The following is a 56,057-nucleotide window of genomic DNA, read 5'->3' as shown; positions in this document are numbered from 1 at the left end:
CTGGTGCTGCTTGAGATCGTAGTCGGTCCGGTCGGCCACACCCCACAGCTCACCCCAGCCGAAGGGGAACATGAACTCGAAGTCCGTGGTGGCCTTAGAGTAGAAGGCCAGCTCCTCCTTCTCATGGTCGCGCAGGCGCAGGTTCTCGTCCTTGATGTTCAGGCTCAGCAGCCACTCATGGCAGAAATTGCGCCAGTACTCAAACCACTCCAGGTCGGTGCCCGGCTGGCAGAAGAACTCCAGCTCCATCTGCTCAAACTCCCGGATGCGGAAGATGAAGTTGCCCGGGGTGATCTCGTTGCGGAAGCTCTTGCCCACCTGGCACACGCCGAAGGGCAGCTTCTTGCGGGTGGTGCGCTGGATGGCGGGGAAGTTGACAAAGATGCCCTGGGCGGTCTCGGGCCGCAGGTACACCTCGGTGGAGGAGTCCTCGGTGACACCCTGGTGGGTCTTAAACATCAGGTTGAATTTGCGGATGTCGGTGAAATCGGCCTTGCCGCAGCCGGGGCAGGTGACGCCGTTGTCCCGGATGAAGGCCACCAGCTCGTCGTTGGTCATGGCCTCCACGTTCACGTCGGTGCGCTCCTGCTCGGCGCACCAGTTCTCAATGAGCTTGTCGGCACGGTGGCGCATCTTGCAGGCCTTGCAGTCGATCAGCGGGTCGTTGAAGGTGGACACATGGCCGGAGGCCACCCACACCTCGGGGTTCATCAAAATGGCCGCGTCCAGGCCCACGTTGTAGGCGGACTCCTGCACAAACTTCTTCCACCAGGCCCGCTTGACATTGTTCTTCAGCTCCACACCCAGGGGGCCGTAATCCCAGGAGTTGGCCAGGCCGCCGTAGATCTCGCTGCCGGGGTAGACAAAGCCGCGGCCCTTGCACAGGGCAACGATTTTGTCCATGGTCTTTTCCGTGTTCTTCATAGGGATGCACTCCTTCCAAATGGTTGGCTCAGCGCGCAAAAAACGCCCTGAGCCGGTTTTCGGCTCAGGGCGAACAAAATTGTCCGTGGTTCCACCTGAATTCGCGGCTGGCTGCCGCGCACTCTTCTCCCCCTAACGGCGGGACGCCGGCGGGGCATTTCCGCCCCGCAGCTCACAGGCGCCTTGGGCGTCTCCCCAGGGAATCTCTCACCGTCCGATTCCTCTCTGCCGCTGGGTGTGGGCGCCTACTCCTCCCGGTCATCGCTGATACTGTGGAGTATTCTATCATCTTTTTCCATGGCCGTCAAGCCCCCGGCCCGCTCAGCTGAGCAGCATCTCCAGGTCCTCCGCCGTCAGCCCGGTCTGGAGGGCTAGATTTACCCCAAAGCCGATGTCCCCATGAAATACTGCGTATTCCACGGGGGCCCCGTCTCCTTTTATTTGATCGCCCGCCGGAAATGAATTCCGTCGGGCTCCGCCGCTTATCGCGGCGAAGCGCTGACGCGCAGGTCATCGCCTCAGCTGAGCAGCATCTCCACGTCCTCCGCCGTCAGCCCGGTCTGGAGGGCTAGATTTACCCCAAAGCCGATGACCTTGGCCATGTCGGCGGTGCGGGCATCAATGTCCTTGGGGGTAACGATCAACCCCTTTCCCGCCCCCTGCAGCGCCTCCGGGTCCAGGTCGTCCCGCCCGGCCTCGGCCAGCACGTCGGCGGCCAGGGTGGCCGCGTCTACCACCGTGGGCACCCCGATGGCGGCCACCGGCACCCCCAGGGTCTCCCGGTTCAGGGCCGCCCGGGCGTTGCCCACCCCGGATCCGGGCACAATGCCCGTGTCGGTCAGCTGCACGGTGGAACACAGCCGTTTCAGGCTCCGGGAGGCCAGGGCATCCACCGCAATCACGCAGGCGGGGCGGATCTTTTCCACCACAGCGGCAATCAGCTCCCCGCTCTCCATGCCTGTGGTGCCCAGCACCCCGGCAGCCAGAGCGGCCACCGGGCGGAAGTGTCCAAAGTGCTCCGGCACCTGTTCCACCAGATGCCGGGTCACCAGGGTGTGGTCCACCGCGCCCGGTCCCACCGCATCCGGCGTAATGGCCCGGTTGCCCAGCCCAACCACCAGCGCGCTGGCCCCCTCGGGCAGTCCCAGCAAAGCCTGCAGCTCCGCGGCCAGAGCCCGGGCCGCCCGGCCAAAGGCGTCCTCCTCCCGCCGGGCCAGCCCCGCCAGGTCCAGGGTCACATAGGTTCCCTCCGGCTTACCCAGGGCCTCCACGCCCCGGCCGTCCAGAATGCGCACCGTAGTGGTGGGGAAGCCCTCCCGCTCCCCGTCCCAGGCCTCCACCCCCTCCAGCTTGGTCTCTTCCCCGGCGGACTCCCGCCATAACTGCGTGGCCTCCACGGCCAGATCGGTTCTCCGTTTCAGCATTTGTTCTGCCTCCCTACCCCAATATGTGGTGTTGCCTGGAGCTATTTCCGCTATTTTTTGCGCAAGCAGCCGTCCTATGCAAAAAAAAACGGAAAAAATCAAAAATAATAGTTGCATTTTTACCATTTGGCTGTTAAAATAGTAATCTGCACGGGCAAACTATCAATGATTGAAGTGATTTCGTCATCGGAGGAGGTGTTTGGTTTGCCGAATATTAAGTCTGCCAAGAAGCGTGTCCTGGTGAACAAGACCAAGGCCATGCAGAACAAGGCCGCAAAGTCCGCGCTGAAGACCGACATCAAGAAGTTTGAGGCCGCTCTGGCCGAAGGCAACCGCAGCGAGGCCGAGGGCGCTTACAAGGTGGCCGTCAAGGCGGTCGATAAGGCTGTGGGTCACGGGCTTCTGCACAAGAACAACGCCGCGAACAAGAAGAGCAGCATGACCATTAAGCTGAACAAGCTGGCCTAAGCAAAACGTCTGAGGCAACATGAAACCGTCTGCATATGCAGGCGGTTTTTGCTTTTTCCCGCTGTTTTCAGCAGGGGGCCGCCCCTGCCGGCCCGTTTCGGACATTTCTTCTTGCATTGCCCGCCAAACTGTCGTATACTGTTTCCATTCTTTTCCTGAGGTGAGGGTATGAAGGACTTTCTGCGGCGCGCCCCGGTAAAATTCGCACTGGAGATTGCCGATCTCTATTTTTCCAAGCATGTGGCCCGCTCCGCCGCTGAGCTGGCCTATTTTCTGATTCTCTCCTTTTTTCCCTTTCTCATCTGCATCAACGCCTTTATCGGTCTGCTGAATCTGGACATTGCTGCGGTCCTCTCCGCCGCCTCCCCCTTTCTGCCCCGGAGCACGCTGGACATTCTGGGGGAGTATATTCAATATATTTCCACCAATCAGTCCTCCGCCCTGCTGGCGGCCGGTGTGGTCATGATCCTCTTTTCCGCCTCCGCCGCTTTTCGGGCCCTGATGAACATTATGGGGGATATTTACGAGCGCAGGAGCTACCACGGCATCGGGCAGATTCTGGCCAGCGTGGCCTTTTCCATTCTGTTTCTCATCACCATCTACCTGTCCATCGTGGTTCTGTTTACCGGTGAATGGCTGCTCCAGATGGCGGAGCGCCTGCTCCGGCTGGACACTGGTGCCCTGCTCTCCGTCTGGCGGTGGCTGCGCTTCCCCATCCTGTTCTGTCTGGTGCTTTTCTTTGTGCTGGTGGTCTACAGGATGTCCGCCCCCAGAGGGCGGCCCCGGCCTCCCGTATTTGCCGGCGCAGCCATTGCCGCCGTGTCCCTGGTGGCGGCCTCAGTCCTGTTCTCCTGGTTTATGGGGATGTCCTCCCGTTACTCCCTGGTATACGGGTCCCTGACCTCCATCATTATCCTGCTGGTATGGCTTTATCTCTGCGGAAATATCCTGATCCTCGGCAATGTGTTCAACTGTGTGTGGTACCGGCGGAGAAAGCTGGTCTATCTTCAGCAGATGTACCGTCGGAGCAGCGAGCCCCCGGAGCAATAAAAAAACGGACGCGCAGCCGCGCGTCCGTTTCTTATCAGTTCAGATAGGACAGGGGGTTGACCCGGGTGCCATTGATCCGCACCTCAAAGTGGCAGTGGTTCCCGGTGGAGCGGCCCGTGGAGCCGACCCGGGCAATGGTCTGCCCCTGGTAGACGTGATCCCCGGCGGAAACCAAGATACTGGAACAGTGGCCGTAATAGGACTGCTTGCCGTTCCCGTGGTCCACAATTACCAGCTTGCCGTAGCTCCAGTTGGAGCCGCTGGCCGTTCCAGCAAACACCACCGTGCCGCCGTCCGCGGCGGCAATCCCGGTGCCGTAGGGCGCCGCGATGTCCAGCCCGCCGTGGTAGCTGTAGGAGCCAAAGATGGAGCGGTATCCGAAGTAGGAGGTGATGTTGCCGTACACCGGCCAGATGAAGTAGCCCTTGGGCATCCAGCTGGGCCGCTCCTTGGTGCCCACCGCGATCACCTTTGCCGTGGGCTCGGAAAGGACTGTGGTCTCCACCACATCCCGCTCCTGCTCCTTGCCGTTGACATAGATCACATCAGCGGTCACCAGGCTCTGCCCCTCCACACCGGGGTCCAGCACCTTGCTGTCACCCTGATACATCGAGCTGTCCTCCACCTGCTCCACCGGGCACTCAATGGCCTGCTCATAGGTCAGCCGGTCCACCGTGCGCACCGACAGGAAGGGGATCTCCTCCTTTACCGTCAGCAGCTGTCCAATATAAATCCGGTCCACGTCCACATCGGGATTAAGCGCCTCCAGCTCCCGCATGGTCATGCCGTTGTCAATGGCGATCTGCATAAAGGTGTCGCCCGCCTGGACCTCATATACCGTCTCTCCATTGGTGTTGGCGGTGAGGATCTCCTCCATAGCGGCTACATCCTGATTGACGTCCGATGAGGTGTATTCGTGGCTGACCACCACATTGGAGGTAAATTCCACCGAGGTGGTGGCGTCATTGATATAGGGGGCCTTGATGGTGTCCAGCAGGGCCGTGACCTCCGCCTCGTCCTCCACTGCGCCGATCACCTGCCCGTCCACCTTGAGCACATAGCTCTTCATCACCTCGCCGATCTGGTCAAACAGAACGGTCTCAAACCGGCTGGCCGGTCCGATCTCATCCCGCTCCAGCAGGGCGGTATCGTACGTGATCTCCTGGTCCAGCGTGTAGTCATGGCCCAAGATCCGCGTGGCCCGGTCCTCTACCCGCTCCACAACCTTCTCAAAGTCCGCCTGGCTGGCTACCGCGCCCAAGCGCACCCCGTCCACGGAGACCACACAGCCGGTGGCATACACCGACGTCAGAACCGAAAGGATCCCCACCGCGGCGGCCACAGCCAGAAAGCTGCCCGGATTGACCATTTTCCATCCATTGGCCGCCTGGTTCTCTATACCGCAGCGCAGGCGTCGGAGCAGATCCGCAGCAGCGCCCCGCGCCGTGCCCTCCGACCTCGCCCCACGCTGCGGGGCATGCAGGATTTCTTCCATATCGAAATCCCTCCTCATTTCCTCTGTTCCATCGCCCGCAGCCCACCAAAGCCGTATAGGCTGGAAACAAATAATTACAAATGGTTACAAACGCAATGATACACTTTTTTCTGCTTTAAGTCAAGCCCTGGCCTCCCACCCCTCTATGATCCTCAGCTTCTACTGCGTCAACACGATATGTTGTGCCCCTTCCTGCTCCACTGTTTTTAAATCCCCTATCTGGGCTGTTGGCAAAGAGGGAATCCCCTTTTTTGTCAAACATTTTTTGGTATATTTGCCCATATTTAAAATGAATAGCCTCCGGCGATCGAAGTACAAAAAAGGAGCGCCCAGCAGGGCGCTCCCTTCTCGTGTATACGAATGCTGTCACGCTGCGAAGCCTCCGGCGACGGGCGGCTTCTCCGCGCTTCTTTTACGCCAGCGCGGCGGTGATGATGGCCATGGAATAGACCTCCATGGCGTTGCAGCCGCGGGAGAGGTCGTTGATGGGGGCGTTCAGGCCCAGCAGGATGGGGCCGTAGGCGTCAAAATTGCCCAGTCGTTGGGCAATTTTGTAGCCGATGTTGCCAGCGTTGATGTCGGGGAAGATAAAGGTGTTGGCATAGCCCGCCACCGTGGAGCCGGGGAATTTCAGCTGGCCCACCTTTGGGGACACGGCCGCGTCAAACTGCATCTCACCGTCGATGGCCAGATCGGGCGCGGCCGCCTTGGCTTTGGCACAGGCGTTGCGCATCTTGTCCACATCCTCGCCCTTGCCGGAGCCCTTAGTGGAGTAACTCAGGAAGGCGACCTTGGGGGCGATGCCGAAGATCTTGGCGCACTTGGCGGTCTCCAGGGCGATCTCCACCAGCTCGTCCTCGGTGGGCTTGATGTTAATGGCGCAGTCGCCCATGGCCAGCACGGTGTTATCGCCCACGCCCTCACGCACCATAATAAAACAGGAGGAGACAATCTTGTTGTCGGGCTTGGTTTTAATCAGCTGCAGCGCGGGGCGCACCGTGTCGGCGGTGGAGTAGGTGGCGCCGCCCAGAAGGCAGTCCGCCTCGCCCATTTTGACCAGCATGGTGCCGAAGTAGTTCCCCTTCATCAGCGCGTCGCGGCACTCCTCGGCGGTCATCTTGCCCTTGCGCAGCTCCATCATGGCCTCCACCATCTTGTCCATACCCTCATAAGTAGCGGGGTCGAGGATCTGGGCGCCGCGGATATTGAAGCCGGCCTCCTCAGCTGCCTTGTGGACCTCCTCCACATTGCCCACCAGGATGGGGCTCAGGAAGGTACCGGAGAGCAGCCGGGCGCTGGCCTCCAGAATGCGGGGGTCGGTTCCCTCGGTAAATACAATCCGCTTGGGGCTGGCCTTCAGGGTTTCGATCAGCTTTTGAAACATATGCATGGAAAATTACGCCTCCATAAAAAAATTAAAGTTACCCTTTCTTCTCGCTTTCTCACAACACTTGATGATGTATTCATTATACAACACCCTTTCCAGATTCCACAATGGCAAAAGACAAAAAATCGTGAAAATTTTATGCTTTACTTTTGGTATTTTGCCATCTATACTATACTCACTGTTTTGATATTTGAGGTGTGTTCTATGTCTTCTGATTTTTCCCGCTGTCTCTCTCTCCTCCGCCAGGAAAAGGGGATTTCCCAGCGGGCGGCGGCCAAGGACCTGGGCATCAGCCAGGCGCTGCTCTCCCACTATGAAAACGGCGTGCGGGAGCCGGGTCTCGCCTTTGTGATCCGCGCCTGTGACTACTATAATGTATCGGCGGACTTTCTGCTGGGCCGCACCCTCTCCCGGGACGGCACTACCATCGTCTCTCCGGACGAGCTCTACGACTATTCCACCGAGAAGGATAATGTGCTCCACGGTTCCATTATGGCAACCCTGAACAAAAAGCTGCTGGTCAACTCCGTGGGAGTGCTCTTTGACCTGCTGGGCAAAACCGGGCGGAAGGACGCGATCACGGCGGCCGCCCAGTATCTGGGCACCGCTGTCTATAAGCTGTTTCGCCACCTCTATCGGGCGGACGGCTCCCAGAATGAGGACTTCTTCTCCGTCCCCACCCGGCAGTTTCTCACCGGCGTCACCACTGCGGATATGATCTGCTCCGAGGCCGAATATGTGGACGCTCTGGCCGCCCATGTGAAGGAAAAGGGGAGCTTCCCCACCATGAACAACGACGCGCTGATGGAGAGCTATCCCGGGCTGTACCAGTCTCTTCTGCAGATCATCCACAACACTGGAGAGCGGGTGAACCGTCAGCTCTCCTCCCATAATGCCCAGCGGTAAACGGGCAGGCTCACTTCGTTCGCCGCCCGTCCTCGCCCAGCTGGCTCCGCCGCCGGGCTCCGACTGGGCTTTCATACTCGATGGAGGTACTCATTTATGACCGACCAATCCAAAATCCGCAACTTTTCCATTATCGCCCACATCGATCATGGCAAATCCTTCCCCACGCGGCCGGCCGGCCGCGCGGGGGCCCCTTTTGATTTCATCTGCTCGGCGGAAGTGAATTCCGCCTGCGCCAAAATTTTGGCCGGCGGCCAAAATACTTGTACTCGGCTTTTCGCCGCGCCCCGCCTTGCGGGGCCCCAGCGTGGCTTTGCCTATGGAGGTGCCGACGTATGACCGACCAATCCAAAATCCGCAACTTTTCCATTATCGCCCACATTGATCACGGCAAATCCACGCTGTCTGACCGGCTGATTGAGAAATGCGACGCTGTGTCCCAGCGGGAAATGGAGTCCCAGCTGCTGGACAACATGGACCTGGAGCGAGAGCGGGGCATTACCATCAAGGCCCGGGCTGTCCGGCTCAACTACAAGGCCCAGGACGGTAATGTCTATGAGCTCAACCTCATCGACACCCCGGGCCATGTGGACTTCAACTATGAGGTCAGCCGCTCCCTGGCCGCCTGTGAGGGGGCAGTGCTCATTGTGGACGCCGCCCAGGGCATTGAGGCCCAGACCCTGGCCAACACCTATCTGGCCCTGGAGCACGACCTGGAGATCCGTCCGGTCATCAACAAGATTGACCTCCCCGCCGCCGACCCCCAGCGGGTGAAGGATGAGATCGAGAACATCATCGGCCTGCCCGCCCAGGACGCCCCTGAAATCTCCGCCAAGCAGGGGATCAACATCGACGCGGTCCTGGAGGATATTGTCCGCCACATCCCCGCCCCAAAGGGGGACCCCTCCGCCCCCCTGAAGGCCCTGATTTTTGACAGCCAGTACGACGCCTACCGGGGGGTAATCGTGTACTTCCGTGTTATGGAGGGCGCTATCCGAACCGGTATGAAGGTGAAGATGATGGCCTCGGGCGCCCAGTACGAGGTGCTGGAGTGCGGCCACCTGCTCCCCCTGGGGCTGGATCCCTGTGAGGAGCTGATTGCCGGGGAGGTGGGCTACTTTACCGCCTCCATCAAGAACGTGAAGGACACCCAGGTGGGCGACACGGTTACCGGCTCCGCCGCCCCGGCGGCGGAGCCCCTGCCCGGCTACCGCCCCGCCCGGGCCATGGTATACTGCGGCATCTACACCGAGGACGGCTCCAAATACCCCGACCTGCGGGACGCGCTGGAGAAGCTCCAGCTCAACGACGCCTCCCTGTCCTTTGAGCCCGAGTCCTCCGCCGCCCTGGGCTTCGGCTTCCGCTGCGGCTTTTTGGGCATGCTCCACATGGAGATCATTCAGGAGCGGCTGGAGCGGGAATTCGACCTGGACCTGATCACCACCCTGCCCTCGGTCATCTACAAGATCACCAAGACCGACGGCACGGTGGTCCTGGTGGACAATCCCCACAGCTACCCGGATCCGGCGGTGATCGCCAGCGCGGAGGAGCCCTATGCCAAGGTCTCCATCGTCACCCCGCCGGACTATGTGGGCAACATTATGCCCATGTGTCAGGAGCGCCGGGGCGTCTTTAAGGATATGCAGTACCTGGACACCAACCTGGCCGAGCTGCACTACTCCATGCCCATCGGCGAGATCATCTACGACTTCTTCGACACCCTGAAGGCCCGCACCAAGGGCTACGCCTCCCTGGACTACGAGCTGGACCGCTATGAGCCCTCCGAGCTGGTGAAGGTGGATATGCTCCTCAACGGCGACCAGGTGGACGCCCTGTCCTTTATCGCCCACAAGGATAAGGCCTATCCCCGGGCCCGCCGGCTGTGCGAAAAGCTCAAGGAGAACATTCCCCGCCAACTCTTCGAGGTGCCCGTTCAGGCTGCTATCGGCGGCAAGGTCATTGCCCGGGAAACGGTCAGGGCCATGCGCAAGGACGTGCTGGCCAAGTGCTACGGCGGCGACATCACCCGCAAGAAAAAGCTGCTGGAAAAGCAGAAGGAGGGCAAAAAGAAGATGCGCTCCCTCGGTTCTGTTCAGATCCCCACCGAGGCGTTTATGGCAGTGCTTAAACTAGACGAGGAGTAAGGTTCTATCGGGCCTCTTCCCCGAAGGAGACGGAGGTTTGCGCTCCCGTGTGGGGAGGCTCCCTCCGGGGGCCCGGCTTTTGAGTTGCAAAAGCCGGGGGAAAACAACCAGGGGTTTTGACCCCTGGACCCCGGGAGTCGGGCGGCGGTGCCGCTGAATCGGCCCGCAAACCCTATACCCCTCAGGGCTCGTATCGGTCCGGCGCCCGCTGTAAATCCGGCTGCCGCCCCTCGGCATGTAAACCGCAAAACCTGTGAGCAGCTGCTTCTGCGTAGTGCAGACGAGCCGCCACAGGTGCCATGCGTTGTGTCCAACCCTGCGGCTTGAACGACCTTACAGCCCAGTTGCGCGGACACTATGCGAAGCGCTCTTCACGGGAGTCTGCCATGCCAGGGAAGGCGGCCGAGCCGCCGAAGGAAGCTCCTAGGTCGCCCTGACGGGCGCGCCGGCCATAGAAGCCAATGACATCAGATGAACGTCAGGCTTTCTCTTTGGCATCCAAAACCGTTTCTTTTGGTCTGTCAAAATTTAGGGCTTCTTAGCGGCTCGGCCGCTTAGAAACTCTTTATACCGGCGCAGCCGGTGAAAATGGGTTTGGCCCCCGCACGGGAGCGTATTCCTCCGTCTCCCTGAGGCGACAAACCTCTCGCGGGAACAAATCACACGAAAGGAGGCGCCTATGTCATCCACCCCTCTCTATGACGCTCTGCGGGCCTTTGCCGGAGCAGAGCCCCTGCGGATGCATATGCCGGGGCACAAGGGCAAGCCCCTCCCCCTGCCGGAGCTGGCGGGGTTCGCCGCCCTGGATGTGACCGAGCTGCCCCCCACTGGCGATCTGTACGCCGGCGGCGGACCCATTGAGGCCGCCGAGGCCCTCTGGGCCCGGGTTTTCCACTTTTTCCACTGTTTTTTCCTCACCGGGGGCTCCACCCAGGGCGTACATACTGCCCTGGCGCTGGCCTGCCGGCCGGGGGAGCAGGTGCTCCTGGACCGGGGATGCCACCGCTCCGCGTTCCACGCCCTGGCGCTGCTGGACCTGTACCCAGTCTTTCTGGAGCGGCCCTGGCTGAGCGGCCCCGGCGTGGCCGGCCCCATCGCCCCGGAGGAGCTGGAGCGGCAGCTGTCCCTCCACCCCGGCATCAAAACGGTCTGTATTACCTCGCCTACTTACTACGGAGTGTTGTCCGATATTCCCACCCTGGCCCGGATTGCCCACGCCCACGGCGCGGTCCTGGCTGTGGACGCGGCCCACGGGGCCCATCTCCCTTTTTTGGGGGATTATGCCCTCTCTGCCGCCGACCTGGCCGTAGTGTCCGCCCATAAAACCCTCCCTGCGCCGGGGCAGACCGCCCTGCTCTTTTCCTCGGCGGCCTTTGACCCGGCCCGGGTGCGTCGGACTGCCGCCCTCTTTGGCACCTCCAGCCCCTCCTTCCCCTTCCTGGCCGCCCTGGACGCCACCCGGGCCTGGATGGAGGAGGAGGGGGGCGCCGCTTACCGCCGCGCGGCGGAGCGCACCGCTTCCCTGCGGGCCTACTACCCCGCCCTGACTCCGGTCGACGCCCCCCTGGACCCAACCCGCTTTGTGCTCCGCTCTCCGGACGGCTTTGCCGACCAGGACCGCCTTGCCGCCCAGGGGATCTACCCGGAGATGGCCGACCGGGGGCATGTGGTGTTTATCCTGTCCTGCGCCGACGGCCCGTCGGAATTTGCCCGGCTGCGCGCCGGTCTGGACGCCCTGCCCCGGGGGGAGTGCGCCTTTCCGCCGCCTCCCCCCCTGCCCCAGGCAGTCCTCTCCCCCCGCCAGGCCCTGTTTGCCCCGGCGGAGGCCCTGGCCCTCTCCCAGTGCGTCGGCCGGATCCTGGCCCAGCAGGTGGCCCCCTACCCCCCCGGGATTCCCGTCGCCGCGCCCGGGGAACGGCTGGAGAAAAAAACTGTCGCATATTTGAACGACATCGGTTATAATATGAGAGAAGAGGTACAGGTCGTCCGCGGATCGGTGTGTTCCGCGGAGGGCCGCCCCGGTTTTACCTGAGGAGGGTCTGTTATGAAACTTGTCCTTGCCATTATCAACCGCGACGACGCCAACGCCGTCACCCAGGCGCTCACGAAACGCGGCTTTTCGTCCACCAAGCTGGCCACCACCGGCGGCTTTCTTATGGCCGGCAACGTCACCGTGCTCATCGGTGTGGACGAAGAAAAGGTCCAGACCGTGATTGACATTATCAAAGAACAGTCCCACTCCCGTAAGCAGATGATCCCCACCACCTCTGAGATGAGCTATGGCTACTATCCCAGCATGCCGGTAGAGGTGGTCGTGGGCGGCGCCACCATCTTCGTGGTGGATATTGAGCGCTTTGAGCGGGTCTGACCTGGGGCTGGACCTGTCCGCTCTGGCCGGAAACGCGCCCCTGAAGCGGCAGCTGGAGCTGCAGACCGCCCACAGAGGCCTCTCCCACGCTTACATCATCAGCGGCCCTCCCGGCTCAGGCCGCCACACGCTGGCAAAGCTTCTCTCCGCCGCCCTGGTGTGCGCCGGGCAGGGGGACAGGCTCCCCTGCGGCCGGTGCGCCGCCTGCCGAAAGGCCCGGGCGGGCGTCCACCCGGACATCATCCCTGTTGGGGACGACGGGAAGGACCTCTCTGTGACCCAGGTACGCCAGATGCGCACCGACGCCTATATCCGCCCCAACGAGGCAGAGCGGAAGGTGTATGTGCTCTCCAACGCCCAGAGCATGAACGCCAGCGCGCAAAACGCCATGCTTAAGCTGCTGGAGGAGGGCCCCGCCTACGCGGCCTTTCTGCTCATCACCGACAATGCCGCCGCCCTTCTGCCCACCGTCCGCTCCCGATGCGAGGCCCTGGCCCTCTCCCCGGTGACCCCGGATCAGGCGGAGGCCTGGCTGCGGGCCGCGTACCCGGACAAGCCCGTCCCGCAGCTCCACGCCCTGGCGGATTCCTGCGAGGGCCTGCTGGGCCGGGCCGCCGCCGCCCTGGAGGGGGGCGAGGCGGACCGCCAGGCGGGAGATACCGCCAGGCGTCTGCTCTCCCTGCTGGCGGCGGAGGATGAGCGTGGCCTTATGGAGCTGTGCATTTCCCTGGAAAAATGGGACAGAGACCGGCTCAGCGCCCTGTTGGACGAGGCCATTCTGCTCCTGCGGGACGCCCTGCTCTGTGCCGCAGGGGCTTTGGATGAGGCCGACCCACTCCGCGAAGAGGCCGCCCGGCAGGCCAGCGCCCTCTCCCCGCGCCGTCTGCTGGCCGCTGCGGCCCATCTGAAGCGGCTGCGTTCCGCCTGCGCCTTCAATATAGGTGCGGGTCATCTGGCGGGCTGGCTGTGCGCCGGCCTGCTCCATCCAGTCCCATAACATTACCCGGAGGAACTGTCATGACCGAAATTATCGGCGTCCGCTTTAAAAGCGGAGGCAAGCAATACTACTTTGACCCCAAGGGCACGGCCGTAGCGCCCGGCCAGGGGGTCATTATTGAAACGTCCCGCGGCCTGGAATACGGCGAGTGCATCCTGGGCAACTCCATGGTGGAGGACAGCGACGTGGTCCAGCCCCTGCGGCCCCTGGTGCGCATTGCCACCGCCCAGGACCTGGAGACTGTGCGGCGCAACCAGGAGCGGGAAGAGAAGGCCTTTCAGGTCTGTCAGGAGAAGATTGCGGAGCACGGCCTGGACATGAAGCTGGTGGAGGTGGAGTACAGCTTCGAGGGGAACAAGATCCTCTTCTTTTTCACCAGCGAGGGCCGGGTAGATTTCCGTGCCCTGGTCAAGGATCTGGCCGGCGTATTTCACGCCCGCATTGAACTGCGGCAGATCGGGGTGCGGGACGAGGCCAAAATGCTGGGCGGCCTGGGCATCTGCGGCAAGCCCTTCTGCTGCGCCACCTTTTTGGAGGACTTTCAGCCCGTGTCCATCAAGATGGCCAAAACCCAGAATCTCTCCCTCAACCCCACCAAGATCTCCGGCACCTGCGGCCGGCTTATGTGCTGCCTGAAGTACGAGCAGGAGGCCTATGAGGACGCGGTGAAACGAATGCCCAAAAACGAGTCCTTTGTGGAGACCCCGGACGGCGTGGGCACGGTCAGCCAGGTCAACCTCCTGAGGGAGCAGGTGAAGGTGCGCCTGGACGATCAGCCGGACGCCCCCAAGTGCTATCACAACTGTGAAATCTGTGTGGTACGCAACGGAAAGGGCAAGCGGCCCGAGGGCTATGTGGCCCCGCCCCCCGAGGAGCTGGCCAAGCTGCGCAAGGTCACCCCTGTGGAGGATCGCCCGGCGGACCGTCTGTCCGCCGCCCTGGATCAGACCCTGGCCGGCATGGGCCTGTCCGCCCGAACCGGGGCGCCCAAGGCCGAAGCGGAGCCGGCAGAAACCGCCTCCAGAGAAGGGGGCGGACGCCCCCGCCGCAGCAGGGGCCATGGCCGAGGAAAGAGCGGAGAGGGCGGCAAGGCGCCTCAGACAGAGGCCGCCCGGCAGGCCCGGGAGCAATCCCCGTCCAAGCCAAAGCCCATCGCCCCCAGAGAGGGGCAAAGCCCCGAGGGGGAGAAGAAGCCCCACCGCCGCCGCCGTTACCGGCCCCGCCCCAAGGTGGACGGAGGAACCAGGCAGCCCCCTAAGAGTGAATAAAAAGCAGGAGCCCCGGGACGCATGTCCCCGGGCTCCTGCTTTTTTCTTCTGCTCTATAGCGTGTGATAGAACAAGATCGTATCCTGATACGTCCCGCTCTGATCCCGGAAGCCGCCGGGCAGCACGCCCAGCCGCTGAAACCCCAGCGACTCATACAGCCGGATGGCAAAAGTATTGGAGGCCACCACCGCGTTGAACTGGAGCAGCCGGTAGCCGAGGGCACCCGCCCGGGCCAGGCAGTCCTCCACCAGCGCCCGGCCCACCCCCCTTCCCCGCAGGACCCGGTCCACCGCATAGGAGGCGTTGGCGCTGTGGCCGCAGCGGCCCACATTGTTGGGATGAAGGATATACAGGCCCAAAAGCCTGCCCTCCTCCTCCGCCACGGCAGTCAGGGTCTGCCCGGCAAAAAAGGAAGCGGCCGTCCGGTCGTCCAAGCACTCCTCCTGTGGGAAGGCTGTCCCCTCCTCCACCACCTGGTTCCAAATGCGAGTCATCCCGGGCAGGTCGCCCGGCTCACAGGGTCTGATCCTCATATTCTCACTCCGCTGTCTGTAACTTTAAAAAATGGCCTTCCATGGGGCTGCCCGGAGACCCGGTCACTTAAATTTTCGGCTCTCCAGTACCGCCAACTCATCGCACCGGTTGTTATAGGGGTTCGACCCGTGACCCTTGACCCAGTGGAGGCGGACGGTGTGATACTCACACAGGTCCAACAGCCGGCCCCACAAGTCCGGGTTCAGGGCGGGCTTCTTGTCGCTTTTTACCCAGCCCCTGGCCCGCCAGCCCTTGGCCCAGCCCTTCCCCAGGCCGTCAATCACGTACTTGGAGTCCGAGTAGAGCTCCACCACGCAGGGCTCCTTCAGCGCCTCCAGGGCGGTAATCACGCCGGTCAGCTCCATACGGTTGTTGGTGGTGTGCCCCTCCCCGCCGGAGAGCTCCTTCTGAACCCCTCCATATTGGAGAATCGCGCCCCACCCGCCCGGGCCGGGGTTGCCGGAGCAGGCCCCGTCGGTATAGATTGTCACAATTTTCTGCGGCATACGTCAAAGTTCCTTTAAAATTTCCTGGCGCTTGGTCTCATACTCCTCCTGAGTGATGAGGCGCTGGTCATAGAGCGTACGCAACCGTTCCAGACGCAGCTGCGGGTCACCGGCATTCTCCTGCTCCGCCGCTTCGTCCTCAATCCGGATTTCCGGGCCCACATAGCCCTTGCCGAAGGCCTGGTAGAAGTTCATTCCCGTAATGCCCACCGCGATCAGGGTCCACAGGATTCCAAACGCCCCAAAGGTGGGAATGGCCACAAACAGACCGATACAGACAAAAATAATCCCTACCACACCGCCGAAGACGGCCTGGCTTTTGCTGGGACGATAGGTGACCCGCCGGTTTTTTCTCATCTTACTCCTCCTGGCCGGGCTCGGCCTGTTCTTCCTCCTCGTGCTCCGTGCGGGCGAAGGAGATGACCTTGACGCCCTCTTCCAGATTCATGATCTTTACGCCCTGGGCCGCGCGGCCGTAGGTGGAGATGCCGGAGACCGCCATTCGGATGATGACGCCGGCGTCGCTGATGACCAGAATGTCATCCTCGTCATTGACCACCTTCACGCCCACCACCGGGCCGGTCTTTTCCGTGACCTGATAGCCCTTCAGGCCGTAGCCGCCCCGCTTCTGGGGACCGTCGGCGCGGATATAGTCGTCCATGGGGGTGCGCTTGCCGTAGCCATTCTCCGTAATCATCAGCACCTGGTGGTCATATTTGGCCCGGGCCGCGCCCACCACATAGTCGCCGGGGCGCAGGTTGATGCCCCGCACGCCATAGGCGTCCCGTCCCATGCAGCGCACGTCAGTCTCCAGGAACGCGATGGCCATGCCGTCGTGGGTGGCGATGAGGATGCACTGCTCTCCGTCGGTCTCCCGCACGCAGATCAGGTCGTCCCCCTCGTCCAGGGTGATGCAGCGGATGCCAGCTTTGCGGGCAGTATTGATGGAGGAAAGCTGGATGCGCTTGACCGTGCCGTTGCGGGTGACCATGACCAGATACCGATCCTCCGGGAATTCCCGCAGGTGAATCATGGCGGTGACCTTCTCGTCCTGCTCCACCGGCAGCACGTTGCCGATATAGGTGCCCTTGGCGGTACGGCCCGCCTCGGCGATCTGGTAGCCCTTCTTCCGGTGGACCCGGCCCTTGTTGGTGAAAAAGAGCACATAGTCATGGGTGGAGGCGGTAAACACGTCCACCACGCAGTCCTCCTCCTTCAGGCTCTGGGCTGTGATGCCCTTTCCGCCCCGGCGCTGGGCCTTGTAGACCGACACGGGGGTGCGCTTGAGGTAGCCCGCCTCGGTGAGAGTAAAGACGCACTCCTCTTCCTCAATCAGGTCCTCAATGTCCAGGTCGTCCTCGGCAAAGGCGATCTCGGTCACCCGGTCGTCGCCGAACTTGTTGCGGATCTCGGTAAGTTCCTCCTTGAGCACCTGCCGGAGCAGCCCCTCGTCGGAGAGCAGGCGGTTGAAGTAGGCAATGCGCTCCTCCAGCTCCTTGTACTCGGCCTCCAGCTTCTCCCGGTCAAGGCCCTGGAGGGCCTTCAGGCGCATATCAAGGATGGCCTGGGCCTGGACCTCGTCCAGGTCAAATCGGGTCATCAGGGCCTCTTTGGCGTCGTCATAGCGGGAGCGGATGATGCGAATGACCTCGTCAATGTTGTCCTGGGCGACCAGCAGACCCTCCAGCAGATGAGCCCGCTCCTGGGCCTTGCGCAGGTCGTACCTGGTACGCCGGAGGATGACCTCCTCCTGGAAGGCCAGGTACTCGTCCAGAATATGCCGCAGGGACAGAATCCTCGGCTGGGACTGGTTGTTGACCAGGGCCAGCATGTTGATGGCAAAGGTGGTCTGCAGCTGGGTCTGGGCAAACAGGCGGTTGAGCACCACCTGGGAATTGGCGTCCTTCTTCAGCTCGATGACGATGCGCATACCGTTGCGGTCGGACTCGTCCCGGATGTCGGAGATGCCCTCCAGGCGCTTGTCCTCCACCTGTTCCGCCATATTTTTAATAAGCATGCGCTTGTTGACCTGGTAGGGGATCTCGGTAACGATAATGCGGATGCGGTCCTTGCCGAACTCCTCAAACTCCGTACGCGCCCGCACCCGGATATGGCCCCGGCCGGTGGCGTAGGCCTGGCGGATGCCGGCACGGCCCATAATCACGCCCCGTGTGGGGAAATCCGGGCCCTTCACATACTCCATCAGGTCGTCCAGGGTAGCCTCCGGATGATCCAGCACGCAGATGGCCGCGTCGATGACCTCCCGCAGGTTGTGGGGCGGAATATTGGTGGCCATGCCCACGGCAATGCCGCTGGAGCCGTTGACCAGCAGATTGGGAAACCGGGAGGGGAGCACCCGGGGCTCCTTCCGGGACTCGTCAAAGTTGGGGTCCCAGTCCACGGTGTCCTTCTCAATGTCCCGCAGCATCTCCTGGGCGATCTTGTCCAGACGGGCCTCGGTATACCGGTAGGCGGCCGGAGGGTCGCCATCCACAGAGCCAAAGTTTCCGTGTCCGTCCACCAGGGGGTAGCGCATGGAAAAGTCCTGAGCCAGGCGGACCAGGGCGTCGTACACGCTGGCGTCGCCGTGGGGGTGGTAGCGGCCCAGCACGTCGCCCACGCAGGTGGCCGACTTCTTGAAGGGCTTGTCATGGGTGAGATTGTCCTCATACATGGCATAGAGAATGCGCCGGTGCACCGGCTTGAGGCCGTCCCGCACATCGGGCAGGGCACGGCCCACAATGACGCTCATGGCGTACTCGATGTAGGACTGCTCCATTTCCGGCACCAGCGGGGAGGTTATAATTTTTTGATCGGGGAAACGTATCTCCTCCGGGTCGTATTGGGGTTTCTTACTCATGTTATTTTTCCTTCCTTAAAAAGGGTTTCAGATGGGCCGCTCCCGCGCAGGGCCCGGCTTTTGGCTGCAAAAGCCGGGAAAAACAACCAGGGATTTTGACCCCTAGCCCCCGGGGTTCAGGCGGCGGTGGGGTTTCATCAGCTTACAAAACCTATACCGCTCAGGGTTCGTATCGGTCCGGTACTTGTTGTAAGTCCGGCTGCCGCCGGTGTGCCATGCGCCGTGTTTAACCCTGCGGCTTGAACGACTTTGCCGCCCAGCCGCGCGGCCATGATGCGAGGCGCGCGTTACCAGGGTGTGCCAAGCTGGTTTACCGCCAGGGAAGGCGGCCGAGCCGCCAAAGGAACCGCCGCGGCCGCCCTGACGGCGCGCCGAACAATAGAAGTCACGGTTCTAGATAAACGGGCCTTTTCTTTGGAATCCCAGACCATTTCTTTTTCGAAAAAGAAATGGTCTGGGCCCCCGACGGGAGCCGAACCCCACAGGGGGCACGCCGCACTCCTAAGCGGCAAAGCCGCCAACGGCTGCGCGGGAGCGCAAAACTCTCTGTTCCCTGCGGGGCACAAATCCTCAGCTTTAATAATCCAGATTCACCGCGTACTTGGCGTTGCGCTCAATGAACTCCTTGCGGGGCTCCACCTTCTCGCCCATGAGCACGGAAAAGGTGGCGTCCGCCTTCACCGCGTCGTCCAGCTCAATGCGCCGCAGGGTGCGCCGCTCCGGGTCCATGGTGGTCTCCCACAGCTCATGGGGGTTCATCTCACCCAGACCCTTAAACCGGCTGATGTCCACCTTAGCGTTGGGGTTATCCCCCCGCAGCTCAGCGGAGATCTGGTCCCGCTCCTCCTCAGAGAAGGCCAGCCGGGTGGTCTTGCCCCTACTGAGTTTAAAGAGGGGGGGCACCGCGGAGTAGACATACCCCTGCTCGATCAGCGGGCGCATGAAGCGGAAAAAGAAAGTCAGCAGCAGAGTGCGGATATGGGAGCCGTCCACGTCCGCATCGGCCATGATAATAACCTTGTGATAGCGCAGCTTGGTCGCATCAAACTCGTCCCCGATCCCCGCGCCCAGCGCGGTAATGACGGGCTGAAGCTTGTCGTTGCCGTACACCTTGTCCGCCCGGGCCTTTTCCACATTGAGCATCTTGCCCCACAGGGGAAGAATCGCCTGGAAGCGGGAGTCCCGGCCCTGGGTGGCCGAGCCGCCGGCGGAATCGCCCTCGACGATGTAGATCTCTGTCAGCTCCGGGTTGTTTTCATTGCAGTCCCGCAGCTTGTCTGGCATGGCCGCACCACCCAGGGCGGTCTTGCGGCGGATGGATTCCCGGGCCTTGCGGGCCGCCTCCCGGGCGCGGTTGGCCATGAGGGCCTTATCCAGGATAGCCTTGCCCACCCCGGGGTTTTCCTCCAGAAATTCACTGAATTTCTCGCTCACCAGCCCCGCCACCAGGGTGCGGATCTCGGAGTTGCCCAGCTTGGCCTTGGTCTGGCCTTCAAACTGGGCGTCGGTGAGCTTGACGGAGATGACGCACGTCAGCCCCTCCCGGCAGTCCTCGCCGGAGACCTTCTCCTCGTCCTTGAGCAGCTTGATCTTTTTCCCGTAGGCGTTGAGCACCGTGGTCAGGGCCCGCTTGAAGCCCTCCTCGTGCATACCGCCCTCCGGGGTGTGGACATTGTTGGCGAAGGAGATGATGGACTCGCTGTAACCGTCGTTGTACTGGAAGGCCACCTCCGCCATGGAGTCCCCCCGCATGCCGGACATATAGACTACATCCTGGTGGATGGGGGTCCTGCCCCGGTTGAGCCAGCTGACAAACTCCCGGATGCCGCCGGCGTAGTGCATCTCGTCCTCCTGCTCTTTCCCCGGCCGGGCATCGATGGTGCGGATGCGCACGCCTGCGTTGAGGAAGGCCTCCTCCCGCATGCGGGTGTGGAGCGTCTCATAGCTGTACTCGGTGACCTCAAACATCTCCGGGTCGGGCTTGAAGACCACCTCGGTGCCGTGGCGGTCGGTCTCCCCTACCACCTTCATCTCCTGGGTCACATGGCCCCGGGAGAACTTCATCTCATAGATCCTGCCGTCCTTGTGGACCCGTACCTCCAGCCACTCGCTCAAGGCGTTGACCACGCTGGCGCCCACGCCGTGCAGGCCGCCGGACACCTTGTATCCGCCGCCGCCGAACTTACCGCCGGCGTGGAGGATGGTGAATACCACCTCCAAGGCGGGCTTTCCGGTCTGCTGCTGGATGTCCACCGGGATGCCCCGGCCGTTGTCCACCACAGTGATGATATCCCCCTGGGATATCTGCACCGTAATCTCGTCACAGTAGCCGGCCAGCGCCTCGTCAATGGCGTTGTCCACGATCTCATACACCAGGTGGTGCAGGCCGCTCTCGCTGGTGGAACCGATATACATGCCGGGGCGCTTGCGCACCGCCTCCAGCCCCTCCAGTACCTGGATTTCCGAGGCGCCGTACTCATGGTCCACCTGGGTGGGGCTGCGTTCTAATTCTTCAGACATTCCAAAACCTCCATTGGGATTGTGTGCGGACGGCCAAAGGCCGCCCCTGCTGGTGTTCCCCGCAGGGGCCGCCTCTGGCGGCCCGCGCTTGTTTTTTATTCAAAGCTGTTGTTTTCCGCCCGCCCCTTCAGGGTGGCGGTGGAGAGCTGGGAGAGATAGATGACCATTCCCCGGTCCCTCCCCCGGCACACCACAAAGGACTTAGGCAGGTCGTCGCTGACGTTGACTACCCGGCCCTCCCGCTCCGCCCGCTCCAGCATGCGCCGGGTCAGGTGAGAGGAGGTGGTGTTGTCCAGGTCGAACAGGCCCACCACGTCCCCATAGGGCACCACCACGGACTGCCCCAGATGAAGATACATACCTCTCCCCCTATTACGCCATCGCGCCGCCGCGAATGTGAAATACCTTCCCCTGCTCCAGGGCCTTGAGGCCCATGTCCTCGCAGCAGGTGATGAATACCTGTCCGCCCTGTATGCGTCCCAGCACAAAAGATTGCCGTTTTGCGTCCAACTCGGACAAAACGTCGTCCAGAAGGAGGACCGGCCACTCCCCGGTGTCCTGGTAAAAAATCTCCCGGGAGGCCAGCTTCAGGGACAGGGCCGCCGTGCGGGTCTGCCCCTGGGAGGCAAAGGTTTTGGCGCTCACTCCGTCGATCTCCACCTCCAAATCGTCCTTGTGTGGGCCGGAGAGGCACTGGCGGGATTCCAGCTCCGCCTGGCGGTGGCGCTCCTGGTGCGAGAGGAGGTGGGGCAAAATCTCTTTTACCCCCGCCTCTGGGTCGGGCACCCCGCTTACAGTGCAGTAGCGCAGATCCAGACGCTCCCGCCCGCCGGAAAAATCCTGGTGGATGGGGGGCGTAACCTCCCTCAGCCGCTTGACAAAGTGGGCCCGGTAGTAAATCAGCATGGCCCCGGTCTGGGCCATGCGCAGATTAAATTCGTCCAGGGTGTCCAGCAGGGAGGGCTTTTCCTCCCAGTCCCGGAGTATGCGGGTCTTATGCTCATAGAGCCTGCGGTATTCCACCAGGGCGGCGGCGTACTTGGGTCTCAGCTGACAGATGCACTCATCCAAAAAGCGCCGTCTCACCGCAGCCCCCTCCCGGATCAGATACAGGTCCTCCGGACAGAAGAGCACCGTGTTGAGCACACCGGACAGCTCCCCGGCGGTTTTCAGCCGCACCCCGTTGGAATAGAGCTGACGCCGCTGTCCCCGGGACAGGCGGGCCTCCAGGGTGAAGTCCCTCTGACGGGAAAAGACCTCGGCCTTGACAAAGGCGCTGTCCACCCCGAACTGAATCAGCTCCCGGTCGTATCTGGCCCGGTGGGAGGAGGCGGTGGACAGATAAGCCACGGCCTCCAACAGATTGGTCTTGCCCTGGGCGTTCTCCCCGTAGATCACGTTGATTCTGGGGTCAAAGGCGGCCTCCAGATGGAGATAGTTGCGAAAGAAGTCCAGGGCGATGGCGCGGACAATCATACGATCTTCAGCCTCACGCCGTCCATCTCCGCCTCGTCCCCGGAGCGTAGCTTTCTGCCCCGCATGGTGCAAACCTGGCCGTTTACCTTGACCTGACCGTCCTGGATGACCTCTTTTGCCTCCCCGCCGGTGCCGCACAGGCCCTCAAACTTCAAAAGGGCCTCCAGCTTGATAAATTCGGTTGTAATCGCTACCTCTCGCAGTTCCATTCAGTCCGCTTCCTCCACGCAAAGGGCTTCCAGCCCGTGATACAGCTCAGGCAGCACCCGCTTGAGGGCCACCGGCCGGCCGGTGCGGTTATTATAAAAAAAGTGCTCGCTCTCCCCCTCAAACCGCAGCGTCCCGTCCTTCGCGTCCCGCATGCAGTAGCGGATGGTCACCCTGGCATGGGAGAGACGGGTAATGGACATAGTGATGGATACCGTGTCCCCAAAACGCACCATGCCTTTATAGCGGCACTGGATGCCGGTCAGAGCGAAGTCGATCCCCTCCTCCACGGTGCAGCGGGAATAGGGATAGCCCATCTGATCCATGAAGTCCACCCGTGCCTCCTCCATCCAGTGGACATAGTTGGCGTGGTGAACCACCGCCATGGAATCGGTCTCGTAAAACTGCGCCCTGCGCAGATAGGGTCTGAGTTCCATTGGCTCAGTCCCCTGCCTTCAGGCGCACCGGAAGCACCATGTACAAAAAGTGCTCCTCCCCCTCCACCGGCAGGATGACGCAGGGGGACACACCAGTGGTCAGCTCCAGCCGCACCCGGTCGGCAGGGGCGGCCTTTAAGGCATCCATCAGATACTTGTTGTTGAAGCCGATCTCCAGCCCGCCGCCATCTCCGTCAATGGTACACTCGTCGTAGGCGTCCCCGATGGCGGTCTTGGTGGAGATTTTCAGTACCCCGTCGTCAAAGGTGCAGCGCAGAGGGCTTTTCAGCTTGTCTGAGATGATCAGGGAGACCCGGTCGATAGAAGAGAGCAGGGCCCGGGTGTCCCCTTCCACCTTCACGGTGTTGTTGCGTGGAATGGCCTGGCGGTAAGCCAGAAATTCCCCTTCCAGCCGCCGGGAGACCAGCATGGTATCCGCCACCTTGAACATCACATGCCGGGCGCCCTGGGTAACCGACACCGGCTCGTCCGTGTCGGAGCAGATCTTCTCCACCTCGGACAGGGCCGCACCGGGCACGACGAAGGAGAAGGACGGGGCCCCCTCCTTTTTGTCAATAGTCTCCTGCCGCAGGGCCAGGCGGTAGCCGTCCACGGACACGATGGTCAGGGACTGCTCCTCCACCTCAAAGAGGGATCCGGTGTGGATGGGGCGGCTCTCATTGTCACTCACCGCGAAAAGAGTCTGGCCAATCATGGCCTTCAGATCGCTCTGGGGCAGATAGAATGTATTCTGATACTCCACTGCGGGCAGCTCGGGAAATTCCTCCGGATCCGTACCCAGAATGTTGAATTCGCTCATGCCACATTTAATCTTGACCATATAATGGTCCGACTGAAAATAGACCAGATCGTCGGGCAGTTTGCGGATGATCTCGCCGAACAGACGAGCGCCCAGCACCAGGGTTCCCCCCTCCTGGATGTCCGCCGGCACAGTGGTACGGATCCCGGTTTCCAGGTTATAGCCGGTCAGACGCAGCTCGCCTTCCGCCTCCAGCAGAATGCCCTCCAGGGCGGGAATGGAACTCTTGGGGGAGACAGCCCGGGAGGTGGTGGAGATCGCCGCCTGAAGCAGCGCCTTTTCACAGGAAAATTTCATCGTTTGACCTCCGTTTCGCTCGCTCTCTTAGGAGAGGAGGGATTTTAGTTCGTAATAGTAAGCCGTAGGAAAAAACATTGTGGAAAAACTGTGAAACCCGCTGGGCGGGAATGGATACCCCTTCCACAGGGGGTGGGGACGATTTTTGGGATTATCCCCAGTGGGCAGAAGAAGGAACAGGTTGTCCACAGGGCAATCTGCACTTATCCACAAATTGCAGTGGAAAACAGAGTCTGTGACAAAGAAGGAGCGGGGGTCACTCATACCTGGCGTTGATATTGGCGTTAATGTCCTTAATGACTTCCGCAATTTCAGGGTTGGTCTTTGTCAGCTTCTCCACCCGCTCAATGGAGTGCATGACCGTGGTGTGGTCTCGGTTGTCAAACTCCCGGCCGATTTCCTTTAACGAGAGGTTGGTCATTCGGCGGATCTGATACATGGCGATCTGCCGGGCCAGGGCGGTGTCCTTGGTGCGGCCCTGGCCGCGGATGGCCTCGGTCTCAATGCCGTAAAATTTGCTGACCTCTTCAATAATCACGTCGGAGGAGGGCAGAAAATCGGCCTTGTCCTTGAACATATCCCGGACCGCCCGGGTTACGGTGTCCACATCCACGCTCTCCCCCATCAGCTCCTGGAAGGCGAGAATCTTATTGACGGTCCCCTCAATCTGTCGGACGTTGGCGGTGATGTTGTCCGCAATGTACTGAAGAACCGGATCAGGCAGGTTCATACCCCGGCGGATGGCCTTGTTTTTGATGATGGCCACCCGGGTCTCATAGTCCGGCGGCTGAATATCCACCGGCAGACCCCATTCAAATCGGGTGCGCAGCCGGTCGTCCAGCCGCAGCATCTCCTTGGGGGGGCGGTCGGCGGTGAACACAATCTGACGGCCCGCCTCATAGAGGGTATTGAAGGTGTGGAACATCTCCTCCTGGGTGGACTCCCGCCCGGCGATAAACTGCACGTCGTCCATGAGAAATACGTCGGCAGAGCGGTATTTTTCCCGGAACTCCGGATTGCGCCCCTCACGAATGGCCTGAATCAGCTCATTGGTGAAGGAGTCGCCCTTGATGTAGACAATGCGGAACTCCGGGTGATCCTGGTGAATTTTGTGGGCGATGGCGTAGAGCAGATGGGTCTTGCCCAGACCGGACTCGCCGTAGATGAACAGGGGGTTATAGGTCTGGGCGGGATGCTCCGCCACCGCCAGGGCGGCCGCGTGGGCAAACTTGTTGGACGCGCCCACTACAAATCGGTCAAAGGTATACTCCTCCGTGCCGGGGAGAAAGGAGGCCTGAGCCGGTCTGCCGTACCCCTCCAGTTCCCCCTCGCCCAGGACGACCACCTGAAAGTCGGCAGAAAAAAGCTCATGCAGGGCCTTCTGCACCGCGGGCACATAGCGGGAAAGAATGATATCCCGCTTGAAGTTGGAAGGAGTATGGAGCACAAACCGGTCTTCCTCCAGGGCGACGGCGACGGCGTCGTCAAACCAGGTATTGATCGTGGTGGCGGTCATATCCGCTTCCATCAGGGAGAGTACCTTGGCCCAGATATCGGCCGGAGAATTCATGAATCGGACACCTCTTTTTTCGTGTTTTCGCTGAAATCATATCATTCCTATTATACCAAAAAAATGCCTGTAAGGCAACGATTTCGCCACATAACCTTAATAAAATAAATAGGGCAATAGTAACTGCCGCCCCTATAGACCACAAGATATAGGGTTTTCATCCAGAACGTGCAAAAAAAGAGGGGAAGAGACCAAAAAATAGTGTTGACAGGCCATTTTAAAATAGGCTATAATACCATTTGCATCGTGTGGCATTATGCGGTGTAAAGGATTTTTCTTTGACGACCGCAGCTGCCCGGCAGCTGTTGTGGCGGGCGGAAGAAATTCCGCTGAAAAACGTACAGGAGGTGTACCAAAATGGTCCGTACCTATCAGCCCAAGAAGCGTCAGCGTTCCAAGGAGCATGGGTTCCGTAAGCGTATGCGCACCGCCAATGGCCGCAAGGTTCTGGCTCGGCGCCGCGCCAGAGGGCGCGCCCGCCTGACCCACTAATGGGAAGGCAAACAAAATAGGGCTTTTTTGAGGGGCGGGGGAGCGTATTCCCACCGCCCCTGCGCAGCATATGCAGAATTTCTGGGGCATGCCGCCCGGGCAGAAGAGGGGAGCCGGCTGTGAAGCACACCGTCGCACTGAAACAGAACCATGAGTTTCGCCGCCTTTACAGCAAAGGAAAAAGTGCTGTAACTCCCTACCTGGCTCTGTACTACCGGAAAAATCGGCTGGGGTATAACCGCCTGGGCATCACTACGGGGGTCAAGCTGGGCAAGGCGGTCCGGCGCAATCAGGTCCGCCGCCGCATTCGGGAGGCCTACCGCCTGCATGAGGCGGAGTTTCTCCCGGGCTGTGACCTTGTGGTTGTGGCACGGGTGCGCGCCGTGGGCGCCCGCTATTCGGATCTGGAGCGCAGCCTGCTTCAGATGGCGGACAAGCTGGGCCTGCGCCGGCGGGAGGAACGGGCATGAAGGGCCTGCTCCTGGGCCTGATCCGGCTCTACCGCAAGTACATCTCCCCAAGCCGTCCCCCCTGCTGCCGGTTTATCCCTACCTGCTCGGCGTACGCTTTGGAGGCGGTGGAGAAATACGGCGCCCTCAAGGGGGGCTGGCTGGCGCTGCGCCGCATCCTGCGATGCCAGCCCTTTCACCGGCAGAAATCCATTGAATATGACCCCGTGCCCTGACCGGGAGACGGCTCTGCCGCGCGGCCCGGCAATCAATCTGACTTTGGAGGCACACAAATGAACTTTGCGCAGATCATTTTAACGCCCTTTGTGTGGCTGCTGACGGCCTTTTACAATCTGACCGGCAGCTACGGCCTGGCACTGATTCTCTTCGCCCTGGTGGTGAAGCTGATCCTCTTCCCCTTCTCCCTGAAGGGAAAGCGCAGCATGATCCAGATGAACATGCTTTCCGGAAAGATGCAGAAGCTGCAAAAGCAGTACGGCAAGGACCGGGAGCGCTACAATATGGAAGTGCAGAAGCTCTATGAGAAAGAGAAGGTCAACCCCATGGGCGGCTGCCTGTGGTCTTTTATCCCCCTGCTCATCCTGCTGCCCCTGTACGCCATTATCCGCCGGCCCCTGTTCTATACCATGGGCCTGACGGCCGAGCAGATTGCCCAGGTGGCCCAGGCCCTGGACTGGAGCCATGTGGCCGTGGATATGGGCTGGGTTAAGACCGCCGCGGACACGTTTACCAGCGGCGGCTATAACGAGCTGTTCCTGGCCTCCCTCATCAATGAGAATACCCTTGCCTCGGTTCAGGGAATCAGTTCCAACATTTTTGCCCTGAACTTCAACTTCCTCGGCCTGGACCTGTCCCAGATTCCTCAGCTTAAGTTCTGGCTGATCTCCGGCGGCTTTGGGCTGTTTATTATGCCGATCATTTCCGCCGTCACCGGCTTTTTGTTCTCCATGATCTCTATGCGCACCAACGCGGTGAACAGCCAGAGTGCCGCGGCGCAGAATTCCACCAGCAAAACCATGATGATCGTCTCCCCCCTGATCTCCCTGTGGATCGGCTTTTCCATGCCGGCGGCCCTGTGTCTGTACTGGATTGCCAACAACGTGCTGTCCATGCTGCAGGAGGTGATCTGTGGGAAGCTGCTCAAAAAGGACTATGAAAAGGCGGCGGCTCTGCGGGCGGAGCAGGAGCGCCTGGAGAAGGAAGAGGAAAAGGCCGAACGGCGCAGAAAGGCCGAGGAGCGTGCCCGCCGCGCCGAGGAGGAGCGCCTGAACAAAGGCAAGCGGAAAAAAGAGGAGAGGGAAGAGGACGACAGAATCCCCGGCTCGGTGAAAGAGGCCAGCCGGGTGGGCATCCGCCAGTATGCCCGCGGCCGCGCCTATGATCCCAACCGGTACGGCGCGCCCACGCCCTATACGGAGTATGTGGCCCCCAAGGCTCCGGAAAAGGGAAAAAAGCGGAAGGAGCAGGAGGACGCGGCACCTGTTCAGGAGCAGCCGGCCGCCGTGCCCGCCGCGCCGGTCCGGGAGGAGCCGACCGTGATTGAGCCGGCCCCAGACACGCCGGCGGCGCCCATTCCGGCCGAGCCTGCGGCCGGAGAGGTCCCCGTGTCCGAGGAGGAGGCCGAGGCCCCCTATGCCGAGGAGTCCGAGACAGACGACACTCAGGAATCTGAGAAAACGGAATAACGGCGCTGCCGTTGGACATAAGGAGAGATACCCAACATGCTGAAATGGATCGAAAGCACCGGCAAGACAGAGGACGCCGCCATTGAGGCCGCCCTGGTCAAGCTGGGTATGGACCGGGACGAGGTGTCCGTCGAAGTCCTGGAGCGGGCCAAGACCGGCTTTCTGGGCATCGGCAGCTGCCCCGCTAAGGTAAAGGTTACCTATGAGGCGCCGGATGAGCCGGAGCCGGCCCCCGCGCCCCAGAAGGCAAAGCAGCCGGATATGGTGGCGGAACAGCGGGCGGCAGTGAAGGCCCCTCCCCGTGAAGAACCTGTCAAGCGCCCGGCCGAGGCCCCCGCTGCCGCGGTGTCTGCCGTGGACGACGACCGGGCGGCTGCGATTGAGGCCTTTTTGACCGGCCTGCTGGAGCACATGGGCGCCCAGGCCAAGCCCGTCATTACAGTGGACGGCGGAGGGGCTTATCAGGTGGAGCTGGTTGGCGGAGACCTGGGGGGCCTTATCGGCCGCCGGGGCGAGACGTTGGACGCCATCCAGCAGCTTACCGGCTACGCAGTCAACCACGGTCAGTCCAAGCGGGTGCGCATCCACGTGGACGCCGAGGGATACCGCGCCAAGCGGGAGGAATCCCTGGAGCGTCTGGCCCGGAAGGTGGCGGGCAAAGTGATCAAGTACCGCCGCAATGTTACTCTGGAGCCTATGAACGCCTACGAGCGCCATGTGATTCACACCGCCCTGCAGGATTATCCCGGTGTGACGACCTACTCCATCGGCACCGAGCCCAACCGCCGCACAGTGGTGGCTTACAGCCGGGAGAACGGTTAACCAGCACAGAAAGAGCCGGCCCTCTGCGGGCCGGCCTCTTTTTCTCAAAAAACCTCTTGAAAAAATCGAACATTTGTTGTATATTAAATTCGAACGAAAGTTCCAGAGAACAGATGTTTCGATTTTTACGGAAGACGGACAGAAAAGTCCGTTCTATGGGACAGAAAAGCCGGTAGAATCAATTCCGTTCAGAAGAGATCAGGAGGGATCAACCATGGAGACCATCTATTACAGCATTGACGCCAAGCGCCTGAGTGTGTGTGCTTCGGCGGAGGGGCGGCGGGCCTGCGGCGGCCAGGAGACGGTTTGCTACACCTTTGTACCCTCCCGCAAGCGCACTCCGCCCAAGGCGGGGGCGGGTAAGGTATTGGATTTTGAGGCCTACCGCCGTGCCCACAGGCCGGAGTGTCCGGAAGAGCCGGCCGAGGAGGAGAACCCCGCGCGGATGCGTCCGGGCCGGCACGGGCAGACAGAACACCGCTGGAAGCTGCTGGATCTGTGCGCCTCGGGCACGGTGGTGGCGGCGTCCCTGGTGGTGCTGGTGCGCTTTCTTACGCTCTGATGGAAATGGAGGCGGCGGTATCCCCCTGGCCCTGAGCGGTCGGGGATACCGCCGTTTTTACCTGCCTTTGTACTTTTTGCGGGTGGCAATGCCGCCCCGGATATGCCGCTGGGCCTTGTTCACGTCCAGGACACGCTTGACCTGCTCATAAAGCGGACGGTTAAAGGCGGGCAGCCGCTCGGACAGGTCCTTATGGACTGTGGATTTGCTGATGCCGAACTTCTGGGCCGCGCTGCGCACCGTCGCTTTGTTCTCTATGATGTACAGGGCCAAGCTGCAGGCCCTCTCCTCGATGTTCCCTTTCAAACAGCAACACTCCCAGCTATCGTTTCTCACTGGCTGATGTATATGCGCCCGGTCCGCCGGATATGAGAATGGACCCCTTTTGAGAAGCTGTATGGAAAAATTTGCGCCGGCATGCTGCCAAACATGGCAAACTGTGATACAATTGGATAGATCATTTACACCAAATTCCAGCAGACAAAACGGCATTGAAAGGGATGAAGTGCTTATGTCCGATTTTTCGGTTGAGGAGCTCACCATTGCCCGCTATCAGCAGGCGCTGCGGGGCGGGGCGGTCAGCACCCGGGAGCTGGTGCTGGTCTATCTGGAGCGGATCGCCGCCATTGACAAATCCGGTCCCTGCATCAACGCCGTGCTGGAGCTCAATCCAGACGCGCTGTTTTTGGCCGACTACATGGACCAGCAGCTACGCCGGGGGAACCTCCTGGGGCCGCTCCACGGGGTGCCTATCCTGCTTAAGGATAATATCAGCACTGGCGACCGCACCCACACCACCGCAGGTGCTCTGGCCTTCCGGGACCACTACGCCGTGGAGGACAGCCATGTGGTAAAAAAGCTGCGCCAGGCGGGGGCCCTGATTCTGGGCAAGGCCAATTTGATTGAGCTGGCCAACTTCGTCTCCACCACCATGCGCCGGGGCTACAGCTCCCTGGGCGGACTGACCAAAAATCCCTATAAGCTCTCCGGCTATCCCTCCGGCTCCAGTACAGGCAGCGCCGTGGCCGCCGCCGCCAACTTGACCCTGGCCACCCTGGGGACGGACACCACCGGCTCCATCCTCTACCCCTCCAGCTACAACTGCGTGGTGGGGGTCAAGCCATCACGGGGACTGGTCAGCCGCGGTGGGGTGTGCCCTATCTCCCTGACCCTGGACACGGTGGGTCCCATCACCCGCACGGTGGAGGACGCGGCCCGCATCCTCAGCGTCATCGAGGGGTACGACCCCGGGGACCCGTCCACCCTGCTGAGAAAGGACGAGCCGGGGCACGACTACGCCGCCGCCCTGGACAAAAACGCTCTCCGGGGCGCCCGGGTAGGACTGAATATGGGCTACTATGCCGAACTGTCTCCTGCGGAGCAGAAGCTGGCAGACCGGGCGGTGGAGGCCCTGAAAGAGGCCGGGGCGGTGCTGGTGGAGGGGTGCGATTTCCCCATGATGAACTATAACGCCGATGTTGCGGTCTACGAGTTCAAGGCCTGCCTCAACGACTACCTGGGGCACCTCTCCCCTGCCAATCCGGTGCGCACCCTGGAGGATCTGATCGCCTGGAACCACGCCCACGCAGACCAGGCCCTCAAATACGGCCAGGATCGGCTGGAGCAGTGCCAGTACCGCACCAGCGGCGCCCTTACCGACCCGGAATATATCCGCGCCCTGCTGGAAAATGAGCGTGTGACGAATACCGGGATTCTCCGGGTCATGGAGGAGCAGCGGCTGGACGCCCTCTTCTGCCCCAAGCTCACCGATCTGCCTGCCTTCTCCGGCCTTCCCGCGGTCAACGTCCCGGCCGGTCTGGCTGACGGGGTGCCTATGGGGATCACCCTAATCGGGCACCGCTTCGGGGAGGAGCGGCTGTTGGCCCTGGCCTACGCCTATGAGCAGACCGCCTGCGCCCGGGTGCTTCCCACCTATGAGCCATAAAACACACGGTAGAGAAAAACAGCATAAAAAAGCGCAGCTCTCACGAGCTGCGCTTTTTTATGCCCGGGGGAAGGAGTCCATTTGTCAGAGCGCATGAAATGTGCGATTTGGGTAAAATACTGCCATCAAAAAATAGAAGGACGTTCCATGGAACACAGCTTGACACAGGCGCGGATTGCGATTCACCGGCTGATATGCGGACAAAACGCTGAGTGAGCAGATGACCAGCGTGAAGAGGATCGGAACATGACCCGCGCGGAGGCCACGGCCACCAAAGCGCCGGGGGCGAAGGGCAGTGGACCGGCGTCCGCCGATGGGATTGGCCGGAGTGACCGGCAGTCCGAAAAGCGCAGAGAAACAGGGCCGCCCCATGGGGCGGCCCTGTTTCTCTGCGGGTTAATTCTGCATTCGGATCTGCTGACCCTCCACCAGTGGGTAGGAGACCAGACTGCGGCCCTCCAGATCTGTCCGGTACAGGTCCACCCCGGTAATCTGGCGGTTTTCATAGGTGGTGTAGTAGTAAATGCCCCGGTCGGTGTTGCAGCAGGAGGAGTAGAGGGTGAACTCATACGCCCCTCCATCCAGTTCCACGCAGCCCCGCTGCTGCTCTACAGAACCCAGAATGTGGAAAAACTGCCCGACGCTCTCTTCTTCGGAATCCCCGGAGACGGCGTTGAGCCTGGTAAACGCGGCCCGCACAAAACGGGAGGAGGAGGAGAGATCCCCGGGCAGGCCCAGACCGCCCATACCGCGGCTATAGGGCTCCAGGGACAGCTGGCCGGAGAAGCGGTTTTCCGGGGTGTGGCGGGTGACGGAGAGGTAGTTGTTCAGGTTGAACAGATGGAAGGGAAAGGGCGGGCTGTTGGTGAGCACGCCCACCGGGTTGTCATAGATCTTCAGCCCCTCTTTGACGCACTCCACCGTGATGGAGCCCTCCCGGTCGGAGATGATCCAGTGCAGGGGCGAGGGCGGCAGCGACGGGGAGAAGCTGGCGTCGGTCAGATGGATGCGCTCCAACCGGGCCCGGGCCTGGTCCAGGGTGGCGCACTGGCCCAAAATCCAGGGGATGAATTCAAAGGTGGCCACATTGTCCCCACCTGGAGCGGCCGGCGGATACCAGGCGTTGCCCGGGAAATTCAGCCCCGCCATGCTCAGCCCTTTCTCATTGGTGGCGTCGTAGTAGAGCGGAAAATCCTCCGCCACATAGGCCATGCCGATCATCGCATAGTGCCGCTCCAGCGGTTCTGCGGCCCGGAAGCGGAAGGGGTAATTCCGGGGGGTGATGGTCACGGTCTCGCGGTAGGAGTATTCCAGATCCAGGTTGCGGCCGAAATAGTGGTCGCGGGTGCGATAGGTAATCGCCGTACACATGGCGGATGGCCCTCCTTTATATGCAGCTGTTGTGGGTGGAGCGGATTTTGCCGGACACGCCCCTTGTGGATAGGGCTATTGTACCATACCTGGGGACCTTTTCAAGGACGTCTTAGTCTGCCCCGCCGGCCGGCTGGCCATACGCCCTTCCGGCCGGAAAGGGTACTTGCGCAAAAAAAGCAGTTGAGATAAAATAAAAGCATCGCTGAAACCGGAGGGAACTGTATGGGCTATCAGGAGATGTATGAGAAAAAGAAATCGACCGTAGAGCGCTGCCTGGACCTAATTCAGGATGGCGCGGCGATCTGTATGGCGGGCGACTGCAACGAGCCGGCGGCGTTTTGCCAGCGGCTGCACACCATTGCCCCCCGGGTAAAGGGCGTAACCTGCGTCAAATCCCGCCTGGGCCGCTATCCATTTATGGTGGAGCCGGGCATGGATGGACATATCAACTATAAAAGCTTCTTTTTCGGGCCCGGCTGGGCGGAGGGCTATGCCCACGGGAACGCCTCCCTGGTGCCCTCGGACCTGCCCCTTTTTCCGGCCAGTGTGAACGCCCACACCCCCTGTGATGTTGGGGTGGCCGCAGTGTGCCCCATGGACGAAAACGGCAATTTTCAGATTTCCCTGTGCATGATGTGGGAAAAGGAGCTGCTCAGCCGTTGCCGGCAGATCATTCTGGAGGTCAATCACAATCTGCCCAGGGTCCGGGGCGGGCTGGAGATCCACATTGACCAGGTGACTGCCCTGTACGAGAACGATGCGCCTCTGTTTACCGTTCCCAGCGTGGCCATCACCCCAGTCGAGGAGAAGATCAGCGAGCATGTAGCCGGCCTGATTCGCCACGGCGACTGCATCCAGCTGGGCATCGGCGGCCTGCCCAACGCCATTGCCAAACAGCTGGGGGGCCTGCGGGATCTGGGCATTCACACCGAGATGTTTACCGACGCCATGGCCGACCTGGTGGAGCGGGGCGTGGTTACCGGGGCGCGGAAAAACATCAACACCGGGCTGCACATCGGCTCATTCGCGGGGGGCAGCAGCCATCTCTATGAGGTGATGTCCGCCAACCCTGCCTTCCGCATCATGCCGGGCAGCTATGCGGTGGACCCAATGGTGATCATGCAGAACGACAACCTGGTCTCTATCAACACCCTTGTGGAGATGGACCTCACCGGACAGGTGTGCTCGGAGTCCATCGGACCACGGCAGCTCTCCGGCTCCGGCGGCGCCTTTGCGTTTGCTTACGGCGCGTTCCGCTCCAAGGGCGGGAGGGGAATTCTGGCCTTCCCCTCCAGAACGGCCAAAGGACAGTCCAAGATCCGGCCCATGCTGGCTCAGGGCGCGGTGGTCACGGTGCCGCGCAATTATGTGGACTATATCGTGACCGAGTACGGCGTGGCGCCCATGCGGGGCCGCACGGTCCGGGAGCGGGCGGAAAACCTGATCGCTATCGCCCATCCCGACGTGCGGGAGGAGCTGCGGTTTGAGGCAAAAAAGCTGCTTTATATTTAAAAGACCGTACAAAATAGGTCCGACCCACGGCAAAGCTGTGGGTCGGACCTATTTCTCAGACCGGAAAAAGAAGGGCCTGATTACACGTTAAACCGGAACAAAACGATGTCTCCGTCCTTCATCACATATTCTTTTCCCTCGGAGCGGACCAGGCCCTTTTCCTTGGCAGCCGTCATGGTGCCGCAGGCCATCAGGTCGTCATAGGCCACCACCTCGGCGCGGATGAAGCCCCGCTCAAAGTCGGTGTGGATTTTTCCTGCGGCCTGGGGAGCCTTAGTGCCCCTGGTAATGGTCCAGGCGCGGCACTCGTCCTCGCCGCTGGTGAGGAAGGAGATCAGGCCCAGCAGGGCATAGCTGGCGCGGATCAGCCGGTCCAGGCCGGACTCGGGGATGCCGAGCTCCTCCAGGAACATCTTCTTCTCATCCCCATCCAGCTCGGCGATTTCCGCCTCCAGCTTGGCGCATACCGGGATCACCTGGGCCCCCTCCTTGGCGGCCAGCTCCGCCACCTGATGGTAATAGGGGTTGGAGGCGTAGTCGGCGAAGCCGTCCTCATCCAGGTTGGCGGCGTAAATAATGGGCTTGAGGGAGAGAAGCTCGGAGGTGGCGATCAGCTCCCGGTCGTCCTCGTCGCACACAAAGGAGCGGGCGGAGTTACCGTCGTTGAGCCAGTCCTTCAGGGCGGAAAACACCTCCGCTTCGTGGAGAAATCTTTTGTCTCCCTTGGCAGCCTTGCTGGCCTTGTCAATGCGCCGCTCCACCATCTCTACGTCGGCCATGATCAGCTCAATGTCGATGATGCCAATGTCCCGCAGGGGGTCGGTGGAGCCCTCCACATGGATCACGTTCTCGTCGTCAAAGCAGCGTACCACATGGACAATAGCGTCGGTGGCGCGGATATTGCCCAAAAATTTGTTGCCCAGCCCCTCGCCCCGGGAGGCCCCCTTCACCAGGCCGGCAATATCCACAAACTCAATGACCGCCGGGGTGGTCTTTTTGGGGTGATACATCTGGCTGAGCCTGTCCAGCCGCGCATCGGGCACGGCCACCACGCCCACATTGGGGTCGATGGTGCAGAAGGGGTAGTTGGCGCTCTCCGCCCCGGCGTTGGTGATGGCGTTAAAAAGGGTGGACTTGCCCACATTGGGGAGCCCCACAATGCCCAGTTTCATATGCAAAACGTCCTTTCGGTGTGTTTCTGTTCAATTGGCCCTAATATTATACAGGATGGGGATAAAAAATACAAGACGGAGAGCTGCTCCCCTTTTGAAAATGCAGACGCCGGAAAAGTACCGGGAAAAGGGCACCTGCGGATACGCACAAATAGAGCAAAAAGAATGAGTGCTGGGCGCGGCCGGGGCCGGCGGGGGATGGCCTACAGGGGGATTCTCCTCCCAGGTGTGGGAATATGAAAAGGAACAAAGGGGGCAAATCTGGACAGGGCGGATTCGGGCAGACGGGCTATTGTCTTTTCCGGCCGCAGCGTGTAAAATGGCTGTATCTTGGAAGGATTTCGGGTGATAGGGATATGCATCTTATGCGCCGGGGCACTCTGGACGTGACCCAGGGAGTCATTTGGAAGCAACTGCTGGCCTTTTTTATCCCGCTGTGGTGCGGGACCTTTTTCCAGCAGCTATACAATACGGTGGACACGGTGGTGGTGGGCCGCTTCGTGGGCAAGACCGCCCTGGCGGCGGTGGGCTCCACAGGCACGGTGGTCAACCTGACTGTGGGAATTTTCAACGGCCTGGCCAGCGGCGCGGTGGTGATCATCGCCCAGTATTACGGCGCCCGCCTGGCCAAGGACGTCCACCGCAGCGTCCATACCGCCATGGCGATCTCTGTCCTGGCGGGGGCGCTGTTTACGGTGGGGGGTTTTTTCCTGACGCCCCCGGTGCTGCGCGCCATGGGCACCACAGCGGAGGCCCTGCCCGGGGCAACCCTCTACCTGCAGATCTATTTTCTGGGCATGATCCCCAACCTGGTGTACAATATGGGTACCGGCGTGCTCCGGGCCATCGGGGACTCCAGCCGGCCGCTGTACTTCCTCATCGCCGCCTCCCTGTGCAACATCGTGCTGGACCTGGTCCTGGTGCTGGGGCTGGACATGGGGGTGGCCGGGGTGGCCATTGCCACGGTGGCCTCCCAGGTGCTCTCCGCTGCGCTGGTGCTCCTCTCCCTGACCCGGGCCGACGGGCAGCCCTATCAGCTTTTCCTCCGGCAGCTGCGCATTGACCGCAGGGCCTTGGTCGCCACGCTCAGGGTGGGCGTTCCGGCGGCCATGCAGTCGGTGATGTACAACGTGTCCAATATCGTGATCCAGTCCTCCATCAACTCCTTCGGCACGGACACGGTGGCCGCCTGGTCCGCCTACGGCAAGATGGACATGATCTTCTGGATGTCCATCAACACTATGGGCCTGACCATCACCACCTTTGCCGGACAGAATTACGGCGCGGGCAAAATTGACCGTCTGAAGAAGGGCGTGCGGGTATGCGTGGGGATGAGCGCCGGCTTTACGGCGGCCCTGAGCGCCACAATGGTGCTTCTGGCCCGGCCCCTGCTGAGCATCTTCACCCCGGACCCGGAGGTGCTGGTCATCGGGGTGGATATGGTGTACTTCCTGGTACCCACCTATATCACCTATATCCTGGTGGAAATCCTGGCCGGCGCCATCCGGGGAACAGGGGAAGCAGTGGTGCCCATGATTATTTCCATCTTCGGCGTATGTGTGCTCCGGCTGGTGTGGCTGTTTACGGCGGTGCCCCTCCATCATACAGTAGCCATGGTGGCGGCCAGTTACCCCATCACATGGGTGGTCACCTCTGCCGCGCTGCTCATCTACTACTGTAGGGGCAGATGGCTCAGACTACCCCAGGCGGCCGAGCAGGAGGGCCGATAACGTTCCCGGCGGATAAAAAGCCCCGGCGGCCCATTGGGCCGCCGGGGCTTTGCCTGTAAGGGGGGCTACTCCTGCTTTCCGGTGCCCTGACGCAGATCCTGCTCGGCGGTGAGCACACCCTCCGCCACCCGGTCCAGCTGATCCACGGCCTCGTAGGAGTCCAGCAGATTGCTGCCCTGCAGATCCGAGTAAGCGTCCTCTTTCCGAAAGGACAGCTTGAGAAGGATAGGGGTCAGAATCGCGCAGCACACCACCATGATGATGACCGGCCCAAAAAAGGCCGAGGGCATCAGACCCATGGCCATTCCCTTGTTTGCCACGATAAGGGCGACCTCGCCCCGGCAGGCCATACCCACGCCCACCTGGACGCACTGGCGGCCGCGGAAGCCGGACAGCCGGGCCCCGAGTCCGCAGCCGATCAGCTTGGAGAGGACGGCCACCGCGACCAGCAGGACCGAAAAAAGCACGATCTCCCAGCTCATGGCGGGCAGCTCAACCCTGATGCCGATGTTGGCAAAGAAGATGGGGGTGAGCAGCAGGTAGGACAGGGGCGAGAATTTGCTTTCCACATATTTGGCCTTTGGCGTCAGCGTGACGATCAGTCCGGCGGAAAAAGCGCCAATGATGTCCGCCACACCGAAGAATTCCTCAGCGCAGTAGCTCAGCAGCAGGCACAGCACAAAGGCGGCGATGGGCCAGCGGCGCAGGTCCTGATTGTGAAGCTTTTCAGTATACCAGGTAAAGAACTTGACAAAAAGGAAGCCCACCACACCCACAAAGACAAAAAACAGCAGAATTTTGACCAGTACGAGAATAATGTTGACGTCCGCGCCCCCCAGGCTGGTGACAATGGTCAGACAGATCAGGCCCAGCACGTCGTCAATGAGCGCGGCGGCCAAAATGGTGTTGCCCACCCGGGTGGTCAGTCGGCCCAGCTCCTTGAGGGTCTCCACCGAAATGGATACCGAGGTGGCGGTCAGAATGGTGCCGATAAAAATATTCTGCAGCAGAACGTTGCCCGGGTGGGCAAAGGCGCCCCGGTTGAAGAAAAAGGCCAGTCCGGCGCCCAGCGCCAGCGGGACCAGAACCCCGCACAGGGCCACCCAGAAGCCCGCCTTGCCGGAGTGCTTGAGTTCCTGAATGTCGGTGCCCATACCGGCGGAAAACATGATGACAATCACGCCGATTTCAGCCAGCTGGGACAGAGTGTCTGTGCCCTGGAGGACATTCAGGCAGGCAGGCCCCAGCAGCAGACCGGCCAGAAGGGCCCCCACCACCTGGGGCAGCTGAAATTTACGCGTAATCAGACCCAGCACTTTTGTGCTCAGCAGGATCAGCGCGATGTCCAGCAGAAAATGATAGGACATAAAAAACGTCTCCCTTTGTGGGGCCTGAAAGGGCCGCTCCGCCCCTCCCGAAGGCCGGGAAGGGCGGAGCAGGGCCACGCAGGCCGCTTGGATTCTGTGGCGTCATTATAGTCCCGCCGGCGGGGAAAAACAATCATCGGACAGCACAAAACTGTACGGGGATCCATACAGTTTTTTGACTACGCACGGGGCTAAATTTAACCTTCACCCGGAGAGCGCGGACGGGCCTTTGACCGCCATTGACAGGTCTGCTATACTAAAAGCAGCTATGTTCCACAGAAAGGCAGAGGCAGCTTGAGTACAGCGATTGGATTGACCCATCCGGAACAACTGGATATTGCCGGACCCGACGGGATGGTCACCCGTGGGGCGGACCAGGAGTGGTACCCCACCCTTTGGCAGCGGCGGGCGGGCTGCGGGCCCACCTGCGCGGCCCTGATCTTCGCCTATTTGGCCGCGGCGCACCCGGAGAAGCGGGCCCTCTATCGAGAGGGGGCCATGGATCGGGCCTCGTTTATCGCCCTCATGTGCCGGGTGTGGGAGCATGTCACCCCCCGCAGCCACGGCCTCAACCGCCCGGAGTGGATGGTGGAGGGGATGCGTTCCTACGCCGCGCAGCAGGGGCTGGCCCTCTCCCCCGCCCTGCTGGAGATCCCGTCCGCCCGCACCAAACGGCCGGACTATGAGACGGTATCCGCCTTTTTGACCGCCGCCCTGAGGGCGGACTGCCCGGTGGCGTTTCTGAACCTGCATCAGGGCAAGGTAAAGGAGCTGGACTGGTGGCACTGGGTGACCATCATTGCCCTGGACGGCCGCAGGGCCACCCTGCTGGACAGCGGGAAGGAGCTGGAGATCGACCTGGCGCTCTGGCTGGAGACCACGAGGCGGCGGGGCGGCTTTGTGGCCGCCCTGACGGGGGCGGAGGGATGAGCGCGTGGTTAGCGGCCCACTGGCCGGTTCCGGCGCTCTATCTGGCGGCGATGAATGTGCTGGCTTTCGCGCTGATGGGGATGGATAAGCGGCGGGCCAGGCGGGGGGCGTGGCGCATTTCGGAGCGCGGCCTCTTTCTCGCCGCCCTGCTGGGCGGGGCCCTGGGCGCCGTCCTGGGCATGCGCGCCTTTCGCCATAAGACCCGCCACTGGTACTTCAAATTCGGTATGCCCGCCATCCTGGCGGGCCAGATCGCCCTGGCGGTGTGGCTGTGGCTGAGATAAGAACACGCGGCGGGGGACCTTTTGGTCCCCCGCCGCGTGTTTTCTGGGGCGGTGTGCCGGCAGACATACAGGGTCAGACTTTACACGTCCATTACCCAAATAAGATAGATGCATCCTCTGTTTTGCTTTATCCTTATGAAGTCCGCAGAAGTAAGAGATCTTGTAAAATCAGGAGGATGAACACAGAGCATGAATTTAAAACCATGGAAAACACGAGGAATTTCCCTGCTCCTGTCCGGCGCTTTGGCCTTTGGCTCATTGCCGGCGGCACTGGCGACGGAGGGCGCCCCGCTCCCTGCCCTGCAGACGGAGGGAAATAGCCTGAGTGCTCTCGCGGCGGAGGTTCAGCAGCCCGCGTCCGCGCGGCTGGTGTCCGCGACCAACTACACACTGGTCTCCGGTGTAACGGAGAGCGACGTGCTGCTGAACAACGATGACGGCACCGCGCAGATTGCCGGCTTTATGACCACAGTGGAACCGGGCGCCCAGGTGACCTTCAAGGCATCCTATGCCGGGTATTACACTGCGGGCAGCACGGCTGAGAGCCGGAAGGAGGCGGCCGCCGATTTGGCCTGGGAACTTGGCAAGACCACCGTCCAGGCCGCCGACTATGAGGCCGCCACCGGGGAGCGGGTAATCTTTGCTACCAACGGCGACTACTACAACATGCAGACCGCCCAGCCGCTGGGGTACCTCATTATGGAGGGAAACCAGATCCAGACCACTGAATACAATCAGGAACCCTATTTTGCTGTTTTGGAGGACGGCTCCTACGCCCTGCGGGACGCGGGCACCGACGCCTCCGACGTGGCCGAGGCTATCTCCGGCCCCTTCTGGCTGCTGCGCAACGGGCAGATCCAGGTGGACGCGAACAACGCCGACCTGATGCCCCGCAACAGTATTGGCATCAAGGCCGACGGCAGCATCGTCATCTATGTGGCCGACGGACGGCAGGATCCCTACTCGGTGGGGCAGACCCTCTACTCCATGGCCGACTTCCTGAAGGCCCAGGGAGTGGTGGACGCCATCTACCTGGACGGCGGCGGATCTGCCACCTATGTGTCTGAGCGGGAGGGCTCCGAGGGACTGGAGATCCGCAACAGCCCTTCGGACGGCACGGAGCGCGCCGTGTCCAGCGCTCTGCTGCTGGTTTACACCGGGGAATCCACCGGGGCGTTTGACCACGCGGTGCTCACCCCCAACAATGAGCAGTACACCCCCGGCAGCACGGTGCAGTTCCGCGCCGCCGGCGTTGACAGCGCCGGTCGTCAGGCAGATCTGCCTGACGATTTGTCCTGGTCCCTGGAGGATGCGCAGGCCGGCGCCATTGACCAGAGCGGCAGCTTCACCGCCGCCGAGGGCTTTACCGGCACGGTAACCGTCAATCTTTCCAGCAAGGGGCAGGTGGTGGGCTCCACCAGCATTGTCATTGACGACATTGACCAGCTCTACTTCACCGGAGAATCCATCTCTCTGGATTTCGGCGAGGAATCTGACCTGGGTCTGAACGCCAAGGCCAGCCTGCGTGCCATCCACTACAAGGAGGGCGACTTCCAGTGGAGTGTGGACAATGAAGCTGTGGGCTGTGTTACCGGAAACACCTTTACCGCCGGGCAGTCCGACAGTACCCTGACCGGAAACGTCACGGTCAGCTACACCACGCTGGAGGATGAGATTCTGACCGACACCATCTCAGTAGAAGTAGGCAAGATGCCTGTTGTGCTGCTGGACTTTGAGCCGGACGAAGATGGCCATCTGGAGCAGTGCGCCCATTTTCACTGGGGGCAGAAGAGCTTTGTGGACAGCGGCATGACAGAGGGCTACCGGGGTACGGTGGATTCCGTGGAGGTCATCACCTCCGGCAAGTACAGCGGGAGCCCCACCACCGCCACCGTTACGGCCCCCTACGTCTTTACCGGCAACTGGGACTCCGCTGTCCCCGCCTCCGATATCTTCCGGGCCAACGGCTATACCTACTATCTGTGGCCCAACAGCGCGATCCCCGAGTATGAGAGCGGCGATCTGAAGGTGGTTACCGGCGACAATGGACAGGTGCGCTTCGGCGAGGCCGCCTTGGAGCTGGACTACGACTACGCCTCCTACGACGGCTCCTCCAATGCCAATTACTATATCCGCTACTGCGGGGAGGACATTGACATCGAGGGCTACCCCAGCGAGGTGGGCGTGTGGGTCTATGCCCCTGAGGCTACCCCCTCGGCCTATACCCTCTATATCCAGGTGGAGTACTGGACCGGCAGCGACTATGCCGCCAAGTACATCCCCCTGAAAGCGGAGGGCAGCGAGGCCACCGGCTTTACCTGGAGCGGCTGGGCCTACTGCTCCGCCGACATTACCAGCCTCTGGCCCAATATCAGCGAGGAGCACCCCTTGAAGATTCAGCCCGGCCAGGGCATCCTTTGGCTGTCCTATCAGCCCAAGACAGGGGGCGGCCGCTATAACGGCAGCCTGTATTTTGACAACTTCCGGGTGGTCTACGGCACGGATATGGATGATCTGATCAATCCCGAGATCACCTCTACCACCATTAACGGTGTGGAGCTGGCCGAGGACGGCTCCACCGTAGTGGATGCCAACTACATTGAGATCATTACCCAGTATCATGACCCCGAGAGCGACAACCGCAGCGGCATCAACGCCGAGGCCACCATTATTACCATCGACGGCGAGCGCAAAAACGCCGACAAGTCCACCACCGAGACCCGCTCCAACGCCAGTCTGAACAATGGCCAGCACACCCTGGGCGTCACGGTGTTTGACGGCTTCGGCAACAGCGTCGCCAAGACTTACAGCTTTACGGTGAAAAACGACGCTCAGTCCACCCCCGAGGTCTCCGTGACCGGTCAGGATACCGTGACCATGGGCCAGGACTACGTCCTCTCCATCTCCGCCAGCGACCGCACGGTCCGCCACGTCACGCTGGAGCTGACCGACCTCAACTCCGATTTCGGCGAGCCGGCCGTCACCTTTGCCGACGGCTATACCGGCACCCATACCTACACCTCCACCGGCTTTAAAAAGGCCGCCCTTCATGTGGAGGTCAATCTGACCGGAAGCGCCCAGAGCAACCTGCGCCAGGCTGCCGCGCAGCTGTGCACCATCACCTTCCAGGTCCCAACCGATCTGGACGCGGAGATTGACTTCTTCACCTATAATCCCTCCACAATTCGCTATACTGACGTGTCCGGCAGCAGCTATTCCGGCGCTCAGCCCGGGGAAAAGCTCACCCTGTCCGCCTACTACACGGTGGAGGCGGGCGTCCTGACCCAGGGCGACCCCTGCACCATTCTGGTCACCGACCCGGACGGCAGGCCTGCCGCCGGCGTGGAGGTCTGGCTGGGTGAGGCGCAGATCGGGACCACCGGAGCGGAGGGCACCCTGACCAGCGAGGCCACCAGAGCGATGGAGGCCGGAGCCAAGTGCGTCTTTACCGCCAAGAGCGGCTCCAACGTCTCCTTTGCCACAGAGTATACCGTCATGGCCCATGCGGGCAATGGAGAGGGAAAGCCCGGCAGCATCCGCTTTTCCGCCGGCACAGACAGCCGGACAAAGCAGACGGTTACCTGGATGTCCAATGCCTCCGCCGCAGGAGAAACGGCGGTGGTCCGCTACATGACCAAGGCCGACTATGACGCCCGGTCTGCCGGGGCCGCCTTTGACTTCGCACAGACCTCTGACGCCTATACCCAGGTGACCGGCCAGAGCACGCTGACCGCGTTCAGCGTCTCCAAGAGCGCCGCCCGGGTCAACCGTGTGGAGCTCACCGGGCTGGAGCCCGGTACCACCTACTGCGGCGTGGTGGGGGACGGAATAATCTGGTCCGATGTGCGCACCTTTACCACCTCCCCTGCCCAGCAGAATCGGACGTCTTTCCTGGTTGTGGGCGACACTCAGATGAGCGGCAATCCGGAGAGCGATGCCGACGCCATTGACATTCTCAATCAGATTGGCACAAGCGTGCAGGGGCAGAGCTTCGACTTCGGTCTGCAGACCGGCGACTTTGTGGACAACGGCGCCAACTATAACCAGTGGTCGGAGATCTTGGACCTGTTTGACCAGAACTTCGGCGGCACCGACTTCATTACGGTTCTGGGCAATCACGAGTACTACGGCGACACCTCTGGCGGCAACGCCCGGAACATTCTGGCCCTGCCCGCCGAAGGCTACTATTCCGTGGAGTACGGCGACGTGTACCTGGCGGTCATCAACAACGGCGCCAACCTCAGTGAGGCTGCGGACTGGCTGGTGAGCGACGCCGCCCGGTCCGACTGCCAGTGGAAGCTCCTCAGTGTCCACCAGCCCGCCTACTATACCAACCCCAACGGCGGCAGCGACCGCTGCAACGCCATCATTCCCCCCGCCGCCGAGCAGGCCGGGATCGACGCGGTGTTTTCCGGCCATGACCACTCCTATGCCCGCACCGCGCCCATGACCGGCGGCAGCGTGGACAGCAGCGGGGTGACCTACTTTATCTGCGGCGACCTGGGGGAGAAATCCAGAAGCGACAGCTACAAGATTGTGGACAATCCGGACTTCCACTTTGTAAAGGCCTCCCAGGAATATGACGGCATTTACCTGACCGGCACCGCTGAGGGCAGCACCCTGACCATCACCGCCTACAACTGCGACGGCACCCAGGTGGACACGGTCACCCTCTCCCACGCTGACAATACCTCCGGCGGGAGTGGGAGCTCCGGCAGTACAAACCATTCCGTGAGTGTGTCTGCCAGTGAGCACGGCTCGGTCACCGCCTCGCCCAGGAGTGCAAAAAAGGGTGATACCATTACTCTGACCGCCACGCCCGACGCCGGGTATAGGCTGGACGCCCTGACCGTCACAGACACCAAGGGTGCCAGGCTCGCCGTAACGGAGCAGAACGGGAAATACACCTTTACCATGCCGGACTCCAAAGTGGAGATCAAGGCGTCCTTTGTCCGGAGCCAGGTCCAGCCGCAGGAGCTGCCCTTTACCGATGTGGCCGCCGGCGCCTGGTATGAGGAGGCCGTCCGCTACGTCTATGAAAAGGGCCTGATGTCCGGTACCAGCAGCACCTCCTTCCGCCCGGAGGACGCTACCACTCGGGGAATGATTGTGACCATCCTCTACCGCCTGGAGGGCACGCCCGCGGCCTCTCCCGCACGGTTTGACGACGTGGCTGCCGGCCGCTACTATACGGACGCGGTGGCCTGGGCCGCCGCCAACGGGATTGTCAGCGGCTACGGCAACGGCAGCTTTGGCCCCGAGGATGTGATTACCCGGGAGCAGATTGCGGCCATCCTCTACCGCTACGCGGCCTATAAGGGCTATGACGTGTCCGGCCGGGCCGATCTGTCCGGCTATACCGACAGGGCTCAGGTCAGCGGTTATGCGGCCGAGGCCATGGCCTGGGCCAACGCCGCGGGCCTGATGACCGGCACCAGCGCCTCCACCCTGACGCCCGGCGGCCCGGCTACCCGGGCCCAGGCCGCGGCCCTGCTGATGCGCCTGTGTGAGCAGCTGACCAAATAGGCGCGGCGCGCCGGCCGTACGGCGAAAATGCCAAAAGCAAGCCCTCCGGAGAAATCCGGAGGGCTTGCTTGGCTGCGTCTATTCGCAGATGGTGTAGGCGGCGTCGGAGGGCGTGTCTGTGTAAAATACAAAGTCTCCCAGAAAGGCGGCCGCCGCGGACCGGTCCGGATGGTCGGCATAGACCCGGCCTATCGCCCCCTGGAGGCAGGCGTGGATCATGCCCTCCTCCAGCCGGCGAAGAGGACAGCCGCCCGCCCCGGCTCGGCCAATGGGAGCAGCACGGCCTACTCCTTTTTCGGCAGGCGGTGGCGGGTGCCGTCCGGCTCCACGATCACCGTGTGCTCCAGCTGGGCGATCAGATTCTCCCGGTAGGCGGCCACATACTCCTGCCGCAGCAGGTCCCGCTCCACCATCTCCTCCGGGGTGAGCCCCTCGGGGCTCTTGGCCTTTTTGGCCAGCGCGTTGATGCGGGCAATCTTTTTCTCATCCATTAGACATATCGCTCCAATAACAGCATAATACGGCCTTTTTTGGAGGGGCCGCCCACCTCTTTGACTACGCATTTTCCCAGGCCCCGGCAGGAGATCACGTCCCCCTGCCCCACCGCCCGGTCGGGCTTGACGCACTCCCGGTGGTTGAGCTGCACCCGCCCGGCACAGATCAGGTCGGCCGCCTTGCCCCGGGCCAGGGAGAAGCCGGAGGCCGCCACCGCGTCCAGCCGCAGGGTGGCCACCGTGTCCCGAATCTGGCGCACCTGCACCGGGGGCGGCTCCACCTGATCCAGAGGCAGCGGGGCCAGCTTCAGCCGTACCCGCCCGGCCTGATCCAGGTGGAGGAGGAGGAACTCCGCCACGTCCTCCAGCACCAGCAGGTCGCAGCCGCTCTCCCCCACCAGCAGGTCGCCGGTCTTTTCCCGGTCCAGCCCGAGGCCCAGCACGGCCCCCAGAAAATCCCGGTGGGTCAGGCCGCTCCCCGCCGGGAAGGACGCCCGGAGGGCCCGCACCGGTCCGTCCGGGTCGGCCAGCCAGTCCTCCGGCTCCTGCCAGTCGGGGAGAAAGACGCAGATGGTCCGCTCCGCCCCCTCGTAACCCCCGAAAAACAGGTGCTTCGGGTGGCCGCAGGCGTTGAGCAGGCTCTCCGCGCTCACCCGCTGGGTGGGGGAAAGAAAGCAGGTGTGGCTGGGGATATTCCTCTGCCGGGTCAGCTCCAGCTTGTCCAGCACCCGGGAGAGGAGCACCCGCTCCTCCTCGGTGCGGGCGGTTTTGTTCAGCAGTTCGGTCTTGGTCATGGCAGCGTCCACCTCTGTTTTGGTGGAACGAGTATACCACACAATGACAAATTTGTATACAAGGGCTTCCCATGGGGGTAAAAAATGGGCTATAATAGGAGACATTACAGAAATAAACAAGGAGATTCATCATGCCCGAGGAAATTCTGAAAAACCTGTACCGCCTGCCCATCCCCCTGGTGGGCAATCCCCTCAAGGAGCTCAACGCCTACCTCATCAAGGGGAAGGACCGCAACCTGCTGATCGACACCGGCTTCCGCCAGCCCGCCTGCCGCCAGGCGCTGTTTGAAGAGATGGCTCAGCTGGGACTCCGGCCCGGGGACGTGGATGTGCTGGCCACCCACCTGCACTCCGACCACACCGGGCTGGCCCCGGACGCGGCCGGGGAAAAGGGCACCATCTACATCAGCCGCCTGGACGAGCGGATTTTCGACCCGGAGGAGCAGGCCGACGAATATTGGAGCGGCGTGGAGAAGAGCTTTATGGTGGAGGGCTTTCCCAATGAGCTGCTGGCCCACATCTGGGACAGCAACCCCGCCCACTCCATGGCGCCGCCCCGGGGCGTGCCCCACGCCTGCCTGGAGGACGGGGACGTGCTGGAGGCCGGCGGCTACAAGCTGCGCTGCCTGCTGATGCCCGGGCACACCCCGGGTCAGATGTGCTTCTGGATGGAGGAGCAGGGGGCCATGTTCCTGGGGGACCACGTGCTCTTTGACATCACCCCCAACATCACCGCCTGGAACGACCTGCCCGACGCCCTGGGGGCCTATCTGGAGAGCCTGAAGCGCATCCGGGAGTACGACGTGCGCCTTTCCCTGCCCGGCCACCGGGGCCGGGGCGATCTGAAGGCGCGGGTGGATCAGCTGCTGCTTCACCATCGCCTGCGCCTGGACGAGGCCCTGGCCGCGGTGAAGCACCACCCGGGGGAGTCGGCCTACCAGCTGGCGGGGTATATGACCTGGAAAATCCACTCCAAGAGCAACACCTGGGAGGATTTCCCCCTCACCCAGAAGTGGTTCGCCGTGGGCGAGGCGGTCTCCCACCTGGAGCGCCTGCAGGCAGAGGGCTCCGTAAAGCGGGTCCTGGAGGACGGCGTGGCCGCCTATTACCCGGCCTGAATATGGAAAAAACAAAAGGAAGGCCCCTCTCTCCGCGCGGAGAGAGGGGCCTTCCTTTTAACCGGAGTCTCCGGGAGGGCCATTTTTTTCTTCGGCCGGCTCGGCCAGGTATTCCTTCATCATCTCGTCGTATTCCCTGTGATAAATGTCCAGCGCCACGGTGGCGCCGTGGCGGGAGCCCAGTTCAAAAAAGTAGCGGCAGCGGCGCTTCACATAGCGCTCATAAGTCTGCATATAGCTGCGGAAGTGGTAGACTTGGGTGCTGTCCATCTCGTCCATAAAATAGCGCATGAAGTAGAGCATTTCCTCCAGGATCGCCACGTCCTCTCTTCCGTAGCCAAAGGCCCCCTTGCCATAGGGAGGGCAGCGCTCAAAGGCGGCATCGTTTTCATTTAACATCTGCGGTATCTCCCTCCTTCAGGCTTTCCAGTGCGACGCGGGTGGCTTCTATAACAAATTTTGAAAAGCTGATATTCGTTCCCTGGATGACTCCGTTTACCTGGTCAATGATGTCATTGGGGAAACGAATATTTTTGGGTGTTGTCCCAGGAATAGAGGGAAGCCGGAATTTATTTGTCATATCGCACACCTGCCATATATGGTGACCTTATTGTATGGCAATTTGTGTGAATTGTAAGCATAACAAAATGTGTTACAAAATGTATCGCATCTCAAACAGGGGGACGGCCTATTGGCCGTCCCCCTGTTGTTTTTTCTATACAGAAACAGATTTTTGAGCCTCATATAACTGGGCGTATTCGCCGCCCAGGGCCATCAGCTCCTCGTGGGTGCCCTCCTCCTTGATGCCGTTGTCGTCGATGACGAGAATCCGCCCGGCGGAGCGGATGGTGGACAGCCGGTGGGCGATGATTAAAGTAGTGCGGCCCTTGGCCAGCTCGTCAAACGCGGACTGGATGCGGGCCTCGGTGACGCTGTCCAGGGCGGAGGTGGCCTCGTCCAGGATGAGGATGGAGGGGTCCTTGAGGAAGATCCGGGCGATGGACACCCGTTGCTTCTGCCCGCCGGAGAGCATCACGCCCCGCTCTCCCACGTAGGTCTGGAAGCCGTCGGGCATGTCCAGAATATCGTCGTAAATCTCCGCCTTTTTGGCCGCGGCGATCACCTCTTCCTCCGTGGCGTCTGGCCGGCCGTAGCGGATGTTGTCAAAAATGGTGCCCGCGAAGAGGAACACGTCCTGCTGCACCACCCCGATATGCGCCCGCAGGGAGTGCTGCGTGAGGGTACGCACGTCCTGGCCGTCCACCAGGATGCGGCCCTCGCTCACGTCGTAAAAGCGGGGAATGAGCTGGCACAGGGTGGACTTGCCGCCGCCGGAGGGGCCCACCACCGCCACCGTCTCCCCGGGGCGCACGTGGAGGGTCACGTGGGAGAGCACCGGCTGCCCCTCCGGCTCGTAGCGGAAGGTCACGTCGTCCACCAGAATGTCGCCCTGGACGTGGGTCAGGTCCCTGGCGTCCGGGGCGTCCTGAATCTCCGGCTCCACCCGCATCAGCTCCACAAAGCGCTTGAAGCCCGCCATGCCCTGCATGAACTGCTCCACAAAGGCGGAGAGCTTCCGGATGGGGGTGATGAAGGTGGTCACGTACAGGGAAAAGGTGATCAGGTCCACGTAGTCCATGCGGCCCTTCATAATCAAAAACCCGCCGAAGGTGATGACCAGCACGCTCATGATGCCCATGCAGAACTCCAGGCCGGACATATATACCGCCATGGCCTTGTAGTAGCCCCGCTTGGCCCCCCGGAACTGGTCGTTGGCCCGGGCGAATTTGGCGCTCTCCGCCGCCTCGTTGGCAAAGGCCTTGGCGGTGCGCATGCCGGAGATGGAGGACTCCACCTCCCCGTTGATGCCCGCCAGGGTGGCCTTGACCTGGGTGGAGGCGTTCATCATCCGCTTGCGGGAGAACACGGTGAACAGCACGAAGCAGGGCACCACCGCGAACACCACTAGAGCCAGCTCCCACCGGATGGTGAGCATCACCACAAACGCGCCCAGCAGGGTCACCGAGGAGATGAACAGGTCCTCCGGCCCGTGGTGGGCCAGCTCGGTGATCTCGAACAGGTCGCCGGTGACCCGGCTCATCAGCTGGCCGGTGCGGTTTTTGTCATAGAAGGAAAAGGACAGCTCCTGCATGTGGGCGAACAGGTCCCGGCGGATGTCAGCCTCCATGCGCACCCCCAGCAGGTGGCCCCAGAAGGTCACCACATAGTACAGGGCGCTTTTGAGCACATAGGCCGCCACCAGCGCGGCCATGACCAGGAAGAAGGCGGTGAACAGCCGGTCCGGCAGCAGCCTCTGCATAGACAGCCGGGAAAAAAAGGGAAAGGCCAGGTCTACCAGGGCGATGACCAGCGCACATGCCATGTCCAGGGCGAACAGCTTCACATGGGGCCGGTAATAGGAGATGAAAAGGCGCACGTATCCGCGGCTTTTCCACTGTCTGCTTGTCATTCTTACGCTCCTCTGCCATTCAGATCATCAATCGGTAAGAATCAGTATATCGCCCCCCGGCCGTCTTTGTCAACTCACATTCCCCTTTGCAAATGCCGCGCAAGCCTGTATAATGGGTGTTATCTGATCGTCGGTGCATAGGGGGATGGGAGAATTGCTTGCCAACATTTTGCTGGTGGCGTCCCAGGTGGGGACGCTGTTTTTGCTGATGGGGGTCGGCTTTGTGCTGACCCGGCTGGGGAAGCTCACAAAGACCGGGGTGGCGCAGCTCACCTTTGTGCTGATGAACATCGTCTCCCCCTGCATCATTATTGACACCCTGCAGGTGGAGCGCACCCCGGCCCTGCTTCGGGACATGGGGGTGGGGGTGCTGATTATGTGCGCGGTCTACGCCCTGTGGATTGCGCTGGCCGCCCCCGCCTTCCGCCGGACGGAAGCGGACACCCGGGACGTGCTCCGCTTCGGCATGGTGTACGGCAACACGGGCTTTATGGGCCTGCCCCTGATTCAGGCGGTGCTGGGCTCCGCCGGGCTGTTCTACGCCACCGCGCCCTACCTGGTGTTTTCCGTGGTCTCCTGGAGCCATGGGGTGGCCCGGATGGGAGGACGCGCCCAGCTGTCCCTGAAGAGGCTGCTGCTCAACCCGGGCATCCTGGGCAGCGTCATCGCAATCACACTGTTTCTGCTGAATTTCCGCCTGCCTGCCATGGTGGGCAATGCGGTGGGCTATCTGGGCAGCATGAACACGCCTCTGGCCATGATCGTGGTGGGCAGCCAGATGGCGGGCGCCAACCTGGGCGACGCCCTGCGCAGCCCGCGGCTGTATCTGGCCGGGGCGGTGCGGCTGCTGGTGTGTCCCGCCCTGCTGCTGGTGCTGCTCCTCCCCCTGCGCCTGGACCCCACCATGTACGCCGCCTATGTGATTCTGGCCGCCACGCCCACCGCGGGGCTGACCGGGATCTTTGCCCAGAGGTTTGGCCGGGACACCGCCGCCGCGGCCCAGTTGATTACCCTCAGCACCCTGCTGAGCATTCTCACGCTCCCCTGCTTCGCCGCCCTGGCACAGCTGCTCAATCCCTGACAGGACGCGGACAGGGGCTTCCCTCCTGACGGCGGGAAGCCCCTGTCTTTTTTGCTGTTTGACGGTAAGTTTAGTTGAAGAAGTTGCCGAAGGGCCAATTGTAGTAATTGCCGCCCTGCTGTTGCTGCTGCTGGGACTGCTGGCTCTGGGTATAGTTGTTGTACAGCTCATCCATCGCCTCGGCCCGGGCCTGGTTGTTCTCATCCAGGGTAACAGAGAGCTCCATACTCTCGCCGTCCCGGTAGACGGTAAAGGTCACCGTGTCGCCGGCCTGGTAGTTTTTGACGGCGGACTGGAGCTGGGCAATGCTGGTTACGGCGGAGTCCTCCACCGCGGTGATGATGTCGCCCACCTGCAGCCCGGCTTTCTCGGCGCAGGAGCCCTCCAGAATCGCCTCCACAGAGGCGCCGGCGGGGATGCCGTAGCGCTGGGCGGAGGCGCTGACTTCGGCCATGATGATGCCCACGTTGGGCTTGCCGGTGACATAGCCGTTTTCGATGATACTGGTCACCATGCTCTGCACATCGTTGATGGGAATGGCAAAGCCGATGCCCTCAATGGACGCGGAGGAGCCGGAGGAGCCCGAGTACTTGGCGCTGACGATGCCGACTGCCTGGCCGTACTGGTCGAACAGGGGCCCGCCGGAGTTGCCGGAGTTGATGGCGGTGTCGGTCTGGATCATGTTCATAATCGTGCCGTCGCTCATGGTGATGGAGCGGTCCTTGGCGGAGACATAGCCGGCGGTGAGGGTGAAGGTCAGCTCACCCAGGGGGTTGCCGATGGCCACCACGGGCTCGCCCACCTTCAGGATGTCCGAGTCGCCCAGCACCACGGGGCGCAGGCCAGCGGCGTCAATCTTCAGCACGGCGATGTCGTTTTCCTCCTCGCCGCCCACCACGGCGGCGTCATAGCTGGTACCGTCGGCAAAGCTTACCTTGATGTCGCTTACCCCGTCGATGACGTGATAGTTGGTCAGAATGTAGCCGTCGGCGCTAATGACGAAGCCGGAGCCGGACACGGCGTTGCGCACTGTCTGGCCCCAGACGTTGGTGGTCACGTCGCCGTTGATGCCCACTACGCTCTCCAGGTTGGCCGCGTAGATCTCCTCAGGAGTGAGCTGGGTCTTGCCGTCCACATTGGCCACGGTGACAGCCGAGGTGGGACGGGTGCCCTCATACACGGTGGTGGAGGACTGGAACAGGCCGGAGCCGGTCAGCGCGGTGGAGCCAATCCCGCCGGCCACGCCGCCCAACAGGGCGCACACCAGGCCCACGGCGATGAATTTGGCGGCCCCGCCCTTTTTCTTCCTGGGCGGCTCCGGATCGCTGACACGGAAGTTGTTGGTCTCTATGGGCTGACCTTCCTCGGGGGGACGGTTGTAATCGCTGTAATACATAATGGGGTGCTCTCCTTTCACTTTGGAACGTCCATGGTGCTCTCCTTTGAACAATGCCTAGAATAGACGGAAAATATGTATAAAGCATGAAGAAAGTTTGCACGTTTTTTTAACTTTTGCACGCAAAACAGGACAGAAAAGAGGAGCCCGACGGCGGGCTCCTCTTTACAGAATCCATTAGAAGGGCAGCTTTTTCTGGATGGTCACGGCCCGTGCGCCGGGGCCGATGTGACAGGCCACGCTCAGGGAAAGGGGGTCCATGTGGATGTCCCGGCCCGGGAAAGCCTCCTGCAGCTCCTCCAGCCAATCCAGGGCGTCCTCCCGCTTGCCGGTGAAGGCGGCGGCGATGTGCATGTCCTCCAGCGTGCAGCCGGGGAAATCCCGCTCCAAAACGGCGTAGATGGCGTCGATCATAGCCTTCTTGGCGGCCTTCCAGCCGCGGGTCTTGGAGAAGGCGTCCAGCTTCTCCCCCTTGATCCGCAGCACGGGCTTCAGGTTGAGGACCGTGCCGATGGCCGCCGCGGCGGGGGTGAGGCGGCCGCCCTTTTTCAGATACTTCAGGGTGTCCACGGTGATGTAGATGTCGGAGTCAAACTTCGTCTCCTCCAGAATCTGTTTGATCTCCACGGCGGACTTGCCGGCCGCCGCCATGGCCTGAGCGTCCAGCACCGACTGGCGCAGCGTGACCGAAATGTGCTGGTTGTCCACCACCTGGACTCTCCCGTCGTAGTCCTGGGAGAGCATCACAGCCGTCTCACAGGAACTGCTCAGTCCGCTGGACATGGGGAGGTATACCACCTCGTCATACTCCTGGAGCAGCTCGTCCCACAGGGCGATCACGTCGCCGGGGGCGGGCTGGGTGGTCTTGACATCCGCCCCCTGCTCCAGCTTTTCATAGAATTGGTCCTGGGTGAGCGTCACATCCTCAAAAAACAGCTGGTCGTCGATGTAGAACGGCATGGGCAGAACACATATGCCCAGATCCTTTCCCTGGGCCTGGGTAATACCGCTGTTGCTGTCGGTGACGATTGCGATCTTAGCCATAATAAACCTCTCTTACTCTCTGCTTACGATAATGCAGGGTCGCGCCGGCTGAAGAATGCAGAAATACGCTTCAGCCCCTGGACAAAGGCGGCGGCCTCATCCCCCGGCAGACCGGAGAGAATCTGCTCCATGAGCTCCCGGTGGAAGCGGGCGTGGCGTTCGTTGGCGGCACGGCCCCGCTCTGTGGGAAGAATGCGCACAATACGGCGATCCCGGCTGTCGCGCCGGCGCTCCAAATAGCCCTTGCGCTCCAGAAGGGAGACCGCGCTGGTCAGTGTGCCCGCAGTAATGTGCTGGGCCGCCGCGATGGCGGTGGCACGGTTGTCCCGGCCACTGTCCACCGCCTGGCACACCTCGGCGATGAGATGGACCTCCCGCAGGGAGAGATCGGACTGGGCCTGGGACAGCATGCGCTCTTCGGTCCGCAGCACCTTGTGGAATACCTCAAAGAGGAACTGCTCCAATGCCGCCCGTGGACTGTCCATCTTCCACCCTTCTTTCCCGTTGGAATTGCAATAAGAGCATTATATCGTATCCGTAAAGAATGTCAAGAAAAATAGTTTGATTCTCAAAATAAAATCAACGGTGGGACAGGCTCATATTCCGCCCGGGCCGCGCATAGGCTGGAGCATCACAACAGATAAGGATGGGATGCACAATGAAAGAAAAGATTCAGTGGGGCCGGCTGTTCCGGCGCAGCGCGGCCCTGTTTATGGCCACCATCGCGGTATGGGCGCTGCTGCTTTGTGTGGGCGCGGGCGCGGCCGCGGACGCGGTGCGCGGCCTGGGGGAGAGCGGGGAATTCGTCACCGCGGCCCTGGCGGCGGAGCTGGGACAGATGGCCCCCCGGGAGACGGAATCGGACGGCCTGACCCGCTGGGAGGAGCTGGCCCTCAGCCAGTCCCCGCTGCTGAGGGGAAACCGGGAAACGGTGGCCCGTTTTCTCGCCGGCGGGGGGACGGCTGCGGCGGACACAACCCCCGACCTGCCGGCGGGACAGCCGGCCCAGGATCACGACGATGTGACCGAGCCGCCGGAGACCACCGCCGCTCCGGAGGATATTGTGGAGCGGACGCTGATTCCCACCAGCCCCCAGGGCTATGTGTATGCGGATGGGCTCTATCTCTATAACCGCACCGGCCTGGAGGTGGATCTGGCCGCGGCCGCAGCCGCGCCGGTGGATATTACCCTGCCGGCGGAGGGCCCGCAGATCCTGATTATGCACACCCACGGCAGCGAGGCCTATACGCCCGACGGGACAGATGTCTATGAGCCGTCGGACGCCAACAGCCGCACCCTGGATGAGGATTACAACGTGGTGCGGGTGGGGGATGAAATGGAGCGGGTGTTCACGGAGATGGGGTTGTCTGTGGTCCACGACCGCACGCTGTACGACTATCCCAAGTACAGCGGGGCCTATGACCGCTCCGGCGCGGGAGTGGCCCAGTATCTGGAGCAATATCCCTCCATCAAAATTGTGCTGGATATTCACCGGGACGCTCTGGTGGGAGAGGACGGCACCGTGTACAAGGCTGTGACCACCATTGACGGAGTCAAGACCGCCCAGGTGATGCTGGTGCTGGGGTCCAGCGAGGGGGGCGAGCACCCGAACTGGACGCAGAATCTGGCGCTGGCCGCCAAGCTCCAGCGGAGCATGGATACCCTCTACCCCACCCTGGCCCGGCCCATGGCGCTGCGCGTGCCGGTCTACAACCAGGAGCTTACCAACGGCTCCCTGCTGGTAGAGGTGGGCAGCCACGGCAATACCCTGCAGGAGGCACTGGCCGGGGCGCGGCTGTTTGCCCGGGCCGCCGGACAGGTCCTGCTGGGCCTGGAGGAATAAGAAAGAGCCCCCCGGCGCGCAGCGCCGGGGGGCTGTCTTGTTTGACGGGCGGCCTTAGTCGGCCAGATCCAGCTCCACCGGACAGTGGTCGGAGCCGTATACATCCGCATGGATTACCGACTCGCGCACCCGGTCCCTCAGCCGGTCGGAGACAATAAAATAGTCAATGCGCCACCCGGCGTTGTTGGCCCGGGCGTTGTACATATAACTCCACCAGGAGTAGGCGCCGGTTTTGTCCGGGTAGAGCAGGCGGAAGCTGTCCGTAAAGCCGCTGGAGAGCAGGCGGGA

At 61.7% G+C, this 56,057-nt stretch carries 53 protein-coding genes and 1 other annotated feature (2 of these 54 only partly in view); of the genes, 24 read left to right on the top strand and 29 right to left on the bottom strand.

Annotated elements, in window-relative coordinates; genetic code table 11:
• Both H9Q75_RS10435 and gpr read right to left on the bottom strand, forming a co-directional pair.
• Positions 1-924, bottom strand: the 5' portion of a protein-coding gene (locus tag H9Q75_RS10435; RefSeq protein ID WP_186566829.1) for a glycine--tRNA ligase. 495 nt of this gene lie to the left of the window's left edge; only the first 924 of its 1,419 coding nucleotides appear in the window; it begins with the start codon at positions 922-924; its stop codon lies beyond the left edge, outside the window.
• Positions 925-986: 62 nt separating this feature from the next.
• Positions 987-1,195, bottom strand: a binding site (T-box leader).
• A 247-nt stretch (positions 1,196-1,442) separates the two neighbouring features.
• Positions 1,443-2,348: a GPR endopeptidase gene (gpr, locus tag H9Q75_RS10430; protein WP_186566827.1), complete on the bottom strand. Its 906-nt coding sequence runs from the start codon at positions 2,346-2,348 to the stop codon at positions 1,443-1,445.
• 204 nt (positions 2,349-2,552) lie between these two features.
• Between gpr and rpsT the strand changes: the two genes are divergently transcribed.
• Positions 2,553-2,816 carry a 30S ribosomal protein S20 gene (gene rpsT, locus H9Q75_RS10425; protein WP_186566825.1) on the top strand — a complete coding sequence of 88 codons (264 nt, stop codon included), beginning with the start codon at positions 2,553-2,555 and terminating at the stop codon, positions 2,814-2,816.
• Between the two features lie 168 nt (positions 2,817-2,984).
• Complete coding sequence (locus H9Q75_RS10420; protein ID WP_186566823.1) at positions 2,985-3,866, top strand: YihY/virulence factor BrkB family protein; 882 nt, start codon at positions 2,985-2,987, stop codon at positions 3,864-3,866.
• A 34-nt stretch (positions 3,867-3,900) separates the two neighbouring features.
• Here the strand turns inward: H9Q75_RS10420 and H9Q75_RS10415 are convergent, their stop codons facing one another.
• A complete protein-coding gene (locus H9Q75_RS10415) occupies positions 3,901-5,361 on the bottom strand; it encodes a peptidoglycan DD-metalloendopeptidase family protein (protein ID WP_243200793.1) in 1,461 nt (486 codons plus the stop codon).
• A 412-nt stretch (positions 5,362-5,773) separates the two neighbouring features.
• Positions 5,774-6,745, bottom strand: a complete 972-nt coding sequence (pta, locus tag H9Q75_RS10410) for a phosphate acetyltransferase (RefSeq protein ID WP_341480939.1) — start codon at positions 6,743-6,745, stop codon at positions 5,774-5,776.
• Positions 6,746-6,952: 207 nt separating this feature from the next.
• Between pta and H9Q75_RS10405 the strand changes: the two genes are divergently transcribed.
• From H9Q75_RS10405 to H9Q75_RS12810, 7 genes are all read left to right on the top strand, one after another.
• A complete protein-coding gene (locus H9Q75_RS10405) occupies positions 6,953-7,654 on the top strand; it encodes a helix-turn-helix domain-containing protein (protein ID WP_186566818.1) in 702 nt (233 codons plus the stop codon).
• A gap of 96 nt (positions 7,655-7,750) precedes the next feature.
• Entirely contained in the window at positions 7,751-7,993 is a 243-nt protein-coding gene (locus H9Q75_RS10400) for a hypothetical protein (protein ID WP_186566816.1), read from the top strand.
• Positions 7,990-9,798, top strand: a complete 1,809-nt coding sequence (lepA, locus tag H9Q75_RS10395; RefSeq protein ID WP_186566814.1) for a translation elongation factor 4 — start codon at positions 7,990-7,992, stop codon at positions 9,796-9,798. The genes H9Q75_RS10400 and lepA overlap by 4 nt, the downstream gene beginning before the upstream one ends.
• Before the next feature lie 679 nt (positions 9,799-10,477).
• Positions 10,478-11,830, top strand: a complete 1,353-nt coding sequence (locus H9Q75_RS10390) for an aminotransferase class I/II-fold pyridoxal phosphate-dependent enzyme (RefSeq protein WP_186566812.1) — start codon at positions 10,478-10,480, stop codon at positions 11,828-11,830.
• 12 nt (positions 11,831-11,842) lie between these two features.
• Positions 11,843-12,166 carry a cyclic-di-AMP receptor gene (locus H9Q75_RS10385; protein WP_186566810.1) on the top strand — a complete coding sequence of 108 codons (324 nt, stop codon included), beginning with the start codon at positions 11,843-11,845 and terminating at the stop codon, positions 12,164-12,166.
• Positions 12,153-13,163, top strand: coding sequence for a DNA polymerase III subunit (locus H9Q75_RS10380; RefSeq protein ID WP_243200792.1), 1,011 nt, complete (start codon positions 12,153-12,155; stop codon positions 13,161-13,163). The genes H9Q75_RS10385 and H9Q75_RS10380 overlap by 14 nt, the downstream gene beginning before the upstream one ends.
• A gap of 20 nt (positions 13,164-13,183) precedes the next feature.
• A complete protein-coding gene (locus H9Q75_RS12810) occupies positions 13,184-14,431 on the top strand; it encodes a PSP1 domain-containing protein (RefSeq protein WP_186566808.1) in 1,248 nt (415 codons plus the stop codon).
• 53 nt (positions 14,432-14,484) lie between these two features.
• Here H9Q75_RS12810 and H9Q75_RS10370 read toward each other — a convergent pair whose 3' ends face one another.
• The 11 genes from H9Q75_RS10370 to dnaA form a co-directional block, all read right to left on the bottom strand.
• The gene (locus H9Q75_RS10370) at positions 14,485-14,964 is read right to left on the bottom strand and encodes a GNAT family N-acetyltransferase (protein WP_186566806.1); all 480 of its coding nucleotides are present in this window, start codon (positions 14,962-14,964) and stop codon (positions 14,485-14,487) included.
• A 63-nt stretch (positions 14,965-15,027) separates the two neighbouring features.
• Entirely contained in the window at positions 15,028-15,471 is a 444-nt protein-coding gene (gene rnhA, locus H9Q75_RS10365) for a ribonuclease HI (protein WP_186566804.1), read from the bottom strand.
• 3 nt (positions 15,472-15,474) lie between these two features.
• A complete protein-coding gene (locus H9Q75_RS10360) occupies positions 15,475-15,828 on the bottom strand; it encodes an SHOCT domain-containing protein (RefSeq protein ID WP_186566802.1) in 354 nt (117 codons plus the stop codon).
• Between the two features lies 1 nt (position 15,829).
• Positions 15,830-18,331, bottom strand: a complete 2,502-nt coding sequence (gene gyrA / locus H9Q75_RS10355; protein WP_186566800.1) for a DNA gyrase subunit A — start codon at positions 18,329-18,331, stop codon at positions 15,830-15,832.
• 576 nt (positions 18,332-18,907) lie between these two features.
• The gene (gene gyrB, locus H9Q75_RS10350; protein WP_186566798.1) at positions 18,908-20,851 is read right to left on the bottom strand and encodes a DNA topoisomerase (ATP-hydrolyzing) subunit B; all 1,944 of its coding nucleotides are present in this window, start codon (positions 20,849-20,851) and stop codon (positions 18,908-18,910) included.
• Positions 20,852-20,946: 95 nt separating this feature from the next.
• Entirely contained in the window at positions 20,947-21,210 is a 264-nt protein-coding gene (gene remB, locus H9Q75_RS10345) for an extracellular matrix regulator RemB (RefSeq protein WP_186566796.1), read from the bottom strand.
• A gap of 13 nt (positions 21,211-21,223) precedes the next feature.
• A complete protein-coding gene (gene recF, locus H9Q75_RS10340; protein WP_186566794.1) occupies positions 21,224-22,327 on the bottom strand; it encodes a DNA replication/repair protein RecF in 1,104 nt (367 codons plus the stop codon).
• A complete protein-coding gene (locus H9Q75_RS10335; RefSeq protein ID WP_186566792.1) occupies positions 22,324-22,536 on the bottom strand; it encodes an RNA-binding S4 domain-containing protein in 213 nt (70 codons plus the stop codon). Before H9Q75_RS10335 ends, recF begins: the two co-directional genes overlap by 4 nt.
• Positions 22,537-22,971 (bottom strand): acyl-CoA thioesterase, encoded by a 435-nt coding sequence (locus H9Q75_RS10330; RefSeq protein WP_186566790.1) that lies wholly within the window; start codon positions 22,969-22,971, stop codon positions 22,537-22,539.
• Between the two features lie 4 nt (positions 22,972-22,975).
• Complete coding sequence (gene dnaN, locus H9Q75_RS10325) at positions 22,976-24,088, bottom strand: DNA polymerase III subunit beta (protein ID WP_186566788.1); 1,113 nt, start codon at positions 24,086-24,088, stop codon at positions 22,976-22,978.
• A gap of 256 nt (positions 24,089-24,344) precedes the next feature.
• Positions 24,345-25,658 (bottom strand): chromosomal replication initiator protein DnaA, encoded by a 1,314-nt coding sequence (gene dnaA, locus H9Q75_RS10320; protein WP_186566786.1) that lies wholly within the window; start codon positions 25,656-25,658, stop codon positions 24,345-24,347.
• Between the two features lie 357 nt (positions 25,659-26,015).
• On the opposite strand from dnaA, the gene rpmH reads away from it, so the two are divergent.
• From rpmH to H9Q75_RS10290, 6 genes are all read left to right on the top strand, one after another.
• Positions 26,016-26,150, top strand: a complete 135-nt coding sequence (rpmH, locus tag H9Q75_RS10315) for a 50S ribosomal protein L34 (RefSeq protein ID WP_186566784.1) — start codon at positions 26,016-26,018, stop codon at positions 26,148-26,150.
• 119 nt (positions 26,151-26,269) lie between these two features.
• Positions 26,270-26,620: a ribonuclease P protein component gene (gene rnpA, locus H9Q75_RS10310; RefSeq protein ID WP_186566782.1), complete on the top strand. Its 351-nt coding sequence runs from the start codon at positions 26,270-26,272 to the stop codon at positions 26,618-26,620.
• A complete protein-coding gene (gene yidD, locus H9Q75_RS10305) occupies positions 26,617-26,835 on the top strand; it encodes a membrane protein insertion efficiency factor YidD (RefSeq protein ID WP_186566780.1) in 219 nt (72 codons plus the stop codon). Before rnpA ends, yidD begins: the two co-directional genes overlap by 4 nt.
• Before the next feature lie 57 nt (positions 26,836-26,892).
• On the top strand, positions 26,893-28,305 hold the full coding sequence (locus tag H9Q75_RS10300; protein WP_186566778.1) for a YidC/Oxa1 family membrane protein insertase: 1,413 nt from the start codon (positions 26,893-26,895) through the stop codon (positions 28,303-28,305).
• 36 nt (positions 28,306-28,341) lie between these two features.
• The gene (gene jag, locus H9Q75_RS10295; protein ID WP_186566776.1) at positions 28,342-29,127 is read left to right on the top strand and encodes an RNA-binding cell elongation regulator Jag/EloR; all 786 of its coding nucleotides are present in this window, start codon (positions 28,342-28,344) and stop codon (positions 29,125-29,127) included.
• A 214-nt stretch (positions 29,128-29,341) separates the two neighbouring features.
• Positions 29,342-29,689: a hypothetical protein gene (locus tag H9Q75_RS10290; protein WP_186566774.1), complete on the top strand. Its 348-nt coding sequence runs from the start codon at positions 29,342-29,344 to the stop codon at positions 29,687-29,689.
• 57 nt (positions 29,690-29,746) lie between these two features.
• Here H9Q75_RS10290 and spoIIID read toward each other — a convergent pair whose 3' ends face one another.
• Positions 29,747-29,995 carry a sporulation transcriptional regulator SpoIIID gene (spoIIID, locus tag H9Q75_RS10285; protein ID WP_186566772.1) on the bottom strand — a complete coding sequence of 83 codons (249 nt, stop codon included), beginning with the start codon at positions 29,993-29,995 and terminating at the stop codon, positions 29,747-29,749.
• 205 nt (positions 29,996-30,200) lie between these two features.
• On the opposite strand from spoIIID, the gene H9Q75_RS10280 reads away from it, so the two are divergent.
• Positions 30,201-31,634, top strand: a complete 1,434-nt coding sequence (locus H9Q75_RS10280) for an amidase family protein (protein WP_186566770.1) — start codon at positions 30,201-30,203, stop codon at positions 31,632-31,634.
• Positions 31,635-32,030: 396 nt separating this feature from the next.
• Here H9Q75_RS10280 and bsh read toward each other — a convergent pair whose 3' ends face one another.
• Positions 32,031-33,005, bottom strand: coding sequence for a choloylglycine hydrolase (bsh, locus tag H9Q75_RS10275; protein ID WP_186566768.1), 975 nt, complete (start codon positions 33,003-33,005; stop codon positions 32,031-32,033).
• A gap of 225 nt (positions 33,006-33,230) precedes the next feature.
• On the opposite strand from bsh, the gene H9Q75_RS10270 reads away from it, so the two are divergent.
• The gene (locus H9Q75_RS10270; protein ID WP_186566765.1) at positions 33,231-34,520 is read left to right on the top strand and encodes an acetyl-CoA hydrolase/transferase family protein; all 1,290 of its coding nucleotides are present in this window, start codon (positions 33,231-33,233) and stop codon (positions 34,518-34,520) included.
• Between the two features lie 80 nt (positions 34,521-34,600).
• Here the strand turns inward: H9Q75_RS10270 and ychF are convergent, their stop codons facing one another.
• Entirely contained in the window at positions 34,601-35,692 is a 1,092-nt protein-coding gene (ychF, locus tag H9Q75_RS10265) for a redox-regulated ATPase YchF (protein ID WP_186566763.1), read from the bottom strand.
• Between the two features lie 356 nt (positions 35,693-36,048).
• On the opposite strand from ychF, the gene H9Q75_RS10260 reads away from it, so the two are divergent.
• A complete protein-coding gene (locus H9Q75_RS10260) occupies positions 36,049-37,422 on the top strand; it encodes an MATE family efflux transporter (protein ID WP_186566761.1) in 1,374 nt (457 codons plus the stop codon).
• Positions 37,423-37,487: 65 nt separating this feature from the next.
• On the opposite strand, the gene H9Q75_RS10255 is transcribed toward H9Q75_RS10260, so the two are convergent.
• Positions 37,488-38,789, bottom strand: coding sequence for a cation:proton antiporter (locus H9Q75_RS10255; protein WP_186566759.1), 1,302 nt, complete (start codon positions 38,787-38,789; stop codon positions 37,488-37,490).
• A 294-nt stretch (positions 38,790-39,083) separates the two neighbouring features.
• Here H9Q75_RS10255 and H9Q75_RS10250 point away from each other — a divergent pair, with 294 nt between their 5' ends.
• The 3 genes from H9Q75_RS10250 to H9Q75_RS10240 all read left to right on the top strand — a co-directional run bounded on the left by H9Q75_RS10250 (position 39,084) and on the right by H9Q75_RS10240 (position 45,529).
• Positions 39,084-39,719, top strand: a complete 636-nt coding sequence (locus tag H9Q75_RS10250) for a hypothetical protein (protein WP_243200791.1) — start codon at positions 39,084-39,086, stop codon at positions 39,717-39,719.
• Entirely contained in the window at positions 39,716-40,003 is a 288-nt protein-coding gene (locus H9Q75_RS10245) for a DUF1294 domain-containing protein (protein ID WP_186566757.1), read from the top strand. Before H9Q75_RS10250 ends, H9Q75_RS10245 begins: the two co-directional genes overlap by 4 nt.
• Positions 40,004-40,192: 189 nt before the next feature.
• The gene (locus H9Q75_RS10240) at positions 40,193-45,529 is read left to right on the top strand and encodes a phosphodiester glycosidase family protein (protein WP_186566755.1); all 5,337 of its coding nucleotides are present in this window, start codon (positions 40,193-40,195) and stop codon (positions 45,527-45,529) included.
• Between the two features lie 78 nt (positions 45,530-45,607).
• On the opposite strand, the gene H9Q75_RS10235 is transcribed toward H9Q75_RS10240, so the two are convergent.
• The 3 genes from H9Q75_RS10235 to H9Q75_RS10225 form a co-directional block, all read right to left on the bottom strand.
• Positions 45,608-45,748 carry a hypothetical protein gene (locus H9Q75_RS10235; protein WP_186566753.1) on the bottom strand — a complete coding sequence of 47 codons (141 nt, stop codon included), beginning with the start codon at positions 45,746-45,748 and terminating at the stop codon, positions 45,608-45,610.
• 65 nt (positions 45,749-45,813) lie between these two features.
• Positions 45,814-46,020, bottom strand: a complete 207-nt coding sequence (locus H9Q75_RS10230; protein ID WP_186566751.1) for a DUF896 domain-containing protein — start codon at positions 46,018-46,020, stop codon at positions 45,814-45,816.
• Positions 46,020-46,817 (bottom strand): YlmH family RNA-binding protein, encoded by a 798-nt coding sequence (locus tag H9Q75_RS10225; protein ID WP_186566749.1) that lies wholly within the window; start codon positions 46,815-46,817, stop codon positions 46,020-46,022. Before H9Q75_RS10225 ends, H9Q75_RS10230 begins: the two co-directional genes overlap by 1 nt.
• A gap of 131 nt (positions 46,818-46,948) precedes the next feature.
• Between H9Q75_RS10225 and H9Q75_RS10220 the strand changes: the two genes are divergently transcribed.
• On the top strand, positions 46,949-47,935 hold the full coding sequence (locus tag H9Q75_RS10220) for an MBL fold metallo-hydrolase (RefSeq protein WP_186566747.1): 987 nt from the start codon (positions 46,949-46,951) through the stop codon (positions 47,933-47,935).
• Positions 47,936-47,992: 57 nt separating this feature from the next.
• On the opposite strand, the gene H9Q75_RS10215 is transcribed toward H9Q75_RS10220, so the two are convergent.
• From H9Q75_RS10215 to H9Q75_RS10205, 3 genes are all read right to left on the bottom strand, one after another.
• Positions 47,993-48,334, bottom strand: coding sequence for a hypothetical protein (locus H9Q75_RS10215; RefSeq protein ID WP_186566745.1), 342 nt, complete (start codon positions 48,332-48,334; stop codon positions 47,993-47,995).
• A complete protein-coding gene (locus H9Q75_RS10210; protein WP_186566743.1) occupies positions 48,324-48,515 on the bottom strand; it encodes a YlcI/YnfO family protein in 192 nt (63 codons plus the stop codon). The genes H9Q75_RS10215 and H9Q75_RS10210 overlap by 11 nt, the downstream gene beginning before the upstream one ends.
• 135 nt (positions 48,516-48,650) lie before the next feature.
• The gene (locus H9Q75_RS10205) at positions 48,651-50,405 is read right to left on the bottom strand and encodes an ABC transporter ATP-binding protein (protein ID WP_186566741.1); all 1,755 of its coding nucleotides are present in this window, start codon (positions 50,403-50,405) and stop codon (positions 48,651-48,653) included.
• Positions 50,406-50,550: 145 nt separating this feature from the next.
• Between H9Q75_RS10205 and H9Q75_RS10200 the strand changes: the two genes are divergently transcribed.
• Positions 50,551-51,486, top strand: coding sequence for an AEC family transporter (locus H9Q75_RS10200; RefSeq protein ID WP_186566739.1), 936 nt, complete (start codon positions 50,551-50,553; stop codon positions 51,484-51,486).
• A 70-nt stretch (positions 51,487-51,556) separates the two neighbouring features.
• Here the strand turns inward: H9Q75_RS10200 and H9Q75_RS10195 are convergent, their stop codons facing one another.
• From H9Q75_RS10195 to H9Q75_RS10185, 3 genes are all read right to left on the bottom strand, one after another.
• Entirely contained in the window at positions 51,557-52,882 is a 1,326-nt protein-coding gene (locus H9Q75_RS10195; RefSeq protein WP_186566737.1) for a S1C family serine protease, read from the bottom strand.
• A 177-nt stretch (positions 52,883-53,059) separates the two neighbouring features.
• Positions 53,060-53,926, bottom strand: a complete 867-nt coding sequence (locus H9Q75_RS10190) for a DegV family protein (protein ID WP_186566735.1) — start codon at positions 53,924-53,926, stop codon at positions 53,060-53,062.
• Positions 53,927-53,949: 23 nt separating this feature from the next.
• Positions 53,950-54,411 (bottom strand): MarR family winged helix-turn-helix transcriptional regulator, encoded by a 462-nt coding sequence (locus tag H9Q75_RS10185; RefSeq protein WP_186566733.1) that lies wholly within the window; start codon positions 54,409-54,411, stop codon positions 53,950-53,952.
• 173 nt (positions 54,412-54,584) lie between these two features.
• On the opposite strand from H9Q75_RS10185, the gene spoIIP reads away from it, so the two are divergent.
• Positions 54,585-55,769, top strand: a complete 1,185-nt coding sequence (gene spoIIP / locus H9Q75_RS10180) for a stage II sporulation protein P (protein ID WP_186566731.1) — start codon at positions 54,585-54,587, stop codon at positions 55,767-55,769.
• A 54-nt stretch (positions 55,770-55,823) separates the two neighbouring features.
• Here spoIIP and H9Q75_RS10175 read toward each other — a convergent pair whose 3' ends face one another.
• Positions 55,824-56,057, bottom strand: the 3' end of a protein-coding gene (locus H9Q75_RS10175) for an exodeoxyribonuclease III (RefSeq protein WP_186566729.1). 522 nt of this gene lie beyond the right edge of the window; only the last 234 of its 756 coding nucleotides appear in the window; its start codon lies off the right edge, out of view; it ends in the stop codon at positions 55,824-55,826.

The organism is Lawsonibacter celer (assembly GCF_014281125.1).
In the GTDB taxonomy this organism is placed as follows: domain Bacteria; phylum Bacillota; class Clostridia; order Oscillospirales; family Oscillospiraceae; genus Lawsonibacter_B; species Lawsonibacter_B celer.
Note: the sequence above shows the minus strand (reverse complement) of the source record. Positions and strands in the feature narration are given on the sequence as shown.

Excerpts from the sequence above, each read along its gene's own strand:
- gpr (WP_186566827.1), bottom strand. The coding sequence starts at position 2,348 with ATGCTGAAACGGAGAACCGATCTGGCCGTGGAGGCCACGCAGTTATGG.
- H9Q75_RS10420 (WP_186566823.1), top strand. The coding sequence starts at position 2,985 with ATGAAGGACTTTCTGCGGCGCGCCCCGGTAAAATTCGCACTGGAGATT.
- H9Q75_RS10415 (WP_243200793.1), bottom strand. The coding sequence starts at position 5,361 with ATGGAAGAAATCCTGCATGCCCCGCAGCGTGGGGCGAGGTCGGAGGGC.
- pta (WP_341480939.1), bottom strand. The coding sequence starts at position 6,745 with ATGTTTCAAAAGCTGATCGAAACCCTGAAGGCCAGCCCCAAGCGGATT.
- H9Q75_RS10405 (WP_186566818.1), top strand. The coding sequence starts at position 6,953 with ATGTCTTCTGATTTTTCCCGCTGTCTCTCTCTCCTCCGCCAGGAAAAG.
- H9Q75_RS10400 (WP_186566816.1), top strand. The coding sequence starts at position 7,751 with ATGACCGACCAATCCAAAATCCGCAACTTTTCCATTATCGCCCACATC.
- lepA (WP_186566814.1), top strand. The coding sequence starts at position 7,990 with ATGACCGACCAATCCAAAATCCGCAACTTTTCCATTATCGCCCACATT.
- H9Q75_RS10390 (WP_186566812.1), top strand. The coding sequence starts at position 10,478 with ATGTCATCCACCCCTCTCTATGACGCTCTGCGGGCCTTTGCCGGAGCA.
- H9Q75_RS10385 (WP_186566810.1), top strand. The coding sequence starts at position 11,843 with ATGAAACTTGTCCTTGCCATTATCAACCGCGACGACGCCAACGCCGTC.
- H9Q75_RS12810 (WP_186566808.1), top strand. The coding sequence starts at position 13,184 with ATGACCGAAATTATCGGCGTCCGCTTTAAAAGCGGAGGCAAGCAATAC.
- H9Q75_RS10370 (WP_186566806.1), bottom strand. The coding sequence starts at position 14,964 with ATGAGGATCAGACCCTGTGAGCCGGGCGACCTGCCCGGGATGACTCGC.
- rnhA (WP_186566804.1), bottom strand. The coding sequence starts at position 15,471 with ATGCCGCAGAAAATTGTGACAATCTATACCGACGGGGCCTGCTCCGGC.
- H9Q75_RS10360 (WP_186566802.1), bottom strand. The coding sequence starts at position 15,828 with ATGAGAAAAAACCGGCGGGTCACCTATCGTCCCAGCAAAAGCCAGGCC.
- gyrA (WP_186566800.1), bottom strand. The coding sequence starts at position 18,331 with ATGAGTAAGAAACCCCAATACGACCCGGAGGAGATACGTTTCCCCGAT.
- gyrB (WP_186566798.1), bottom strand. The coding sequence starts at position 20,851 with ATGTCTGAAGAATTAGAACGCAGCCCCACCCAGGTGGACCATGAGTAC.
- remB (WP_186566796.1), bottom strand. The coding sequence starts at position 21,210 with ATGTATCTTCATCTGGGGCAGTCCGTGGTGGTGCCCTATGGGGACGTG.
- recF (WP_186566794.1), bottom strand. The coding sequence starts at position 22,327 with ATGATTGTCCGCGCCATCGCCCTGGACTTCTTTCGCAACTATCTCCAT.
- H9Q75_RS10335 (WP_186566792.1), bottom strand. The coding sequence starts at position 22,536 with ATGGAACTGCGAGAGGTAGCGATTACAACCGAATTTATCAAGCTGGAG.
- H9Q75_RS10330 (WP_186566790.1), bottom strand. The coding sequence starts at position 22,971 with ATGGAACTCAGACCCTATCTGCGCAGGGCGCAGTTTTACGAGACCGAT.
- dnaN (WP_186566788.1), bottom strand. The coding sequence starts at position 24,088 with ATGAAATTTTCCTGTGAAAAGGCGCTGCTTCAGGCGGCGATCTCCACC.
- dnaA (WP_186566786.1), bottom strand. The coding sequence starts at position 25,658 with ATGAATTCTCCGGCCGATATCTGGGCCAAGGTACTCTCCCTGATGGAA.
- rpmH (WP_186566784.1), top strand. The coding sequence starts at position 26,016 with ATGGTCCGTACCTATCAGCCCAAGAAGCGTCAGCGTTCCAAGGAGCAT.
- yidD (WP_186566780.1), top strand. The coding sequence starts at position 26,617 with ATGAAGGGCCTGCTCCTGGGCCTGATCCGGCTCTACCGCAAGTACATC.
- H9Q75_RS10300 (WP_186566778.1), top strand. The coding sequence starts at position 26,893 with ATGAACTTTGCGCAGATCATTTTAACGCCCTTTGTGTGGCTGCTGACG.
- jag (WP_186566776.1), top strand. The coding sequence starts at position 28,342 with ATGCTGAAATGGATCGAAAGCACCGGCAAGACAGAGGACGCCGCCATT.
- H9Q75_RS10290 (WP_186566774.1), top strand. The coding sequence starts at position 29,342 with ATGGAGACCATCTATTACAGCATTGACGCCAAGCGCCTGAGTGTGTGT.
- H9Q75_RS10280 (WP_186566770.1), top strand. The coding sequence starts at position 30,201 with ATGTCCGATTTTTCGGTTGAGGAGCTCACCATTGCCCGCTATCAGCAG.
- bsh (WP_186566768.1), bottom strand. The coding sequence starts at position 33,005 with ATGTGTACGGCGATTACCTATCGCACCCGCGACCACTATTTCGGCCGC.
- H9Q75_RS10270 (WP_186566765.1), top strand. The coding sequence starts at position 33,231 with ATGGGCTATCAGGAGATGTATGAGAAAAAGAAATCGACCGTAGAGCGC.
- ychF (WP_186566763.1), bottom strand. The coding sequence starts at position 35,692 with ATGAAACTGGGCATTGTGGGGCTCCCCAATGTGGGCAAGTCCACCCTT.
- H9Q75_RS10260 (WP_186566761.1), top strand. The coding sequence starts at position 36,049 with ATGCATCTTATGCGCCGGGGCACTCTGGACGTGACCCAGGGAGTCATT.
- H9Q75_RS10255 (WP_186566759.1), bottom strand. The coding sequence starts at position 38,789 with ATGTCCTATCATTTTCTGCTGGACATCGCGCTGATCCTGCTGAGCACA.
- H9Q75_RS10245 (WP_186566757.1), top strand. The coding sequence starts at position 39,716 with ATGAGCGCGTGGTTAGCGGCCCACTGGCCGGTTCCGGCGCTCTATCTG.
- H9Q75_RS10240 (WP_186566755.1), top strand. The coding sequence starts at position 40,193 with ATGAATTTAAAACCATGGAAAACACGAGGAATTTCCCTGCTCCTGTCC.
- H9Q75_RS10235 (WP_186566753.1), bottom strand. The coding sequence starts at position 45,748 with ATGATCCACGCCTGCCTCCAGGGGGCGATAGGCCGGGTCTATGCCGAC.
- H9Q75_RS10230 (WP_186566751.1), bottom strand. The coding sequence starts at position 46,020 with ATGGATGAGAAAAAGATTGCCCGCATCAACGCGCTGGCCAAAAAGGCC.
- H9Q75_RS10225 (WP_186566749.1), bottom strand. The coding sequence starts at position 46,817 with ATGACCAAGACCGAACTGCTGAACAAAACCGCCCGCACCGAGGAGGAG.
- H9Q75_RS10220 (WP_186566747.1), top strand. The coding sequence starts at position 46,949 with ATGCCCGAGGAAATTCTGAAAAACCTGTACCGCCTGCCCATCCCCCTG.
- H9Q75_RS10215 (WP_186566745.1), bottom strand. The coding sequence starts at position 48,334 with ATGTTAAATGAAAACGATGCCGCCTTTGAGCGCTGCCCTCCCTATGGC.
- H9Q75_RS10210 (WP_186566743.1), bottom strand. The coding sequence starts at position 48,515 with ATGACAAATAAATTCCGGCTTCCCTCTATTCCTGGGACAACACCCAAA.
- H9Q75_RS10205 (WP_186566741.1), bottom strand. The coding sequence starts at position 50,405 with ATGACAAGCAGACAGTGGAAAAGCCGCGGATACGTGCGCCTTTTCATC.
- H9Q75_RS10200 (WP_186566739.1), top strand. The coding sequence starts at position 50,551 with ATGGGAGAATTGCTTGCCAACATTTTGCTGGTGGCGTCCCAGGTGGGG.
- H9Q75_RS10195 (WP_186566737.1), bottom strand. The coding sequence starts at position 52,882 with ATGTATTACAGCGATTACAACCGTCCCCCCGAGGAAGGTCAGCCCATA.
- H9Q75_RS10190 (WP_186566735.1), bottom strand. The coding sequence starts at position 53,926 with ATGGCTAAGATCGCAATCGTCACCGACAGCAACAGCGGTATTACCCAG.
- H9Q75_RS10185 (WP_186566733.1), bottom strand. The coding sequence starts at position 54,411 with ATGGACAGTCCACGGGCGGCATTGGAGCAGTTCCTCTTTGAGGTATTC.
- spoIIP (WP_186566731.1), top strand. The coding sequence starts at position 54,585 with ATGAAAGAAAAGATTCAGTGGGGCCGGCTGTTCCGGCGCAGCGCGGCC.